The organism is Streptomyces beigongshangae (genome assembly GCF_019710745.1).
Taxonomy (GTDB): Bacteria; Actinomycetota; Actinomycetes; order Streptomycetales; family Streptomycetaceae; genus Streptomyces; species Streptomyces beigongshangae.
The window spans coordinates 1-56,810 of sequence record NZ_JAHKJW010000010.1; the positions used below are offsets into that span (position 1 = coordinate 1).

The window sequence follows — 56,810 nt, forward strand, 5'->3', positions numbered from 1 at the left end:
GCCAGTTCCTCGGCGCCGGTCACGCCGGGGTGGCGCAGCAGCGCCGCCCCGGCCTCGCGCGGCTCGCCCCGCACCCCCTGGATCTGCGCCTGGTCGTCGACCCGCCCCAGGAACTCCGTCTCGCCGTCCGCGCGCACCCGGACCAGGTCACCGGTCCGGTACAGCCGGGACCCGGCGGGGCCGTGCGGATCGGCGGTGAAGCGGGCCGCGGTGGGGCCGGGACGGCCGTGATAGCCGCGGGCCAGCCCCGGTCCCGCGAGGTACAGCTCACCGGGCGTCCCGGCCGGGACGGGCCGCAGGGCCCCGTCCAGCACCCGGGCGCGGACACCGGTGGACGGCCGCCCGGCCGGCGGCCGTCCACCAGGTCGGACCGGCCGGACGAGCGCGTCGACGGTCGCCTCGGCCGGACCGTACCTGTTGTGGCAGCGGGTGCCGGGCGCGGCGGCGAGGGCCGCGCGCAGCTCGTCGTCGAGCGCCCCGCCCCCCACGGTGATCACCGAGGGCCGGTGCCGGTCCGCGTCCAGCAGGCCCGCCGCCACCAGGGGCCGCAGCAGGGAGGGGGTCTCGTCCAGGACGTCGATCCGGTGGCGTCCGACGTACGCGAGCATGGCCGCGGCGTCCTCGTGGGTGTCGTGGTCGACGACGTGCAGTTCGTGCCCGGCCAGCAGCCACAGCAGCGGCACCCAGGAGGCGTCGGACGACAGGGCCGCGGTGTGCGCCACCCGCAGCCGCCGGCCCCCGGCGTCCCGCGTCGCCGGGCCGATGAACCGGGCGCGGTGACGGTGGAACAGGTCGGTCAGCCCGGCGTGCGTGACGACGACCCCTTCGGGGACGCCCGAGGAGCCGGAGGCGTACGTCAGACAGGCGGCGTTCAGCGGGAGGGGGCCGGGCACGGCCGGACCGGGGGCGGCGGGGGAGCCGGCACGGGGCACCGGTGTCCCGGCGTCCGAGGGCACGGGCTCGGCGCCGCCCGGTGCACCGGCGTCCACGAACACCGGGTCCGCCCCGCTCGCGGACGTCCGGTGCGCCAGGTCGCGGCGGGTGAGCACCAGGGGGGCGGCGCAGTCCCGGAGAAGGAGGCGCAGCCGCTCGTCCGGGTGGCGGGGGTCCAGCGGGACCAGTACGCCGCCGGCCCGCACGATCGCGAGCAGACCGGTCACCATGTCCACGCCGCGCCCGACGCACAGGGCGACCGGCGTCTCCGGGCGGGTGCCGCGCCGCACGAGGCGCTCGGCGAGCCGGTCCACCCGGTCCGCGAGCTCGCCGAAGGTGAGACCCACCGCCCCGTGCCGCACCGCGGTCACGTCCGGAGTGCGCGCGGCCTGCGCGTCGAACAGGTCACCCAGTACGAGTTCCCCCGCACCTTTCCCGCGCATTCAACGCCTTCCGGTCCGGCTGCGAAAGGACCGCCGAGCCGCGGTCCGACACCGTTCGCCCACAGTGATCGAAATGGCGTGGAGGATATGCGCCCCGCCTTTTGCGCGCCGTGCGGTCGACCTGGTCGACCTGGTTGAGCCGTGAAGTCGATCTGTTCATGTTATTCACTGACCGGTCACTCGCCTGGTGAGGCTAACAGCACCGCTGATAAGCGACAACGCGCCCGCCCGCACTGTTCCAAGGAGGCCGGAAATCGATCATCCCTCTGTCGGCCACGCGCCGAAAAGCACCTCTTGACCTTCGCCGCGCCGACCTGCTTACGGCCCTCACCTGGACTTACGGGCACGGTGGGATCGGTGGGCGGTCTTGGCCGCGGGGTGGCCACGATGATATGAACGAAGAAGGTGCGCGATGGGGCTGATCTTTCCTGAGGAGACCGAGTGGACGATCGACATCCGGATTCGATCGCGGATCCTGTCACGGACACGGACACGGTCGCGAATCCGGTCACGGATCCGGTTCCACCTCCGTCGGACAGCGTACTCGACGCTCTGCGATCGTTCCTCGCCTCGGCCCTGCCCGGCACCGCTCTGGGTATTCACGACGACTACTTCGAGCAGGGAAACGCGAATTCCCTGTTCGCCCTGGAACTGGTCACCTTTGTGGAGCGGGAGTTCTCGGTCGTCGTCGAGGTGGAGGACCTGGATCTGGACAATTTCCGCACCCTCGCCCGTACCGCCGGGTTCGTCCGTGCCAAACGCGCCGTCCCCCCGTCCGGGCCCGGACGGGCGGACGGCCCCGCGGACGTTTCCGCGGACAGCTCCACGCACGACTCCACGCATGGCTGAGGCGGACGGGGCGCTGTTCGCCGGCTCCGTCCGGCCGCACGCCGCCTCCTGGGACCGGGCCGGGGAACTCCCCTCCGGGATCGTCCGGGATCTCGCCCGCGCCGGTCTGCTCGCCTGCGACCTGCCCACCCGGTACGGCGGGAGCGCGTCGCCGCCCCTGGTACTCGGACGGCTCTGCGCCGAACTGGGCGGTGTGTGCTCGGCGTTGCGCAGCCTGGTGACCGTGCAGGGCATGGTCGCCGCGAGTGTGCTGCGCTGGGGCACCGAGGGGCAGCGGGCCCGCTGGCTGCCCGCGCTGGCGGGCGGCGACCTGCTGGCCGGGTTCGCCGCCACGGAGGACGGGGCCGGCACCGAACTGTCCGCCGTGGCCTCGACCGTCCGGCGCGACGCCGCCGGCCTGGTGCTGGACGGCCGCAAGCGATGGGTGACCTTCGGCGGGCGCGCCGGCGTCCTCCTGGTACTCGCCCGGCTCGACGGGCACCCGACGACCGTGCTGGTCGAGGCGGACCGGCCGGGCGTCACCACCGAACCGGTGCACGGCCTGCTCGGACTGCGCGCGGCGCACGTGGCCCACGTCGGCTTCGACGCCGTACGGGTCCCGGAGGAGAACCTGCTGGCACCCCCGGGCTTCGGGCTCTCCCACGTCGCCGCGACCGCACTCGACCACGGGCGGTACACGGTCGCGTGGGGCTGCGCCGGAATGGCCGCCGCCTGTGTGGACCACGCCTCGGCACACGCCGCCGGCCGCCGGCAGGGGGAAGTCCTCCTCTCCGACCACCAGGTGGTCCGGGCCCGGCTCGGACGCGCCGTGGTCGCCACGGCCGCCGCGCGCGAACTGTGCGCGCGCGCCGCCGCGTCACGGCAGGACGGCGGCCCCGAGGCGCTGCTGGACACCGTGATCGCGAAGTACGCGGCGGCCCGGGCCGCCGCCACGGTGAGCCAGGACGCCCTGCAGCTGATGGGCGCCGTGGGCTGCACGGCCGACAGCCCGGTGGAGCGCTTCTTCCGGGACGCGAGGATCACCCAGCTCATCGAGGGGGCGGAACAGGTGGCCGAGGTGCGCATAGGGGAACACGCGCTGCGCGGACACGCGGGGCGGCCGACCGGCGAGCGGGCGGTCGATGACCGGGCAGCGGCGGCGGACGGACCGGGCCGGTGAACACGGTCAAGTGCCTGGTCTGGGATCTCGACGACACCCTGTGGGACGGGGTGGTGCTGGAAGGCGACCGGCCCCGGCCGTTCACCGCCGCCGTCGAGACGCTGCGGACACTCGACCGGCGGGGCATCCTGCACGCGGTGGCGAGCCGCGGAGACCCGCAGACCTCCGAGGCGCACCTGGCCCACCACGGCCTCGCCGAGCTGTTCAGCGCGGTGGAGATCGGCTGGGGCGGCAAGTCGGACGCGGTGCGGCGGATCGCCCGCACGCTCGGCCTCGCGCCGGAGGCCGTCGCGTTCGTGGACAACGACCCCGTCGAACGGGCCGAGGTGGCCTCGGTGCTTCCCGGCGTCCGCTGCTACCGCGCGGACCAGGTCGGCGAACTGCCCGCCCGCCCCGAGTTCACTCCCGAGTTCGTCACGGACGAGGCACGGCAGCGCCGCCGGCTCTACCGCGTGGAACGCCACCGCACCCAGGCCGAGCAGGACTTCGAGGGATCGAAGGGCGAGTTCCTCGCCTCCCTGGACCTGACCATGACGGTCCGGCGCGCGACCGAGGAGGATCTGGCGCGCGCCCACGAACTGACCGTACGCACCCACCAGCTCAACACCACCGGACTCACCCTGAACATGATCGAACTGCGCCGCCTGGCCGCGTCACCCGACCACGAGGTGCTGGTCGCCGGGTTACGGGACCGGTTCGGCTCCTACGGCACGATCGGGCTCGCCGTCTCGGAACTGACCGGAACCGACAGCGTGCTGCTGCTGTTGCTGACCTCGTGCCGGGTGCTGTCCCGCGGGGTCGGCGCCGTACTGCTGGACCACGTCGTGCACCGGGCGGTGCGGGCGGGACTGCGTCCGGTGGCACGGTTCGTGTCCACTCCGGTCAACCAGGTCATGCTGGTGACCCTGCGGTTCGCCGGGTTCCGGGTCATCGAGCGGCACGGCGACCGGATGGTGCTGGCCGCGGATCCCGGCCGGCTGCCCAGGACCCGCCCGCGCCACGTCCGCGTCGTCGCCGACGCCCCGGGCGGAACGGGCCGGGAAGACGTCGCCCGGTGGGCCGGCAGGGCCGGCAGGGCTGACGGGGCTGACGGGGCCGATCGGGCTCAGGACATCGACGAGAGGGCGAGCCGGTGACGGACACCGCGCGGCGCACGGACGGTGCGGCCGGTACGGCCGGCGTGGTCGGCGCGGGCGTGATGGGAGTGGGGGTCACCCAGTGCCTGGTCACGGCCGGGTACACCGTGGTGACCGTCGACACCGACCCGGCCGCCCTGGCCACCGCCCCCCGGCGGCTGCGCGACGGACTGCGTCTGCACCGGCTGCTGAACCCCGGTGCCAGCGCCAGTGCTGGCGCCGATGGTTCCCCGTCGGCGGCGCAACCCTCGTCCCGCGTGCGCTGGAGCGACCGGCTCCCCGACCTCGCCGACGCCTCGTTCGTCGTGGAGTGCGCCCGGGAGAACCCCGCCGTCAAGGAGGGGGTGTTCCGCGAACTGGACGCGCTCTGCCCGCCGCGGACCGTGCTCGCCTCCTGCACCTCCGCCATCCCGGTCGCCGGGCTGGCCGCCGTCACCGGCCGGGCCGACCGGGTGCTCGGCATGCACTTCATGAACCCCGCCCCGCTCAAGGACACGGTCGAGGTCATCACCACCCCGGCGACCTCCGAGGAGACGCTGGACCGCGCCCTGGCGCTCCTCGGCAGCCTCGGCAAGCGGGGCGTCGTGGTGTCCGACGCCCCCGGCTTCGTGTCCAACCGGGTCCTGATGCTGACCGTCAACGAGGCGGCCGCCGTGGTCGGGGCGGGCACCGCGGAGGCCGCGCAGGTCGACGACATCTTCCAGAGCTGCTTCGGACACCCCATGGGACCGCTGGCCACGGCCGACCTCATCGGGCTCGACACGGTGCTCGACTCGCTGGACGTCCTGCGGCAGTACACCGGCGACGACAGGTTCCAGCCGTGTCCGCTGCTGGTGCGACTGGTCGGCGAGGGCAGGACGGGCCGCAAGAGCGGGGCGGGCTTCCACGATTACCGGACGTCCGCCACCCGGCGGTCGACCACCTGACACCGACCGGCGCTCCGGAAGCAGTCGGCGCGATCGACGGCGCCGGTCACCCAGGTCAGGATGCGGGTCTTCACCGCGGACGAGGTACCGGCGGACACCACCGCTCCCATCCGCCCGGGCCCGGGGGCGGGAGTTCTGCCCGCCTGGGCGTCTTTCTCGATGCGTACGTCTGGCAGAAGCCCGCTTTGACGCCGCTCGGCTCGCCGACGGACCGCACTGCGAGGCGTTTGAGCGGTTCGCCCTCCTGGGGCGACCGTGCTGCGTGGGCGGTCGTGCGGAATCCGGCTTCCGCCCTCAGCGGCACTGCGTAGGGTGGGGATTCCGAACGGATCATGGGGGGCTCGTGAGTCCGAAGAACGCCTACATGGAGACCGCCGCGCAGGCCGTAGCCCTGCTGGACACACCAGAAGTGGCCGCCTCGTGGGAGAAACCCAGTGCGTTGGCGCAGTGGACCGTCGGCGGTCTGGCCGGCCACCTCGCCTATCAGATCCTCAGCGTGGATGCGGCGGTGGAAGGACCCGCCTCCGGGCAGGAACCCATCCCTGTGCTGGAACACTACGCGCGGGCCGTGTGGATCGACGCGCCGCTCGACGGTGAGATCAGCTCCGGAATCCGGGCGAAGGGTGAAGGCATCTCGTCCGAAGGCGTGCGGCTGCTGGTCGAGCGCGTCCACGCCGCACTCGACCAGCAGCGAACCGGCCTCGAGGAGATGCATGGCGACCGGGTGGTGTTCATGCCGCAGACAGGGTGGGCACTGAGCCTGGACGACTTCCTCGTGACCCGGTTGGTCGAGCTCGCCGTGCACATGGATGACCTGGCGGTCAGCGTGGGCCTCGGCGCGCCGGATCTGCCGGGCGCGGCCCTCGATCCCGTGGTGGCGCTGCTGACCGGGCTTGCCGTCCGGCGTCATGGCCAAGCGGCCCTGCTGCGCGCCCTGACGCGTGCGGAGCGGGCACCAGCTGCGATCAACGTGTTCTGAACGTCGCGTCAGCCCGGTCGGCCCGGGCTTTGGCGCGGGCGGGGCGGTAGGGCCCGGACGGGACATGGCTGATACACCGCAGCTTCGACCGGGACTTCGACCGGGGAGCGGCGACCTGGCGGCAACGCGTCTTCCTGCGTCTGGAACAGTTCGCCGCCGCCACCGGGGTGTTCGGGCACCTCCCTGAGATGGGAGCGGCGGCCCGCGGGACCCTCTCGCGTCTGGAGCGGCACTGGACCCGGCAGCCGGTGGCCATGTCCCCCGCCTTCCGCGGGGTCTCTGCGCGGACCGCCGGTGCCGAGTGACAGCCGAGGCAGGGGTTCTTCTCCTGGCCCGAAGGATCCTGCCGGGTGAAGCGGCCGGTGCCGGGTGGCGGGCTGTCACCACGGCTCCCGGACTGCCCTCGGGTCCGCGCCTCGGCTCGTCCCGTTCCAGCGCCCGCGGTCAGCCGCGCACGTGCAGCCCGAACCCCGTGCGGCCCGCCGCTTCCAGTCCCTCCTTCAGGTGCAGCGAGGGGATCTCGTAGTCGCCGGAATTCTGCCGCCGGAACGCGATCGGTTCGGTCGACTCCAGGGTCAGCAGGCGCTGTTCCCATGCCTTGGCGATGTCCGGGTAGTCCTCGGTGGTCGTCCGGTCGGCGCCGTACAGCACGAACGGCGGCAGCACCTCGATGCCCGGGTAGTAGAGGATGCCGTGGTGGATCGGGAACAGCAGATCGTCGATGGGCCCGCTGATCCCGCGAGCGGAGTAGTGCGGCTCCAGGCCGCCGACGGTCACCGACAGCACGGCCTTCCGGCCCGCGAGGGTGCCTTCACCGAAGCGCTCGCCGTACTTCGTGTCGCTGTGCTCGCCGACGCCGTACGCGAAGTGGAAGCTGAACACCCGGTCCACCCAGCCCTTGAGGATCGCGGGCATCGTGTACCACCACAGCGGGAACTGGAAGACGACCGTGTCGGCCCACAGCAGCTTCTCCTGCTCGGCGCGGACGTCCGGGGTGAGCGTCCCGGCGTCGAAGGCCCGGCCCGATTCCCGGGCGACCTTCAGCGGGCTCGATGCGCCGGGGCCGAAGTCCGCGGCGTCCACGACCGCCTTCCAGTTCATCGCGTACAGATCGCTCACCCGCACCTCGTGCCCGGCGCTCTCCAGCGTGGACACCGCGAGGTCCTTCAGCGAGCCGTTGAGCGACTTCGGCTCCGGGTGGGCGTAGACGATCAGCGTCTTCATGGGAACTCCTTCGGATCGGATGCCTCCGATCCTGGACGCCCCGCCGTCCGGTATTCAGGGGCTCCTCATCCACCGGACGGGACTTCCTGGTAACGGCAGGACCACCCTCACGGGCCCGCGCCGAAGCCATACTGGGCACATGGACGATCTCGCGGGCTTCCTGCGGACCCGGCGTTCCCGGGTCGACCCGGCGTCCGCCGGCATCCCCACCGACAGCCGCCGCCGGGTCGAAGGGCTGCGCCGCGAAGAGGTCGCGCACCTGTCCGGAGTCAGTGTCGACTACTACGTACGCCTGGAGCAGGGCCGCGCGACCCAGCCCTCCGAGCAGGTCCTCGACGCCCTCGCCCGCGTCCTGGACCTCGACGAGACCGAACGCGGACACCTCTACCGGCTTGTCCGACAGCGCCGCCACCACGCGAAGGCACCGAGCGGGCGGGTCCGGCCCGAGCTGCTGCGCGTCCTGGACCTGGTGGGCGACGCACCCGCGCTGATCATGAACCACCGCATGGACGTACTCGCCGGGAACCGCCTGGCCAAACTCCTCTACGGCCGCCCGATGCCGGGCCTGAACACCGCCCGGCACATCTTCCTCGAGGAAGCCGAGCGCGGCCTGTACGCGGGCTGGGAGAACTGCACCCTCGACGCGGTCGGGCACCTGCGCCTGGCCGCCGGCAAATACCCCGAGGACCCCCGCCTGGCCTCACTCATCGGCGAGCTGGCGATGGGCAGTGAACGCTTCCGCCGCCTCTGGGCCCGCGCGGACGTGCGCGCCCGCGCCCATGGACGCAAGGCGTACCGGCACCCCCTGGTCGGACTGCTGGAACTGCACCATGAGAACTTCGCGCTGCCGAACGAATCAGGCATCGAGCTACTGGTGCTGTTCGCGGCCCCCGCCAGCCCCGCCGAGGACGGACTACGCCTGCTCGCCAAGCTGGGCACCGACAACGACAACGCACATCCCCCGGCGAACGCCCAGATCCGCGAGTAACCCAACGCCCTCCATCATCTTTTTCGCGGTCCTGCAAGAGGGCCGCCGGCCTCCGGTTCCTGGGTCCGGCGCGGCCCGAAAGCGGTCCCAGCCCGGTCGACCGCGCGCGGCCGGACAGCAAGCACCACGTCGTCACCGAGGCCCGGGGCATCCCGCTCGCGGTGTCGCCGGGCCGGGGCACTTCGACGGCGACGACCACCAGATCGGCGTTCCCGTCGCCGGCGAGCTGCTCGACCGACGCGTACGCGGGTACGCCGCTCCCGCGGCCTGGGCCGAGGCTTCGGAGCTCGCCGCCAGCGCGCGAAGCCCGATCCCGTCGACGGCGTTCAGCGCGGGCAGGTGGGCCCCGGCCGCCCAGCCTCCCGTGGCGCTCAGGCCGACGATGCCGACGCCGATCGGCTTACGGAGGTCAGGCACCGAGCTGCCGCCTCAGCGTCCCGGCGTCGTGCAGGGCCGTCATGTGCACGAACCGCCCGTCACGAACCTGATAGACGGCGTACTCGACGATCTCGAACGAGGCGCCGGTGGGAGCCACGCCGAGCCACTCCTTGGCGGGCGTGCCCGTGTTGGTCAGACGGGCGGCCAGGCGATCACCGTCGACCACGATCTCCCGGGGTTCCCAGTGGAAGTCCGGGACCGCGTCGATGAGGCCGTTCAGCACAGAGACGACCTGGTCCCGAGTGCCCGGCTCGCCGTTCAGGGTGGTCCCGTCGCCGATGAACTCGTCCATGCGGTGGATCTCGTGGGCGTTGAGCGCCCCGATGTAGCGCAGGTAGAACCCGCGCAGGTCGGTGCCGGACATGATCTCCTTCTTCGGCCCCCGGAGCGGAGGTCATGCCCGGTGTCCCGCGACGGCCCCCGACGATTTCGTCGCGGTGATCGTCGGCGTGGGCAGGAACCACCGCTCGACATTTACGTACCGAACGGTACCGAAGTTTCGCCGCACTGTCACGGCCCTCGTGCGAGGAGATGTCCCACCGGGGTGGGTGAAGGGTGCGGCCGCTACGCGGGCCAGCCGAGCAACGCCGTGTCGACGATCTCGTCGAGCTCGGCAGGGCCGAGGCCGTTGGCGGCCTGCACCGCGATGCCGAAACCCGTCGTCATGACGAACCGGGCAAGACGCCGGGGGTCGGCGTCGCGCGGAAGGTCGCCCTCGTCGACGGCACGCCGGAAGCGCTCCTCCAGGCGGGCTCCCGCGTCGTTGCGCCAGTCGACGAGCAGGTCGTGGACGGCCCGGCTCTCGTCGCCCGACGCCAGCGCGCCCTGCACGGTCAGGCACCCGGAGGGGCCCTCGGGAGGGGTCGTGGTGCGGACCGCCCCGCGGAGGAACGCCAGGGCCACGGCTCGTGCGGTGGGCTCCTCCAGGGCGCACGTGGCATAGGCGGCAGGCCCCGCTCCGTAGCGCTGGAGGGCTTTGCGGAACAACTGTTCCTTGTTGCCGAAGGCCGCGTACATGCTCGTCTTGGTGATCCCCATGGCGCCGGTCAGTTCGGTGAGGCTTGCGCCTTCGTAACCTCGCGCCCAGAACACCCGCATCGCGCGTTCCAGCGCCTGGTCGATGTCGAATCCTCGTGGTCGGCCCGTGGCGGCCTTGCGGGAGTCACTCATCCCGCAAGTGTACCTCTCGGTACAGATCTACGCCGACCGGCATTTTCATCCCACCCGGGAGTGGACGCAGTTCAGTACCGACCGGTCTTGACGTGTTAGGGTTCTGCACCGATCGGTACTTAATTGATGGGAAGGGAAGTCCGCGCCATGAAAACCGTTCTGCTCGGCAGTCTCAAGGTCTCGCGCATCGGTCTCGGAGCCATGGGGATGTCGGCGTTCTACGCCGGAGCAGGCCAGTTCGACGACGAGTCGATCCGCACGATCCACCACGCTCTGGACCTCGGGGTCACCCATGTCGACACCGCTGAGGGGTACGGCCCCTTCGTCAACGAGGAACTGGTCGGCCGGGCCGTGCGGGGGCGCCGGGACGAGGTCGTGCTGGCGACCAAGTTCGGACTGGTCTCCCACACCGGTGGCACGCCCCCGGACAGCACCCCGGCCAACATCCGCCTGGCCGTGGAGGGATCACTGAAGCGCCTGGGTACCGACTACATCGACCTCTGCTACCAGCACCGGGTGGACCCCGGCACCCCCATCGAAGAGACCGTTGGCACGCTGGCCGAACTGGTGGCCGAAGGCAAGATCCGCCACATCGGCCTCTCGGAGGCCGGCCCCGCCACGATCCGCCGTGCTCACGCCGTGCATCCGGTCACCGCGGTCCAGTCCGAATACTCCCTGTGGACCCGCGACCCGGAGGCCGGGATCCTGCCCGTCCTGGGCGAACTGGGTATCGGCTTCGTGCCGTACTCCCCGCTTGGCCGCGGCTTCCTGACCGGCGGCATCCGCTCCCTGAACGATCTTGGCGCCGACGACTGGCGCCGCACCAACCACCGCTTCGCCGACGGCAACCTGGAACTCAACCTGCGAATCGTCGACGAGGTCCGGGCCGTGGCCGCAGAGATCGACACCACGCCCGCACAGGTCGCCTTGGCCTGGCTGCTCGCCCAGGGTGACGACATCGCGCCCATTCCCGGCACCAAGCGAGTCGCCCGGCTGGAGGAGAACGCCGCCGCCGACCACGTCGAGCTCACCGCCGGCCACGTCGCCCGCCTGAACGACCTGCCCCGGGCGTCCGGTGAGCGCTACGACGCGGACAACATGGCCGCCATCGACCGCTGATCGAAGACGTACCACCACGCATGCCCCGGGCCGGCATCCGAGCGAAGAGTGCCGCCTTCCCGATGAGACGGTGCGACATGAAGTACGCAGGTCGCGGGCCCGGTGCGCGGGGTACTCGCGCTACAGGACCGGGCTGTGGCGCGGGCCGTCACGGCCGCCGCCCCGACGGCGGTCCGGGCGCGGGGCGGGCGGTTCTGCTGATCCCGCACCGTGGCGGATCGCCTCCCGGCCCACCTGGGGTGTCCCCCGGATCCATGCCGGCCCTACCTCGCGACCTGGCTGGACCTGGCCACCCGCGAGATCGCCGGCTGCCCGACGGCCGGCCACCATCGGGCGAGCCCGGTCGCCGACACGCTGGCGATGGCCCCCGGCCGCGGCCATCGTCAGCCCTTACCTGTTCCGGGCACGGTTGCGGTCACATGTTCTCGGCACCGGCTCTGATCGCTTCGCGGACGCGGGGGTAGGTGCCGCAGCGGCAGATGTTGCGGATGCCGTCGAGGTCGGCCTCGGTGATCGGGCGGTTCTCCTCCTTGACGCGGCGGACCAGGGCGACGGCGGTCATGATCTGGCCGGGCTGGCAGTAGCCGCACTGGGCCACGTCCTGATCGAGCCATGCTTCCTGCATCGGGTGCAGGTCCGCGCCCACGGTGGCCGGAAGCCCTTCGATGGTGGTGATCTCGTCGGACGGCCGCAGGTCGCGCACGGGGATGGCACAGGGGTTGGCGGCCTTGCCGTTGAGGTGGCTCGTGCAGGCTTTGCAGACGTTGATGCCGCAGCCGTACTTCGGTCCGGTGATGCCGAGTATGTCGCGAAGGACCCACAGCAGCCGCTCGTCGTCCGCGGCTTCGACGGTGACTTGCTCGCCGTTGAGGCGGAATGTGTGCTCAGGCACGGTGACTCCCTGTCTCGACGCACATCAGTGGACGTGGTCCAGACCGTCGGTGGGTGATGCGGGGACGGGCGGGGTGGTGGGTTTGGGGGTGAAGGAGAGGGTGTGGTGATTGATGGGGAAGTCGGTGGGCATGACTCCGGTGGCACGGCCGTACGCACAGGCGACCGCGGCCGTCGAGGCGGCCACGCCGAGTTCCCCGGCACCGCCGGGCTCGCCGGTGCCGGCCGGCATGATGACGACCTTCAGCTCGGGTGGTGTGTTCCACTGCCGGGTGTAGAAGTAGTTGTCCCAGCTGGCCTCCAGGAAGTGTCCGTCGCGCAGGTGCAGGCTGGAGGTCAGGGTCAGCGCGATGCCGTCCATGAGGCAGCCCGTCATCTGTGCCTCCAGGCCGCGCGGGTTGACCGCGAGGCCGACGTCCACGGCGATGACCGCTTTGGTGACCCGAGGGCCGGTGACACCGTCGCGGACGGGGCGGTTGACCGTCTCCGGGCGGCAGTCGAGCTCCACCAGCACGGCGCTGGCGGCGTGGTACTCGGAGTGGAAGGCGATGCCCTGAGCCGTACCGGCCGGCATGCTCCGGCCCCAGTTCCCGACCTCGGCGACCTTGTCCAGCACCGCGCGGGAGCGGTCGTCCCGCAGGAAGTCGTGGCGGAACCGGTAGGGGTCCTTGTTCATCCTGGCGGCGAGCCGGTCGACGAGGAGTTCCCGGGCGCAGGTGACGTCGGGGGAGTAGACGTTGCGCATGCTGCCGGTGTTGAAGCCCTTGTCGGTCTCGCTCAGGAGCCGGCTGTTGGAGCCGAAGTCGTACGGCATCGACTGGGACAGCTGGAAGAAGAGCTCCGAGAATCCGATGTCGCCCACCGGAAGTCTCGCTGCCAGGGCGGTGAAGATCTCTCCCAGGCCGTGGCTGAGATCGGTGGAGACGCTGGTGTGCCGCTGGGTGTAGCTGAGAACGGTGTCGCCGAGGTAGGCGATTCGCGCGCGGGAGATCGCCATGGGGTGGGTGCGGCCCTGGCGGGAGTCGTCGGCGCGGTGCCACATGAGCCTGACCGGTTTGCCGATCTTCCGGGAGACCTCGACCGCCTCCAGCGCGGCGTCGAAGAAGAGTTTGCGGCCGAAGGAACCGCCCCCCTCGGTGACATGGACGGTCACCGAACGCAGCGGCAGACCTAACTTGGCGGCGATGGCCTCTCTCGCGACGATCGGTGCCTTCAGACTCGACCAGATCTCGGCACGGTCGGGGCGGACGTCGGCTATCGCGCAGTTCGGTTCGAGTGCGCTGTTGCTGCGGAAGCGGAAGGTGAACCTGCCTTCCACGCTCGGCGTCGGCGGCGGCGGTCCGAGGGGCAGTTCGGCCGCGCGCAGTTCCTCCAGCACGGAATCGTCGGACTTGCCTTCCGCGCTCCCGGCCCTCCACGACACCTTCAGGGCGCGTACGGCGTCGATGCACTGTCCGAAGGTGGCCGCACGCACCGCCACCCCGGTCGATATCACGACGACGTCGGTGACGCCGGGCATGGAGCGGATCGCGGGCAGGTTGGACACCGATCCGACCTTGCCGTTGATCGTCGGCGGACGGCACACCATGGTCGGCATGGCGTCCGGGACGTCCAGGTCCAGCGTGAACTTCTTGCGTCCGGTGACTGCGGCGAGGGCGTCGACGCGGCCGTGCGGTTTTCCGATGACGGTGAACCGTTCGCGGGGCTTGAGGTCCACGGCCACTTGTTCGGTCCGTACGCTCGCGGCCTTCTCGGACAGCGTCCCGATGCCGGCTCTCCGGTCGCCGGGGCCGGTGACGACTCCCGCCTCCAGGGTCAGCTCACCGACCGGGGCCCTCCATTCGGCCGCAGCCGCCTGGAGCAGACGGCTGCGGGCGATGGCGGCGGCGACCCGGATCGGGGTGTACGTCGAGAACGTCGTGTTCGATCCGCCGGTGAGTTGGTTGAACAGCAGTTCCGGTCGTGCGTCGGCCAGGGTGACGCGCACGCGTTCCAGGGGCACACCGAGTTCCTCGGCGATCAGCATGGCCGTCGACGTGGTGATGCCCTGTCCGACTTCGGCACGCGGTAGCGCGAAGGACACGGTGCCGTCCTTGTTCACCTCGACCGTGATCAGGCCCGAAGTCGGTAGGGCCGCCGCCGTCATCACGTCGTTGAGATCGATCAGTTCGGTGATCTCCGGTGAGGGGATGTCCGCCCGCGCTCCGGGCGCGGGGACGAGTTCGGCCGCGGCTGTCAGCGTCGGAGTGGCCAGCACGTAGCCGAGGAACCGGCGCCTGCCGAGGGGCGCCGGGCCGGTGTGCCGCCGCGCCGAGGGATCAGTGCCTGTCACGGACGGCCTCCCCGCCTGTACCGCGGTACGTCGGACGGCTGTCCGAGGGCGGCACTCCGGTGGAGAGCGCCGGGGCTGTTCCATCACTGCGCAGTGTCGTCATCGTTCCATCTCGGGTGCACGGTCGGAGAGTTCACCCGACGGGTCCGGGTGGCACGGGCCGTCGTGGCGAGTACGGACGGGGCGTGGAACTGACGCGAGGATACGCCGCTGATGACGGGGCCCTCGCGCCGGGCATGCCGGATGTGCCTCAGGAGGGGCGGTTGGTGTCGGGGATCTCGAGGTGGATGCCGCGTCCTTCGGCGAGGAAGAGCAGGACGAACTTGCGGATGGCCTCTTCCACGACCCAAGCCGCCTCGGGGACCAGCGGCAGGGGGATGAGTCCCTCGCGGAAGGCCACCAGCAGCGGCCAGGCGGCTGCGATCAGCGGCTGCCAGAAGGGTTCCCTGTCCAGTCCGATCAGGTCGCCGGTCCGGTCGCCGAGTGTGTACCTGCCGAAGGCGTTGATCAGGGGCCGGGTGAGGCCGGCGTCGAGTTCGGCGACGATGTCGAGGAGGACGTCGGTCAGTTCCCTGCCCTCGGGCGTGGCGGCGAGCCGGGGATCGAGGACCTGCGCGGCCTGTGCGTTGGCCTCGTTCCAGGAGGCGGGTATGTACTCGTCCTGGACGCCGAGCATGTGCGCGGTGACCTGCCACACGTGCAGGTAACCGTCGGACTCTGCGGAGCTGACCGGAACCCTCCAATCGAGTAGCTTGCGCATGACGAATGTGGAGAGGCTGTGCCAGGTGACCATGATGTCGGCCTGGCTGATGGGGATCGTCTGGCCGCCGCTGGTCTGGGACCAGCCCGGGGACTGCGGCAGCAGGTGCCGTACGGCGGCGTGCACCAGCCGGGTCTTCACGGCGGTCACGATCATTCCGCCCTGCGGCTGGTAGGCGTCCAGGTCCCCGACGTCGTACCCGAGCTGGGCGGTCTTGGCGATGCGGTCCTTCATGTCCGCGCCGCCCTTGGAGTAGTAGACGGCGCGCGCCTCCCGTGGGATGGCGGTGCTCATCAGCCCGCTGCCCAGCCCGTACAGGGCGCCCGCGTAGATGCCCTTCTTCTTGGTGAACCGGGCCGCGGCGTCGAGCTTGCTCCGGTCCGCCCAGGACGGCAGTCGGCGGGCCGTCTCCATGAAGTCGCGCAGGTCCGCGGGGAGTCCGGCCGGCAGCGGCTGGTCGTTGCGGGTCCACTTGCGTAACGCCTCGTTGACTCTGGCCGTGTCCCCGCGTTCGATCACGGCGGCCAGCACCGGGTCGGCCTCCTCGTCCCAGACCCACTCCGGGTCGATTCCCGCGCCCTTGCCCGCCACCGAACCGCTCGGTGCCCACGTCCACAGCGACCGTGCGCTCGCCGGTGACGCCGCTCCGAGTGCTCCGAGTGCTCCGAGCGCTCCGCCTGTGATCAACATTCTGCGCCTGCTGAGTTCGTCCATTGCTCTGAACTCCTCCTTGATTCCTGCTGATGCTCGCTGAGGGGTGAAAGGGGTGAGAGAGCTGTGGTGCGTCCGTCCTCCCGCGCGAGGACCGGCCTCGGACGTCCGTACGGGAGGCGACAGGTCGTCACGCGTCGGGGGTGCCGGGCGGGTCTCCCGTTGGTGCGCGAACCTCCTGCGTCCTGTGTGACGCCGGGACCTGTGGGGCGGTGTCCTGTTTGCTTCCTCCGCGCCGGTCGGACGCTCCTGTGTCGCGTGCGCCTGCCGGCCGCCGGTTCGGGGCCGTTGCCTGCGCGGGTGCCGTCCCTTCTCAACCGGGGCGGTTGGTCTCGGGGATCTCGATGTGCGTTCCCCGGCCCTTGGTGAGGTAGAACAGGATGTATTTGCGGGCTGCCTCGTCGATCGTCCAGGCCAGCGGCGGCACCATCGGCAGCGGGATCAGCTTCTCGCGGAAAGCGACCAGCTTCGGCCAGGCGGTCTCTATCGCCTTCTCCCAGAACGGTTCGCGTGGGATGCCGTCCCAGTCGGCGACCTGGTCGCCGACCAGGTATCGGGCGAGTGCGTCGACCAGGGGCCGGTCGATGCCGCCGGGGCTGGTCTGCTCGGCGAGCTGGCGCAGCAGGATGTCGGTCAGTTCGACACCTTCGCGCGTAGGTGCCAGGACGGGGTCGAGGACCTGGTCGGACTGTGAGTCGGCCGCGTCCCAGGTGGCGGGTATGTACTCGTCCCGGATGCCGAGCAGATGCGCGGTCACCTGCCACACGTGCAGATAGGCCACCGATTCGGCCGAGGTGATGGGCACCTTCCACTCGAGCATCTTCCGCATGGCGTAGGTGGGCAGGCTGTGCCAGGTGACCAGCATGTCCTGCTGGCTGATGGGGATCGCCTGGCCGCCGCTGGTCCGCTCCCAGCCCGGGGACTGCGGCAGCAGGTGCCGTACGGCGGCGTGGACCAGGCGGGTCTTGACGGCCTGCACGATGACGTCGCCGTCGGGCCGGTACGCGTTCAGGTCCCCGACGGCGAAGCCCAGCATGCTCGTCTTGGCGACACGGTCCTCCATGTCGGCGCCGCCTTTGGAGTAGTACACGGCGCGCGCCTCGCGGGGGATGGCGGTACTGAGCATGCCGCCTCCCACTCCGTTGAGCAGGTTGAGGTAGAGGCCCCTGGACTTGTTGAAGTCGGCCGCGGTCTCGAGTTTGCCCCGGTCCGCCCAGGACGGGAGCCGGCGGGCCGTCTCCATGAAGTCGCGCAGGTCCGCGGGGAGTCCGGCCGGCAGCGGCTGGTCGTTGCGGGTCCACGTGCGCAGCGCTTCGTTGACCTCGGGTACGTCGCCGCGTCGGATCACGGCGGCGACCAGCTGGTCGGCCTCCTCGTCCCAGACCCACTCCGGGTCGATTCCCGCGCCCTTGCCCGCCACCGAACCGCTCGGCGCCCACGTCCAGAGGGACCGTGCGCGGGCCGGCGACGCCACGCCCAGCGCCCCGAACGCTCCCAGGGCCCCGCCCGCGAACAACATCCTGCGCCTGCTGAGTCCGTCCATTGCTCCGAACTCCTCCTTGAGTTCTGCGACACGACTGTCCGGGTTGGTACGATGAAACGCATCCTGCTTCTGTGTTTCATCAGGGGAGCACATGTGCGATGTGAACGCCAGAGGCTGTACCGAATCAGGGAGGTACCCGTGGAACCCGTCCTGTCGGCTCTCGGACGGCCGTCCGACGTTCCGTCCGTACTGGAGATCGCGTTCACCGAGGCCGCCGACGGTGCCGACCAGGACGACGAGATGTCGGCGCGCCTGCTCGACGCCGCCTATGAGCAGTTCTGCCGCATGGGCATCAAACGCTCGACCATGGCGGACGTGGCGCGGCTGGCCGGCGTCTCCCGGATCACCGTCTACCGTCGCTTCGCCACCAAGGACCAGTTGGTCGAGCAGGTCGTGCGGCGCGAGTTCCGGCGCTACTTCGACCGTTTCATCGAGGACATCCGGGACGCCGGGACCGTCGCCGACCGGGTTGTCCTGGGGTTCGCGAGCTCGTTGCGGGCCATTCGCCACAACCCTCTCGTCGGTGGTCTCATCGCTGCCGAACCGGACGCTCTCGTGCCGTCCATGACCGGTGACGGGGGCCGCACGCTGGGCGTGGTACAGCAGTTCGTCGCGTCGCGGCTGCGTCAGGAACAGGTCGCGGGCAACATCGCCGGCCATGTGGAGGTGGACATGGTGGCCGAGATGATGGTCCGGGTCTCCGCCTCGTTCCTGATCATTCCCAGCCATGTGCTCGACCTCGACGACGAGGAACAGGTGCGCGCGGCGGCGCGGCAGTTCCTCGTCCCGATGCTCGGCCCACCGCACTCGCCTCAGCCGTAGCGTCCGCCCTTCTCCGCCGTCGTCACCAGGGACGCCGGCGGCTCGAACCGCTCTCCGTACCGTCCGGCCAGCTCCCTGGCCCGGACGACGAAGCCGTGAGGACCGCCGGGATAACCGTTGACGTACTGCAGGACCCCGCCGGTCCACGGAGGGAAACCGATGCCCAGAAGGGAGCCGACGTTGGCGTCGGGCACCGAGCGGAGCACGCCCTCGTCGAGGCACCGGACCGCCTCCAGCGCCTCGGAGAAGAGCATCCGCTCCTTCATGTCCTCGAACGGGATCTCGCGTCCCGGCACGGCGAAGTGCTCGTACAAGCCGCGCCACAGTCCTGCCCGCCGACCGTCGACGTACTCGTAGAACCCGGCGCCCGCGGAGCGCCCGCCCCGCCCGAATTCGTCGATCATGCGGTCCACGACCGGCTCCGAACCGTGCGGATGCCACTGCCCCGTCCCGGCCGACGCGGCGGCCTTGGTCTCCTCCCGGATCTTCCGCGGCAGGGTCAGGGTCAGTTCGTCCAGCAGTTGCAGGGGCGGCGTGGGATAACCGGCCTGGGAGCCGGCCTGTTCGACCGAGGCGGGAGACAGGCCCTCACCGACCATGGCCACCGCCTCGTCGAGGAACTTGGACATCACCCGGCTCGTGAAGAAGCCCCGGCTGTCGTTGACGACGATGGGCGTCTTGCCGATCTGGCGCGCGATGTCGACGGCCTTCGCCACGGTGCGCTCGCCGGTCTCCTCCCCGGTGACGATCTCCAGCAGGGGCATCCTGTCGACGGGGGAGAAGAAGTGCAGGCCGATGAAGTCCTCCGGACGCCTGACGCCCTTCGCCAGCCCGGTGACCGGCAGGGTGGAGGTGTTGGACCCCAGCACGGCGTCCGGCGCGACGACGTCCTCGATCTCACGGAAGACCCGCTGCTTGAGGTCCGGGTCCTCGAAGACGGCCTCGATCACCAGATCGCAGCCGGCCAGGTCCGCGGGATCGGCGGTCGGCATGATGCGCGCGAGGATCTCGTCGGACTCGGCCCGGGAGAGCCGGCCGCGCGCCACGGCTTCGGCGAGGAGACGCTCGGAGTGACCCCTGCCCGTCTTCGCCGCCTCGTAGGAGACGTCCTTGAGGACTACGGGCACACCGCTGCGGGCGCAGGAGTACGCGATCCCGGCACCCATCATGCCGGCACCCAGCACACCCACCCTGTGTGCGATGTGGCGGGGACGGCCCTCGGGACGGCTGCCACCGGACTTGATGCGCCGCATGTCGTGGAAGAACGCCTGCATCATGTTGGCCGAGACCTGACCCGTCATGAGTTCGACGAGGTAACCGGTCTCGATCCGCTGTCCCGCCTCGAGGTCGACCTGCGCGCTTTCCACGGCTGCGGCGAGGATGTTGCGAGGTGCCGGCAGGTCGGCCCCCTTCAGCTGCTTGCGCAGGTGTGCCGGAAGGGTCGGCAGGATCGCCGCGACTCCGGGATGGGAGGGATCGCCGCCGGGGATCCGGAATCCCGCGGTGTCCCACGGCTGAACGGACTCGGGATGGTCCAGGACCCACTGCCTGGCCCGGGCGAGCGTCTCCTCCGGTGTCCGGGTGAGTTCATGGACCAGCCCTCTGGCGAGTGCTTCCTGGGGCTTGTACCGCCGCCCCGTGAGCAGGACGCCGGCCAGCGCCTCCTGAAGTCCCAGAAGACGTACGGTCCGGCTGACGCCGCCGACGCCGGGCAGAAGTCCCAAGGTCACTTCGGGAAGCCCGAAACGGCTGCCGGTCGTGTCCAGGGTGATGCGCCGGTGGCAGGCGAGCGCGATCTCCAGTCCGCCGCCGAGGGCCGTGCCGTTCATGGCCGCGGCCACCGGCCTGCCGAGCGTCTCCAGCCGGCGCAGCTGTGCTTTCAGGACCGTGCACAGCTCGCTGAGTTCCCCGGCGTTCCCGGGCCCCGCCTCGCTCATGAAACCGATGTCGCCACCGGCGAAGAAGCTCTTCTTGGCGGAAGCGAGGACGACACCGGCGATGTCCTCCCGCTCCGCCTCCAGACGGGTGACGGTGGCTTCCATCGACTCCACGTAGGTCTGGTTCATCGTGTTGACGGGCTGATCCGGGTCGTCCATGGTCAGTACGACGACACCGTCGGCTCCCCGTTCCCAGTGGATCATGTTCCTCTCCGGCATGGGTCCGGTTCTCCTTCCGAGAGGGCGTGCGCGGTCGGCGGGCGGGAAGAGCGGCAGGTCCTCACAGCCGTTCGATCACGGTGGCGATGCCGATGCCGCCACCGGCACAGAGGCTGACCACCGCCCGGCGCGCGGAGCGACGCTCCAGTTCGTCCAGGGCGGTGCCCACGAGCATCGCCCCGGTGGCGCCCAGCGGATGCCCCATGGCGATCGCACCCCCGTTGACGTTGACCTTCTCGACGGGCAGACCGAGGTCCTTGACATAACGGAGGACGACGGCGGCGAACGCTTCGTTGACCTCGAACAGGTCGATGTTGTCGACCGTCAGTCCGGCGAGGTCCAGCGCCTTCCGGGTCGCCGGGGCCGGCCCGGTGAGCATGATCGTCGGATCGGCACCGCTGACCGCGGTCGCCACGACCCGGGCGCGAGGCGCCAGGCCGAGCTCCGAGCCGGCCCGCTCCGTGCCGACCAGGACCAGGGCCGAACCGTCCACGACGCCGGAGGAGTTGCCCGGCGTGTGGACGTGTTCGATGCGCTCCAGCCAGTGGTACTTCTGCAGGGCCACCGCGTCGAAGCCCGCCATCGCGCCGATGCCGGCGAACGAGGGCTTCAGCCCGCCGAGTGTCGCCGCCGTCGTCTCCGGGCGGGGGTGCTCGTCCTGGGCGAGCACGGTGACCCCGTTGCGGTCCCGGACCGGCACCACGGACTTCGCGAAGTGGCCGCCGGACCACGCCTGCGCGGCACGCTCCTGGGACCGGACCGCGTAAGCGTCCACGTCCTCGCGGGAGAACCCCTCGATGGTCGCGATCAGATCGGCGCCGATGCCCTGCGGCACGAAGTACGTGTCGAACGCGGTCTCCGGGTCCGCGGCCATGGGGCCGCCGTCACTGCCCATCGGCACGCGCGACATGGACTCCACACCGCCCGCGATCACCAGCTGTTCCCAGCCGGAACGGACTTTCTGCGCCGCCGTGTTGACCGCCTCCAGGCCCGAGGCGCAGAACCGGTTGAGCTGGACGCCGGCCACCTGGTCCGGCAGTCCGGACGCCAGCGCCGCCGCTTTGGCGATGTTCATGCCCTGGTCCCCGACCGGGGAGACCACGCCGAGGACGACGTCGTCCAGCCGCTCCGGATCCAGCCCCGGGTGGCGGCGGCGGAGCTCCTCGATCAGGCCCGTCACCAGTGACAACGGTTTGACGTGGTACAGCGAACCCCGCTTGCCCCGGCCACGCGGGGTGCGGATCGCGTCGTAGACGAATGCTTCGGCCACTGTGCACTTCCTCTCCGCCGACGGGCGACCGCCCGCCGATCCGGACGCCTCCGGTGCGCCCGACGGCTCCGCCGGAGACAAGTGAAGACAAGTGAAGACAAGTAAGAGGCTCTATTGGCTATGCGTCAATAGAGGGTGCACGCTTCAACTGGCAACACGATCTATCCAGTTGACGGAAGTGTTGCAGGGCAAGCTGGTCGGTGTGAGCCCCTGCTGTCGCCCCTGTTGACTCATGGCCAAGAGGAGTTCAGTGTGGGGACCGCCCAGGAGTCCACCCACGTCATGGAGGGAGCCCGCCGTGGCCACAGCAGAGCAGCTGCACGAGTCCGTCGAAGGGCTGACGATCCCCGCGCTGCTGCGTCGCAACGCCCAGCGGTTCGCCGGACGTCCGGCGCTGACCACCGGCATCGGGTCGGACGCCGGAACGCTGTCGTGGTCGCAGTTGCGTGCGGAGGTCGCCGCTCTCACCCGCGGTCTCACGGCCCTTGGACTCGAACGGGGCGACCGCATGCTCGTCGCGATGTCCAAGCGGGCCGAGCACTGGGTCACCGACCTGGCCGCGATCCACGTCGGCGCCCTGTCGTGCAGCACGTACGACACGCTGAGCACCGACCAGATCGGAGCCGTCGCCCGGCACAGCGCCGCCACCGTCCTCGTCCTGGAGGGCAAGGAGCAACTGGACCGCTGGCAGCCGATCCTGGAGGACCGGCCGGATCTGCGCGCCGTCGTCCTCCTCGACTGGGACGCGGCCCCGCCCGGTGACCCGCGTTTCGTCAGCTACGCCGCCGTGCGCGGCGCGGTACCACCCGACGACGCCGCCTTCGAGGCGCTCACGGACGAGGCCACTCCCGACCAGCCGCTGGCCCTGGTGTACACCTCGGGCACGACCGGTGACCCGAAGGGCGTGGTGCTCTCGCACCGCAACGTGATCCACGAGTCCCTGATGCAGGACCGGCTCGTGCCCGTCCCGGAGCATCCGAGGTCGGTCGCGTACCTGCCGATGGCACACATCGCCGAGCGGGTGCTCGGGATCTACATGCCGATCTGCAACGCGGGCCACGTCACGATATGCCCGGAGCCCGACCGGCTCCTGCCCGCACTGCTCACCGTGCGCCCACAGGGCTTCTTCGGAGTGCCCCGGGTGTGGGAGAAGCTCGCGGCCGGCCTGAAGGCGAGGCTGGCGGCACTCGACGAACAGCAGACGGCGGCGGTGGCACAGGCCCGGAAGATCGCTCTTGAGGTGTATCGCCTTCGTTCCGGGGGCATGGACGTCCCGGCGGAGCTCGCCGAACCCCTGGAGCAACTCGACGAGCAGGTGATGCGGCCCCTGCGAAGGGCCGTGGGACTCGACGAATGCCACCGGGCCTTCAGCGGCGCGGCACCCATTCCCCCCGGCGTCCTGGAATTCCTGGCGAGCATGGGACTGCCGGTGTACGAGGTGTGGGGACTGAGTGAGACCACCGGCGCGGCGACGGTCAGCACACCCGAGGTGTTCGCGCTCGGCTCGGTCGGGCGGGCCGGGCCGGGGATCGAGGTGCGGGAAGCCGGTGACGGTGAACTTCTCGTCCGCGGCCCCGTCGTGTTCCTCGGCTACCTGCAGGCCGACGGCCGCATCGAGAGCGCGACCGACGCCGAGGGCTGGCTGCCCACCGGCGACGTCGGAACGGTCGACTCACGGGGGCTGGTCACCATCACCGACCGCAAGAAGGAAATCATCATCACCGACGCCGGCAAGAACATCGCCCCGACCAGGATCGAATCCCTGCTGCGTGCGCACCCCCTGGTCGCCCACGCGGTGGTGATCGGGGACCGACGGCGCTACGTCACCGCCCTGCTGGTGCTCGACGAGGACATGGCGCCGGTCTGGGCCAGGGCGAACGGGATCGACGGGTGCGACCTGGACGCGCTGACCCGCGACCCGGTGGTGCTGTCGGCCCTGGACGAGGCGGTTGCCGAGGCGAACGCGGTGCTCTCCCGCGCGGAGCAGGTGAAGAAGCACCTTGTCCTGGCCGGCCCCTGGACCGCGGAGAGCGGTGAGCTGACGCCCAAGCTGAGCTTGCGGCGCCGTGCCATCGACGAACTGCACGCCGCCGCGATCGAGTCGATGTACACGTGATGTACACGTAGGCCGGACACGCCGGACACGCCGGACACGCCGGACGTAGGGCAGACACGCCGGACCACGAAGGAGCAATGACCACATGGGCGTTCAGCGCGAGGCTCAGCGACGCCGGATGGAACCGGACGCCCGGCGCGCGGAGATACTCGGTGTCGCACGCGGACTGTTCGGCGCCCACAGCTACACCACGGTGTCCATCGCGGACATCGCCGCCGAGGCCGGTGTGGCGCGTGCCCTGGTCAGCCACTACTTCGGCAGCAAACGACAGCTCTACCTGGAGGTCGTCCGGCAGATGATGGTCGTCCCGGCCTCCGTCTCCGAGCGGCTCCCGCCGACCACGGCCGAGGAGCGCGTGTCGATCTGCGTCGACCGCTGGCTCGAAGTCGTGGAACGCAACCGGGACATGTGGCTGTCCGCGATCGGCCTGGAAGCCCTGGGCAACGATCCGGAGATCGACCAGATCATGCTCGAAGCCGACGAGATCGCCACCGACCGTGTTCTCGAGGCGGCGATGATGGCGGACGTCACCGAGGGCCGGCAGAAGCTCCGGGCGATGGTCCGCGCCCACAGCGGCATGCTGAAGGCAGCCTCCCGCGAATGGCTGGTGCGCGGCACCCTCAGCCGCAGCGACCTGCACGTGATGCTGACCCGCACCGTGCTCCACCTGGTCGACACCGTCTTCCCCGCCCTGCGGGACGAGTGAGAACACCTTCACGGCAGAACGTCCTTACAGCAGAACGTCCTTACGGCAGAACACCTTCACGGCCCTTGCCGAGGAAAGAGAGCATCATGCCCCGAGTCCTGTCAGACGAACGCCGTGATCTGGTCAAGACGATCGCCGACTTCTGCCGTCGTGAGTGCGGGACGAAGGAGCAGCGCGACAAACTGACCGCGGGCGGCCAGGAACAGCACAACCAGAAGCTGTACGAGAAGATGGCCGCGCTGGGCTGGCTCGGCATCGCGATCCCGGAGGAGTACGGAGGCGCGGGTCAGGGAATGACGGACCTCTGCCTGTTCCTCCAGGAGACCTCCTACGGGCTGGCGCCCATCGGCGGGTTCGGGACCACTGCCATCTCGGCCGCGGCCTACGAGAAGTTCGGCACCGAGGAGCAGAAGCGCACCGTACTCGAAGGTGTGGTCAACGGCCGGGTCGAGGCCGTCTCGATGTCGGAACCCGGCGCCGGCTCCGACGTGGGCGCCCTGACCTGTCGCGCGGAACGCACCGGCGGCGGTTACCTCGTCAACGGACAGAAGACGTGGTGCTCCAACGCGCACTTCGCGGACCATGTGCTGCTCATCGCGCGCACGGAGCGGGGCGGGTCCAAGCACCACGGCCTGACCCAGTTCATGCTGCCCACCGATGCCGAGGGCCTCCGGATCAGGGGCATCGACACCATGGGAGGCAAGGACGTCAACGACCTCTATCTCACGGACTGCTTCGTACCCGACTCCGCGGTCGTCGGTACCCCCGGACAGGGATGGGCCCAGCTCATGGCCGGGCTGAACCTGGAACGGATGATCCTCGCCGCCCTGATGCTGGGTGTCGCGCAGCGGGCGTTCGACGACACCCTCACCTATGTGCGCCAGCGGGAACAGTTCGGCAGGCCCATCGGCTCCTTCCAGGCGCTCAAGCACCGGATCGCGGACATGGCCACCGAACTCGAATGCGCGCGACTGCTCCTCGACGACGTGGCCGCCGCCATCGACGCCGAACCCGGCCGCGTATTCGCACGCGAGGCGTCCATGGCCAAACTCAAATGCACCGAACTCGCCAAGCACGTGGCCCTGGAGGGCATGCAGATGATGGGCGGTTACGGCTACGCCACGGAATACGGCATGGAAGCCCTGCTCCGGTCGACCGTCGTCTCCACGGTGTACGGCGGAACCAGCGAGATCCAGCGGGAGATCATCGGCAAGACCTACGGACTGTAGGGGAGGCGGTGCCGGCCACACGGTTCTGTGAGATGTCCGGCGTGGAACACCCCGTCACCCAGGGCGGTATGCAGTGGGTGGGGCGGGCGGAACTCCTCGCCGCAGCCGCCGACGCCGACGCGCTCGGATTTCTGGACGACATTCCGACCGTCCGGGACGGACATGAGGAGCGGCCTGTGGACGTTCCGCTGGTAGTGGGCGAACTCGTCATGAGTCATGCCCTCGCGACGCTTCAGCGTCATGACCATTTTGATCATGATGTCTGTCCGTTTCTGTTCGATGAGTGATGATTCGCCGGCCCGGTATCACCAGCCGGGGAATGCGCCGATACATGCGCCGGGACCGGTCGGGTGCGCACCACCGTTGACGGCAGGCCCCCGGCGGAGACTGCGGTGTCGGTGATCTGCGCGTTGTCCGTGACAGCAAGCCTGCGCCCGGCCGTGGAGCCGATCCAGGCACCGGCGGTACCTGGATCGGCTCCGCAGCACCCACGCACACTGGAGGCATGGACAGACAAGAGCTGGCCGGCTTCCTGCGCGGCAGGCGCGAGCGCATCACCCCTGCCGACGTGGGACTGCCCGCCGGGCCGCGCCGCCGCACCCCGGGGCTGTGCCGCGAGGAGGTGGCGCAGCTGGCGTTCATCTCGACCGAGTACTGCACGCGCCTCGAGCAGGCCCGCGGTCCGCGCCCCTCGCGCGAGGTACTCGCCGGCCTGGCTCGGGCCCTGCGCCTGTCGAACGCCGAGCGCGACCACCTGCACCACCTCGCCGGCGGCAGCGCGACGTTCGCCCGTCTGTGGGCCGCTCACGACGTGCGCCCCGACCTCACCCTGCGCAAGACCGTCGACCACCCCTGATCGGCCCCATCACCCTCAACTGCGATCTCCTCGACATCACCGACCAGGACCAACAGGTCGTGCTCTTCACGATCGGGCCCGGCTCTCCCGCGGAGCAGGCACTACGGCTGCTGTCGGTCGTCGGCACACAGCGTATGGACGTACCCGGCTGAGAAGTCCTTACGGAATGATCTCCATGTGCCGGACCTGGCGAAGGCACCGCCCATCCCGGCCGGGGCCATCCATCTGCTCACGCAGCCCGCCCTGACCGGCATGTCCCGCGAGCTGTTCGACCGGCTCGTGGACCCGGTCTACCGGTTCGCGGCTTCGCGAGGGGCGATCCGGTTCGTGCGGCCGACCGCGCGGCCCACTGCGTTGCGCACCGCGAGGCCCTGCCGGGTGCGGGGCACCATGAGCCGGGAGAGCGGACCGACGCGTCGCTGCCGCGGACCCACCTCACGGCGCAGCCGTGTCTCGTAGGCTGCGAAGGCGCGGGCGTGATCACCGGGATGGGCGGTGAGTTCTTCCGCAAGGGTGTACGCGCCCGCCATCGCCATGCTGGACCCGTCGCCCAGCAGGGCTGTCGCCGCCGCCGCGTCCCCGAGCAGTACGACCCGTCCGCGGGACCACGAGGGCATCCGGACGGTGGTCAAGGGATCGAAGAACGGGGCCGGGTGGTCGAGGAACGCCGCCACGAGTTCCGGTGCCCGCCACGGCACGTCGGCGTAGGCGTCGGCCACGGTCTGCTTGTGAAGGGCGACGTTCTTGCGGTCGTGGGGCGTCGGCTGTGCGGGCCGGAAGGTGAAGATCGCGAGCGGGGTGGTCCGCGAGGGGTGGACGACGAGCATCCGGTTGGGCACGGTCAGCATCGTCATCTCGCTCGGGTCCTCGACGGCGTCGGGTTCCAGCGGCACGGTCGCGCCGTACAGGCCCAGGTCGCCGGCGAACTGCTGCTCGGGTCCGAATACCAGGCGCCGTACGGTGGAGTGCATCCCATCGGCACCGACGACCAGGTCGAAGCGCCGTGGCGCGGACCGCCGGAAGGTGACGTCGACCCCGCCTCCGTCCTGGTCGAGAGCGGTGACCGTGTCGTCGAACACGAACTCGGTCTCGGCCTGCGCCGACCGGTGGAGCACCTCGGACAGGTCGGCCCGGGTCACCTCGACCGTCGGCGCCTTGCCGGAGGCGAGCGGGAGTTGCAGGATTCGCCTGCCTCCGGGGTCGAGCAGGGTCAGTGACCGATTGCGGGTGGCGAGTCCGCGGAGCTGCGGGAGGATGCCCATGCGGTCGGCGACCGGGATCGCGGGCCCCTTCACGACGATCGCGCTCCCGCCGGAGCGCAGCTGCCGGGCGTGTTCGACGACCGTCGGCCGGTATCCGTTGCGGGAGAGCCAGTAGGCGAGTGCGGGTCCTGCAATTCCGGCACCAATTATCAGCACCTCGGGCTTCTTCATGAAGACGACCTCTCGGAGTGTCGGTGACCAGGTCCCGGCGAGCGCCGGGCAGGGGCTCAGTGAGCGACGGCAGGGGGCAGCGCGACCGGACCAAGGTACGAAAAATTTCGTACCTCAGTGGAGCACATCCTTCAGGTACGATTCAAGTCGTACCTGAAGGGAGTGCCGTGTGGCCGGGAAGAACCTGGGCGGCCCGGAGGCCGATGCGCTCGATCTGGGGGCGGTGTTCCGCGCCCTCGCCGACGAGCACCGTCGTTCGGTGATGACGAGGCTGGCCGCCGACCGCAGCGACAGCGAGCGGGGCTGCAACTCCTTCGATCTTCCGATCTCGAAGCAGACCCAGACCCACCACTTCCGGGTCCTGCGCGAGGCGGGTCTCATCGACGAGATCGACTACGGCAACCGCAAGGGCGTCCGGCTGCGGCGCGCGGACATCGAGAAGAGATTCCCCGGGCTGCTCGCGCTCCTGGAAGCAGAGTCCCCGGGCGGTGCCGCTCCTCGCTGAGCACACCGGGGAGGAGTCCGGGTCGGCCCTGGGCCGCGAGCTCGACCGGATCCAGCCGTAGGGGACGCGGGTGCGGGAGACCGCCCTGAAGCGTCGGCCAGGAGACCGTCAAGATGTATTGATAAATAATGCATGGAGCTATCATGGGCCCGCGCTCGCAGGCCTTGGGGCGCCCCGGTCCGCGCACCTCGGGTGCGCCCGACGTACGAGGAGATGGCGGCATGGCGGCCTACAGCGCCCGCGGTGTGCACGGGCAGGTGGTCCAGTCGCTCGGAGCCCGCATCGTGGGCGGTGCCGTGCCCGAGGGCACCACGCTGGAACTGCGGGTGCTCGGGGAGGAACTGGACGTCAGCCTGACCGTCATGCGCGAGTCGCTGAAGGTCCTGGCGGGCAAGGGGCTCGTCGACGCGCGGCAGAAGCGGGGCACGTTCGTCAGGGAGCGCAGGTACTGGAACCTGCTCGACGCGGACGTCATCCGCTGGCACGTCGAGGAGGGCGCGGGCGAGGAACTGATGCGGGATCTCGCCGACGTCCGCTCCATCGTCGAGCCGGCGGCCGCGCGCCGCGCCGCCCTGCACCGGACGGACGCCGACCTCAAGGCCATGGAGGCCGCCCTCACCTCCATGGGGCGGGCCCGGGCGGACTCCTCCGACGCCGCCGAGGCCGACGCCGCCTTCCACCGCGCCCTCCTGGCGGCCACCGGCAACGAGATGCTGGCCCGCATGGACATGCTGCTGGAGCCGGGTCTGCGGGAGCGTGACCGCCTCGTCCACGCCCATGCCTCCGCGGGCGACCCCGTACCCAGTCACCGTGCCGTTCTCGACGCCGTGCGCGACGGCGATCCGGTCCGGGCCGAACTCGCCATGCTCGAACTCCTGGCGAAGGCGGTCGAGGACCTGGACCAGCTCACCGGAGGCGCTGCGGTCCCGGCGGGCCGCCGTTCCTCCGGCCGGGCGCACTGACCCTGCGTCCTCCGCGGGGCCGGGGCCCTGTGATCGGCGCCTCAGGCGGGAGGTTTGGCCTTCTCCGTTAATTCATATTTAATAATGGAGTCAGGTCGGGCGCAGCCACCGCCGGCCGGCGGTGCCCGGCCGTACCGAGGAGAAGCATGAAGATCACCCGCGTCGAGACCTTCGCGGTGCCGCCCCGCTGGCTGCTGTGCCGGGTCGAGACGGACGACGGCGTCGTCGGCTGGGGGGAACCGGTGGTCGAGGGCCGCGCCGCCACCGTGCGCGCGGCCGTGCGCGAACTGTCCGAACTGCTCGTCGGGCGTGACCCGCTGCGGATCGAGGACCACTGGCAGACCATGACCAAGGGCTCGTTCTACCGCGGCGGCCCGGTCCTCTCCAGTGCGGTCGCCGGCCTGGACCAGGCCCTGTGGGACATCGCGGGCAAGGTGTACGGCGCCCCCGTGCACCAGTTGCTCGGCGGCCCCGTCCGCGAGCGGGTACGGGCCTACACCTGGGTGGGCGGCGACGAACCCGGCCAGATCGCCGAAGCCGTACGGCAGCAGGTGGAGGCCGGTTTCACCGCGGTGAAGATGAACGCCTCCGGGCGCATGAACCGGCTGGCGACCACCCGCGACATCGACGAGGTCGTCTCCCGCGCCGCCGCCCGCGAGGCGCTCGGACCGGACCGGGACTTCGCCGTCGACTTCCACGGCCGGTTCACGGTCGCCAACGCGGCCAAGGTGCTCCCGCACCTGGCCCCCTTCAACCCGCTCTTCGTCGAGGAGCCCGTCCTGCCCGAGTACACCCACCGGCTGCGCGACCTGGTCACGGCGTCCCCGGTGCCCCTGGCCACCGGGGAACGCCTCTACTCGCGCACCGACGTGCTCCCCGCCCTCACCGCCGGAGTCGCGGTCCTCCAGCCCGACCCCTCCCACGCCGGAGGCATCTCCGAGGTCCGCAGGATCGCCGCGCTCGCGGAGACCTTCGACGTGCTCCTCGCCCCGCACTGCCCCCTGGGACCGGTGTCGCTCGCCGCCAGCCTCCAGGTCGCGTTCAGCACGCCGAACTTCCTGATCCAGGAGCAGAGCATAGGCATCCACTACCACGTGGGGACCGGCCCCCTGGACTACCTGATCGACACCGCGCCGCTGCGCTTCCGCGACGGCCACCTGGTGCGGACCGCGGCCCCGGGCCTCGGCATCGAGGTGGACGAGAAGGCGGTCCGCGACGCCGACGGCACCGTCGCCGACTGGCACAACCCGCTGTGGCGGCACACCGACGGCTCCTGCGCCGAGTGGTGATCCCCGCAGGCCCCCGACCTCCGTGCCCGACCCTCCTGGACGTGAACATGAGCCTTCCGCACCCCCCGAACACCGACGGCTTCTCCGCCGCGCTGCGGCGCACCCGCCTGGCCGCCATCGTGCGCGGTCCCGACGCCGACGCCGCCCTGCGCACGGTCCTGACCCTGCTCGACGAGGGCGTGGACCTCGTCGAGGTCTCCCTCAACACCGCCGACGCCCTCGGTGTCATTCGCCGGGCCGTCGCCGAGGCCGGTCCCTCGGCCCACGTCGGGGCCGGGACCGTGCTGACCGAGGAGGACGTCGCCCGCGCCCGGGACGCGGGCGCGAGCTGGATCGTGACCCCCGCGCTCACGGAATCCGTGGCGGCCTCGGTCCGCGCCGGACTGCCGGTCCTGGCCGGCGCCCTCACCCCGACCGAGGCCGTGGCCGCGCACCGGGCCGGGGCCGACGCCGTGAAGCTGTTCCCCGCCTCCGTCGGCGGCCCCGCCTACCTCAAGGCCCTGCGCGACCCCTTCCCCGACCTGTCCTTCGTGCCGGTCGGCGGGGTGGACCCCGTCAGCGCGGCGCAGTACCTCGGACACGGAGCCGTCGCGGTCGGGGTGGGCTCGCCCCTGGTGGGCGACGCCGTGCAGGGCGGCGACCTGGACGCCCTGCGTGAACGCGCCCGCCGCTTCGTCGCCCTCTGCGCCCACGGCGCCCCGCAGGGGCCGGCATGACCGCCGCCCCGGGGACCCCGGGCGGCCTCGACGCCCCAGCCGTCCCGGGCCCTCCGAGTACCGGATCCGACCCCGTCGACGTGCTCACGTTCGGTGAGACCATGCTCGCCGCGCAGCTCCCCGGCCCGCTCGCCGTCGGAGCCGAGGCGCGGACCACCATCGCCGGCGCCGAGTCCAACGTGGCGATCGGCCTGGCCCGGCTGGGCCACCGGGCCGCCTGGGCCGGGCTCGTCGGCGACGACGAGCCCGGGCGCCTGGTCCTGCGCACGCTCCGCGCCGAAGGGGTCGACACCACCTGGGCCGGCGTCCGCTCCGAGGCCCCCACCGGAGGCTTGCTCCGCGAGCGGCGCGTCGCCGACCTGGTACGCGTCCATTACTGGCGCAGCCACTCGGCCGCCTCCCTGCTCACCCCCGCCCATCTCGCACCCGCCCTGGACGCCGGGGCGCGCGTCCTGCACCTGACCGGCATCACCGCCGCCCTCGGCGTCGGCCCGCTGCGGGCGGTGCACGAGGCAGCCGCCCATGCGCACACCCACGGCTGGACCGTCGCCCTGGACGTCAACCACCGGCAGCGGCTGTGGACGGACGGGGAAGCGGGCAGGGCACTGCTGCCCCTGCTGCCGTACGTCACCGTCCTGATCGCCTCCGACGACGAACTGCCCGTGGTGACCCACACCCTGGGTGAACGGCCCGAGGGGGAGGAGCGGGCCGTCGCCGCGCTGCTGGACGCCGGCGTGCGCGAAGTCGTCGTCAAACGCGGGGGAGAGGGGGCCGCCCTGCGCGACCGGGACGGCTCACAGCACACGGTCCCCGCTCTGCGCGTGCCCGTACGGGACACGGTCGGCGCGGGCGACGCCTTCTGCGCCGGTTACCTCTCCGGCCTGCTCGACCACCTGCCGCCCGGCGAACGACTGGCCCGCGCCAACACGCTCGGGGCCTTCGCCGTCGCCTCGGACGGCGACTGGGAAGGGCTGCCCCGGCGCGACGAACTGCCGCTGCTCGCCGCGGCCCCCGGAACGACGATCCGCTGACCGCCCACGCCCACGCCCACCGGGAGCCCACCCCATGACCGACCTGACGCCTCTGGACGCGCCGGGCCGCCTGGACCTCGGCGAGGGCGTCCGCTGGAGCGACGGCCGACTGGTCTGCGTCGACATCCTCACCGGCCGTCTCCTGACACCCGGCGACGGCGGCGCGGGCCCGCTGCGGACCCTCGTCCGGCTGGACGTCCCCCTGGGTGCGGTCGCCCCGGTCGCCGGCCGGCCCGGCACCTGGATCGCCACGGCCGGTACCGGTGTCTGCCTGCTGGACCGGGACGCGGCCCCCGAGTGGCTGGCCACCCCCGAGCGGGACGCGCCGACGGCGATGCGCATGAACGACGGACGCGCCGACCCGCACGGCCGGTTCTGGGCCGGGAGCACGGCGTACGACGGGACACCCGGCGCGGGGTCGCTGTACCGGGTCGACCCCGGCGGCACGGTCACGCGCGTCCTCGACGGCCTCACCATTCCCAACGGGCCCGTCCTCGACCGCGAAGGCACCACGATGTATCCCGCGGACAGCGCGCGCGGCGTCGTACGGCGCCACCGCGTGGACCCGCGCGACGGCGGCCTCGACGCGGGCGAGGAGTTCGTCCGGATCGGGGACGGCAGCCCCGACGGCATGGCCGTGGACGCCGAGGGCGCGGTGCGGACGGCGGTCGCGTGGAGGAGGGGGCTGTCGAGTGGGAGCCCGGTCATGAAGCGGGAACGTTGTTCCGGTGGTGAGGGGACCGGTGCACCACCGGTCCCCTCAGACTCAGCCGGCCGGAGCCAGTTTCTTCGGGTCGACGGTCCGGCCGGCCGGGGGAGCGGTGGCTTCGACGGGCTTGTCGTAGTCGCTGAACGTCATGCTGCCGGGGTTCTTGCCGCCGGTGGTGGCGAACTTCAGCAGGTAGGGCTTGCCCTCGGTCGCGACGTACAGGGTGAAGGTCTCCGCTCCGTCCTTCTTCTTCAGCACGATGGCCTCCTTGCCGCCGACGGTGGCGGTGCCGGACTTCCTCATGCCCTGGCGCTCGGACTTGTCCTTGTCCAGCGCGGCGAGGAACGCCTGCTTGTCACAGATGTCCTGCATGCTCGCGTCACTCGTGGGGGTCTTGACCCACTTCCCTTCCAGCTGCGCAATGACCTTCTCCGCGCCCTGCTGGCCCTTCAGCGAGGCCGCCCAGAACGCCTCGTTGCCCCTGACGTACTTCTTTCCGGCGGTCTCGATGATCTCGGCCGTGGTGCCCTGTCCACTCATGGTGCCGGTGCACGCGTCCTTGGTGTCCGCCCGCACATCGATCTCGACAGGCTGCCCCTGTTCCTCGACGGTGCCGACCATGCGGACGGAGCGGGCGGCCTTGGTGGCCCTGCTGGCCTTGTCCGCGACCGCGTCCGCACTCTGTCCCGCGAACGGCTTCTTCTCATCCCCGTCGGACGAACCGCTGCTCCCGCCACATGCCGTCGTCCCGGTCAGACCCGCACACACCAGCACGGCCACCGCGATCGTGCTATTCGACTTCATGTCTTCTCCCCCTGACGAATAGATGAACCCCGTGAAATGACGGCTGGTCACCACACCGTCCAATGAAGATCCAACTACCCCCCATCGCAACATCTGCACGCCTGGATTCTCTCGCCAGGGCGGTATGGGTTCTCTGGGGAGGCGGCAGGCCGTCAGAGCGCGGCGCCGGGCGAAGGGCATGAACGCCGGCGCTGTTGCGGCGGCCCTCGCGGAAGCGCGGTTCGGCGCCCGGCGGGCGTCCCGGCACGAGGACCTCGCCGACGGCGTCCGGGCCGAGCCGGCCGCCGAAGCCGCGGCCGCCGCGGTGCGGGAGGCGGAGCTGCGCGGGCCGCCCGGGGCGCGGCCCGCGCCGACGGCCTCCAGGCGCTGCGCGAGCTGGGCAGGCTGGAGCAGACCGAGCCCCGTGCCGGAGACGAAGACGTCCGTGACGAGCCGACCCGGCGAGTCGGCGGCTACGCCGACGCCGACCAACTGGCGTTCGCGGCCCGGATCGCCACCACCGAGCCCGAAGCAGCCGGCGCATTCGCCGCGTTCCTCGCCCGCGCTCACCCCGTCCGCTGATCACCGATGGTGACTGTTGGGCTGTCACACCCACGTGTCACGCTCCCCCGATCCGGCTGTCACGCTGGGGTGTCATGCTGCCCATCGGGCGCGTAATCACGGGGTCGACCCCCGTTTTTCAGGCACACCGGGCAGCGTGACACTTCCTCCGGATGCGGCTGCGGAGCGTAACCGCCGGATCGGTTCCGGGCGGGCCGGCGGGTACGGAAGAATCCCCGGAGTGAGAAGATGGCGGGGGTTCTCCGTTGTCGCGCTGTCGAACCATCCGGCTGGTTTCCGCTGCGTTCTTCGAGATGCACGACGACTTCGAGATGAGCGACGAGTGGTTCGCCTTGCCTCGCCGCCATCTCCCCGAAGGGGATATGATCGATATCTACCGTAAGCTCTTTTTGATTCCTCTGCGCCATTCGGCGCACCGAAATGAAACCGTCAGTTGACACCCAATGCCATGACGAGGGGCGCTACCTGACGGATGCGTGTTGCCGACCGAGTGGCACTCACTTCAGTGTCTTCCCGAACAGGGTGTCGGAGGCCATGTATCCAGTGATTACTGGGCAGTTGACCTCAGAGTTCTGTGGTAGCGTCCTCGTTCGGAGGGACAGTGCAACCTGAAAGGGAAATCGTGAACACAGAGAAGATCACCGCTCGCCGCCTCTCGCTGGAAGAGGTGTCGAAGCTCGGCGTGAAGGACAGGATTTTCGTTTCCGCCGACACGGCAGAACTCAAGATTCCCGACTGCTATGTCCCTGCTTTCCTGATCAAGTCCGGTGAGGATTTCGAGGGCGGTTCGATCACGGCGAGAACCGTATTTAAGGAAGAGGTTTCCTGCCTTCCTGACGACGAGAACGAAGCCGGAGTCTACTTGGCCGACGAAAGCGGCTCGGTGACCATCGAAGTCCTCCAGTCCGCTGGTGTCGTGCTGGACTTGGCGCTTTTCGTCCCTGGCGGGGACAAGGGGGCTCTCACGGCTCTTTACGCTGCTGCCCGGCAGGCGTTCGGTGCCGACGTCGTGCAGATTTGGCGCCAGGGCCTCAAGGAGGTTCCCGACGTGAAGGTCGACATCTTCGAGGAGCAGATTCCCCGGGGGCGCAAGGGGGGCGACAACCCCAAGCGTGACCGTCGCGCGATCGACACCTACCCCACCCGTGCGGACTTCATCGAGTTCTCCGCGGGTTGGAAGCCGGTCGTTGAGATTCACAAGCCGATTGTTGACGACACCCCGACTATCTGAGGCGGCGTTTTCTCTCGTTCTCGGCCTGAGGAAACGCCGAGAACGCATGCGCCGGGCCCGGTTGACCCCCGAGCGGCCCAGGAAGCCGTCAGAAATCTTAACAAGGTCTTGTTGAGGTGTCCTGGTCGAGCGTGGCGGAGGGCTGATGCAGCAGCTCGCTGCTCCTTTTTGTGTCGAGCTTGTATCGAACTCGCCGGGCCAAGCCATCCGGGCGTCCTGCCCGGTACCGATCCCACCGGGTGAACCAGGCATTATGATCCGGGCTCTTCGCCGTGCTTGGCGCACTGCGGAGAGTCCGGAAGGTTCGCCCCTGACCGGCGATGTCAGGTGTGAATGACGGAGGCAGACCATGGAACCAGGCGCGGACGCGGGTTCGCTGGACTGGGCGAGGGTCTGAATTGAGGTGGGTCCTCTGGAGTGGACATCCTGACAACAGATCTTGATGGTCCAGGGAGGGATGTCCAGGCGGGACGCAAGTCTCCGTACCCGGAGGGGTTCCGGAAAGACGCCGTCGCGCTCTGCCGCGCCGCGGCGGGCAAGCGGACGTACGCGGCGGTGGCCGCGGATCTCGGCTCGCCGCGGAGTCGCTGCGGACGCGGGTCCGCAAGGCCGAGGCCGAGGCCGCGCCTGCATGCTGCGACGTGGGCGGGAGCGAGGCGCAGGAGCTGGCCCGGCTGCGGGCGCAGAACGCCCGGCTGCTCGAGGCCGAGAAGGAATGGCACCCGGAGCGCGAAATTTTGCGCCGGGCCGCCGCCTGTTTCGCCTGGCGGGGTGAAGTGAGCCCTGGCCGCTGGGACTTCCTCTCCGGCAATCGAGCGGACTTCGGCGTCAAGCGGATCTGCCGTGTGCTCGGGACGTCTCGCGCCGGCTACTGCCGGCATCTGAGGCATTCCGCGCTCGGCCATCTCACGCCGGCCGAGTGTGAACAACGACTGATCACAACACGTGATCTTTCACTCGTCGCGTGAAAGCCGGTGTCCACACCCGGGAATCAACCTGATCAGCGACATTCCCTTAGATTTACACCCCCCCAACCCCGTGAGCTCAGCAGTCGTCCTTGTGAAGCGCGTCGGTCGAGACCTCAGCTGGAGTGCTGATCAGATGCTGGAGGTGGCAAATGAAGTCCGGATCGTCGAGACGGGAGTCGGTGACACGGTCGCGCACATCGGTGAGGAGCCATTCCACCAGCTCCGCAGTGGCGTGGTACTCGCCGTAGAACCCAAAGCTCAGGTCGGTGATCTGCCACTCGAACAGCACGTCGGCCATCAGATCCGCCAAGTGCGCGTCGGCGGCCGGGGTCCGGGTGGCGGTCCATACGTCCAGCCAGGGGCGCAGGCTGTCGGTGACGACGGTGATGAGGCCGAGGGTGTCCCTGATGGACACCGGCCTGGGGTGGGTGTGCAAGGTGGCCTGCCACCATGCGGTCCAGACGTTGTGAAGAGCGTCGGCCAGGGGCGCGTCCCAGGTGCTCCAGCCCGCTTCGACCAGGCGGGTGGCGATCAGCTCCTCGGAGACGTAGGGCTGACTGGTGACAAGGGGGCGGATGATGCGCGGGACGAGACGGCGGTAGAGACGCGGGAAGTCGTCCCAGTGGCTGGGCACCTCTCCGGCGGCCGCGACCACTGTGTCGTCGGGTATGAGGTGCAGCGGTTCGGAGAGTTCGGCGAGTCCCTCCTCGCCGTAGCAGTACGTGCAGCCACCGATGGGGAACGGCTCTTCAGAGGCGAAGGCGCGGTCCAGCGCGTCGAGGGCTGTCATGAGCTGCTGATGGTGTGACATGGCGACCCACCGAGGGACTCCGTCCGGGTGACCGGCGAAGATTGCAGGCTATCAAGCTGGGCCGGAGTCGACGCTGCGGACCGAACCCTCACCACCCGACTGCAACTCGGAATTCCCAGTAGACGAATGCACGCCCATGGCCAACCTCGGAGCGAGGCAGTTGGAGTCCGGTCGCGGTCCCGTCCGTCGGTGGCCGGTGACGCCGCCCGCCCCGTCCTGCCTTGCCTTGCCTTATGTTGGCGGGACCTGGACCTGTCGCCTGACAGCGTCCGTACCCCACCCCCTCGGCGGCAGGTCGACGAGGCGCTCGCCGCAGCCTTCGGCCCCACGCCCCAGGCTGCCGCGCCCGACACGGAGGCTCGGCCCGGGGTGTCCGGTGTGGACAGCATCGAGGGCCCCGTCGCCCGGTTCACCTCGGAGGGAACGTACGGCGTGACCGGAAGGCGAGGCCGGCAGCGGGTATCCCAGATTCTACCCTGGGCGTACCGTCTGACCTGGCGAATAGGGGAGAACTAGTCATTCCGTGCGTCCTGTTGCCCTCGGGTGTGCCCGTGTGACCCTTTTGGCGCCGCAATTCGGGCGGTTAGAACGGCGGGCACGGCCGTGTACGCCGCGGTCGGTCGGACCGAGAGGAAACCGCCATGCGCGCGCACGACGAGCAGTCCGAGGACAAGACCGGGAACCGGGTGCCGGGGGCCCGCCGCAGACCGTCCTTACCCGGGGCCCGCCGCACCCCGCCCTTGACCGGCGGCCCGGGCGGCGGGCCGATGAACCCGGCGAAACTTGCCGCCCTCCAGGGCCTGGTGGGCAACCGGGTGGTCGCGCGACTGGTCGAGGAGGCCCGGCACGTCCACGGTGCCGACTGCGGCCACCCGAACGCAAATGCGGGCGCAGACATCAGCGCGAACACCGACAGGGGCGGGGACGGTGAACCCGTTGTTCAGCGCGCGCTCCTTGACGCCGCCATGGCCTCTCCGAGTCGTCCACTACCCGATGATCTTCGCAAAGAGGCAGAATCGTTTTACCAGAATGATCTGTCCTCCACCCGCATCCACGACAACGACGTGGCTCAACGGGCCACCGCGGCGCTGGGCGCCCGGGCGATGACAGTCGGCTCCCACATCTTTCTTCCGCCGAGCGTCGCGGGCGACAAGTCGGTGGTCGGGCACGAGCTGAGCCACGTCAGCAGCAACCTCGCCGGGGTACGGGAAACGGGTACCACCAGCGATGCCGGAGTCACGGTCACCGATCCGCGGCAGGACTCCGAGCAGCGGGCGGAGACGGACGGCACGGCGTTCGCCGCGGGCGCGGGCCGAGCGCCGTCGGCCGGGCGGCGGACATCCCGGACCGGTGGCGGTGGCGGTGGAGGCGGTGACGCAGGCCGCGGGCCGGTCGTGGCCCGGATGGAAAAAGGCACGCCGAGCGTCAGGGGGAAGGGTGCGGCGGGTGGGCAGTTCCCCGGCCGTGAGGAGATCATCGCCGAGGTGGACAAACTCGCCAAGGCATGCACCTGCAAGCAGAACAAGAAGCAGTGGGGCCGGATCACCAAGGAGGTGGTGATCCGTTACGCCCGTGACTACAAGAACGACCGGGAAGGGCAGAGTCTCCGGCACCTCACGCGCCAGATGCTCACCGCCATAGCCGACGAGGAGCGGAGGGCGCGGGACGGCGGGACGGCGCCGACGGCCGGAGCGGGGAAGGCCGAGGCGGAGAAGACCGGGAAGAAGAAGGCGGCCGAACCGGTCAAGGAGCAGGAGATCCAGGCGATGCTGGTCAACGGCCACCTGGTCTTCGCCAGCAACTACAACCAGTCCATGCACCGACTCTTCCGTCTGCTCAAGGAGTTCGGCGGGGGACTGGACGAGGACGACGATCTGGGGGGCACCGACACGCTCCAGAAGCTGATGGGGACGGACTTCGGCAGCGTCCGGGACGAGGCGGAGAGCGGCGGGAGCGACACCGAGTCGGAGTCCGAGGCCGAGGCCGAAGCCGAGGCCCCGGCTTCCGTGAAGAGCAGGGGCAAAAGACCGGCGGGTGCCCAGCAGACCGACAGGACCAAAGGCGGAAAACGGCGCAGAACCGAACCGGAGGAGGAGACCGGTGCGGCGGCACCGGGGGCCAGGGCCCAAAAGGGCCAGGAGCGCAAGCGACGCGACCACCAGGCCCTGCTGAAGATCAGAGAGGGCCTCACCCCGCAGACCCAGCGGCTGGAGCCGCTGGGCACGGACGCGATGGACCTGGACGAGCCGGAGAGCGGCACCGGTGGATTCAAGCGGGACAACGCCACCCTGAAGGCGCTGCGGGAAGCTTCGCGTATCCGTCTGGTCGATGTGTCCAACGAGGCGTCCCAGGAGCCCGGGCACCGCCGGCACCTGGCCGCGCTGCTGGCCAAGGACGGGGAGTACTCGGGCTACGCCTATCTGGTGCACAACGGGGTCGGGGCGGGGAAGATGCACGCCGAGCAGAAGTTGCTCCAGCTGCTGCAGAACGCGGAGTTCACCGGGGCGACCGCGCACGACCCCATCCACATCCGCGGCCCGAAGCGGCCGTGCGACGCGTGTCTCGCGATGTTGCGCTACTTCCGGGAGAAGCTCGAACTGAACCTGGTGTACAACCCGAGGGGGAACCATTACTTCCGGGAGTCGGTCGAAAGCGGTTTCAAGAACCTCACCGGCCACGACGCCGCCCGATCCGAGGAGTTCGCGGACCACATGCGCGAAAGCATGGGGGACGATCAGCGCGTCATGTACGAGTCGACCGCCAGGCACGTGGTTCCCGCCCCCGCCGGGGACGGTCTCAGTGAGGCCGTGGTGGGGGCGCAGGGAGGGCTGGAGCAGCGGTACACGGTACCGGTGAAGGGGACGGACAAGAGCGGCGAGACCGTACGGGAACTGCCGCCCGGTGGCGACATCCAGGGCGTGGTGGACACCCCGTCCAACAGCGAGGCCGAGGACGAGGGCGAGGCGATGTCGACGCTGGTCTCCCACACCAGCCATCTGCGTCTCGGCACCAGAGCGGGCGCTCAGGCGCCGGGCACCCGGGAGCTGAAGGCGGACCGGCTGGCACGGGAGCGGGCGGAGTTCGCGGCCGAGGTGGAACCGAAGCTGATCGCCGCCGCGGGCCCGGCCTTCTGGGCCGAGGTCGACGCCCGTACGGACGAGGGCGGCAAGTTCACCCTGGCGTGGCCCGACGCGTTGCGCCGCCAGATCAAGGACCTGTCCGACGGCAACGCCCCGCTGCGGATCCAGATCGCGAAGCGTCTCAAGATGTCCACGGTCTCACTGGACAAGCAGTTGGCACAGCTCACCGGCCCCTCGCGCAAGCTGCGTCTTCGCCTGGCCCAGGTCGAGGGCGCGACCGAACGGCTGGAGGCGGCCATGCCCGCCGACATGCGACGCCGGTGGGAGGCCCAGAAGGCGGAGAACGCGCGGACCGGGACGGAGACGAAACTCAGCGCCAAGGACATGGTGTTCACCCCGCAGTTCGAGGCCGTGCTGTACGAACTGATCCACACGCAGCAGCAGAGGGTCTCCGCCAACTCCATAGCGGAACATCTGCTCATGCCGCTCAACACGTTCAGGAGCCGGGCCGAGAACATCGAGAAGAAGTACGCCGCCCAGGGCGCGAGCCAGTAGGACTGTGAAGCTTCCCCTTGATCGTGGACCCTGGAGACTGGGACCTTGAGGTTCCAGAGGAAGTAGTACCAGGTGGGAAGCAAGTATACGAAGCGGTATACCGAGGAGTTCAAGCGGGACGCGATCGCACTCGTCGGCTCCTCGGGCAAGACGGTCACAGCCACGTCCAGCTCAGCGAAGGCACCGGCGCCGTGGCCGGCATTCCCGGCACCGCCTTCGCCGGCCTTCCGCGCGAGCGCCGCGCCCAGCTGCTCACCGACCGCGCCGTCAGCTCCTTCCACGCGGTGATCACCGACTCGATCAACGAACACTGCTCGTCCGACAAGTCGTCCGACAAGTCACTCGGATACGGCTTGCGTTCACTCGCCCGGTCACATCACCAGATCGACAACCGCGGACCGGCAGATTCCGCCCCGCCGCCACACCTCAGGCGACAGCAGATCCACTCGAAGAACCACGAACCACCCACTTGCGGGCACGGAGGTGTCCGCCGGGGAGGACCACGGTGGTGGGCGACGCTCCGTCACGGCTACGCCGCCTCCTGGTCCTCGCCGTCCTCACGATCGAGGGCGTGCTTGAGTTGGGAGCGGGCATCGAGCCGTTCAGGCCCGGCGACATCGTTCCAGAAGGCGTGCGTGAGGATCGCAGAGGTGAGGCCGCGCTCCCGCTCGCGCAGCGCGGCGACTTCGCTTTGTTCCTGCTCCGCTTTGTTCCTGCTCCGAATTCGTACTTGAGCGCTGCCTGTGATCGCCTGCCTGCGATCACGTGCGATGTCGTGAACGGTACGTGCCCGGGGACGTGCCTCGGGCACGTCGGAAGGCACGGCTGAAAGCCTGCGGCGAGCTGTATCCGACCGTACCGGATATCGACTCGACCGGTTCGTCGGTGTCGCGGAGCCGTACTGACGCCAGGTCCAGGCGCCACTGCTCCACGTAGGCGCCCGGCGTCTGTCCGAGGGCAGAGCGGAAGTGCCTGGACAGCGTCGCCCGGGAGACGCTCGTCGCGGCGGCCAGGGTCTCCGTGGTCCAGGGGTGTTCCGGTCGGGCGTGGATACGGGCAAGGGCGTCGCGCACGACCGGATCACGCATCGCGCCCAGCCAGGAGCCGGACTGCTCCTCCGGGTGACGGGCCAGCCAGGCACGTACGAACTGGACGAGCAGGAGGTCGACGATGCTGTTGACGGCGGCGGTGGTGCCGATCTGCGGCTGTGCGAGCTCCGCGGTGAGCAGTTCGACGGTCCTTCCGAGCTGCGCGTTCTGGCGTGCTGTGACGTGCATGGGCCGGGCGAGGGAGGTGAGCACCGGTGTGCTCACCTCCGGGTCCTGCTCATAGTGCAGGACAATCACTTCTGTCTGCACCGGTGCCGAGCCCAGCCGCAGGGCCCGGCCATCGCCGAGAGCCCGGGCCGCCGCCTCACGGTCGCAGGAACCCATCGTCACGCTGGCGCCGCCGGCTATTCCGTGTGCGGTGCCCGGTGACACCAGGACGGCGTCCCCGGCCTGCACCCGAAGAGCTTTCTCGCCTGTGACGTGGAGCCACATGGTGCCGCGGGACACCACGTGCAGAGCCGCTCCCGGATAGGAATCCATCCACAGGCCCCAGGTTCCTCCCGCCTTCAGCATGACCCCGAGTGCCCCACGCGCACCCGAGGCGCGCAAGACCTCCGCCAGCACATCCATGGGTCCATTCTCGTCCACCGCCGCGAACCGCCCGCCAGCGGGCGGCGGCGGTGCATGTGTCCTCGTCCGGAGTCTCAGGTCACGTCGAGAACGACCTTTCCGTGCACCTTCCGCGCGAACAGCGCCCGGACGGCGTCGTCCACGTCCTTCCAATTGCCTCGCAGCCCGACCGGTGCCGAGAGCCTCCCGGCGGCCATGAGGCCCAGCAGGTCCGTCAGTTCTCCGCTGGTCGGTGTCATGTCGCCGTAGGTGGCGATGCCGCGGGGTTCGCCGAAGCCGAACAAGGCCCCTGCCGGAAACGTGGTTTCCTGCCCGGAGGAGTGACCGACCAGGTGGATGGTGCCGCCTTCGGCGAGGGAACGCCACGCCTGGGCAACCAGCGGCCCGCCGACCGTGTCCAGGACGAGGTCGAACCGGTCCTTGTTGTCGGCCAGGTCGGTCAGGACCTCGCCGGCGCCGAGTTCGCGGAGTCCGGCGGCCCGGTCCGGCGAACCGACGAGTGCCGTCACCCGGGCGCCCGCCAGTGCCGCCAGCTGGACGGCGAAGTGCCCCACGCCTCCGCTGGCGCCGGTGACCAGGACGTTGCGCGCCAGCAGGGAACGCTTGCGCAGCACCCGCAGTGCGGTGACTCCGGCGATCCCCAGCGCGGCACCGTCGGCCAGGTCCACGCCCTCAGGGACGGTGCCCAGCGAGGCGGGACTGACCGCCACCCGTTCCGCCCACGCATGGGGAGCCATTCCCACTGCGACGCGCGTACCTTCGGGCGGCCCCGACCCGTCGGAAGCGGCGCGCACCACGACGCCGGCCGCGTCGTGACCGTGCACAGCACCGGCCGGCCATTGGTGCACATAATTGAGTTCTCCGAAATTGAGACCGATGTGCCGTATCTCCACCAACGCCTCACCGGCGGACGGCACGGGCTCATCCACATCGGCGAACCGGATGGGTCCGGCCTCGCCGTGAGCGACCACAAGGGCGCGCATGAGGTGTACTTCCTTTTCTCGTCGATGCGCCGGAACACTCGGCGCGGCAGCGGATCGAGTGCGCGAATGCCGCACAGCCGCCTTCTTGAAACCCTGACGCAGGACCGGGGCAGCGACCAGGCCCGCGAGAATCAATCACTTGACGATCTGTGTCACTGCGACTCACGGCCCGTCGAGCCCTGCACCCAGTCGATTGAGCCGGGGAAGGCCGGGGCGTTGGCGCGGGCGAAGCGCAGCGTGACCAGGGTGATGCCGGGGAGCGCGCGTACAGGTGGGCGCAGCCGAAGGCCAGGTGCGGCCCGCGCGCCAGGTCACGCAGCAGGGTCGCCGGATCGAAGCCGGTGAGGTCGCCTTCCAGCGGCCCTCGGACCCAGATCCCGAACGCGACCTGTCTCGTTGGCGTCGGGGAACCGGAACCCGCGGACAGAGCCCGCGTGCGGAGGCCGTACACGGAGGTGGTGGGCAGAGCCCGCAGACAGGGAAGCGCTCGGCCGGGAAGTCCGGCCGAGCGCTTGTTCGCCTGTGCTCACCACCTGTCGGTGAGCGGTGAGCGGTGATCGTCTGGCGTCACGTCCCGTTCGGACGTGTCTCTGGGAGGACTGGTGGCCCTGCGTCCTTCGACTCGTGAGAGGGCCGGGGCGCAGGCATGGGTCCTCGCGCTGTACCGCGCTCAGCAGGGGAGCGTGGTGTTCCCGGCGGCGCCGGTGGCCCCGGCGGTGCCGTTCGCGGTGGTCGTGGCCGCGGTGCCGTCGCCGCCGGGCTTGCCCGGGCACACCGAACTGGCTGCCCCGCCGGCTCCGCCGGCCCCACCGGCGAAGCCGCCGCCGACTGTGGAGGCGCCGCCCTTGCCGCCCTTGCCGCCGAGGATGCCGGTACCGGCGTTGCCGGCACCGCCGACGCCGCCCTTGCCGCCCTTGCCGCCGAGGGCAGCGGCGCCTCCGGCACCCCCGCTTCCGCCGTTGCCGTTCGCCCCGCCGGCGCCCCCCGCGCCACCGGCGCCACCGACGCTCGCGCTGCCGTTGCCGTTGCCTCCGGCGCCTCCCGTACCGCCGTTGCCGTTGGCGCCGGCGGCACCGCCGACGCCGCCGAGGCCACCGGTGCCGCCATTGGTTCCGACGCCGTTGGCACCGTTGGCACCGGGCAGGCCGAGGATGCTGAGACTGATCTGGGTTCGGGCGCCGCCCGCTTCGGTCGGGGTGGGCGCGGAAGCGAGAGCGGGGGTCGCGGCGAGGCTGAGAGCGGCGACCGCGGAGATCAGGAGGGTCCGGGGGATGAACGTGTTGCGCGTGACGCGCATGATGTACGCCTTTCGGTGTGCGCAGTCGAGGATGTTCCTTAACTGGCGCTTCATCAATATACGTCCAAAAAAATACTTCACATTTAAAAATGTGATCCAATGTCTTAAAGTATACGCATTGAAGGAATTTTGGCTTAAAAGTCGCTATTTTCTGGAGTTGTTGGGGCTTCTGGAGGTAACTTGTCATTCTGGTGACGGGCCGCAAGGTCCTGGTTGTCAGGCGGACATCGCTCCAGCCCGGAACGACACTTGCATGCGACTGTCGATGTGACGTGAAGAAAAACTCCAATACCCGCCCTGCCCCGGCCGGCGGCACATGGTGTGACGGCCGCCGACACTCGTCGGCGCGGTAGGGGCGACACGTTCCTGTGTGCTGCAGTTGCTGCCCGGCAGGGAGAGGGTGCACCTGGTCGGGGAGACCCTGCGCCGTTCAGGCCCTTGCCGTGGAGCCGGGGTCGGGCACCTCTGGTCCCATTGCGAGTCCTTCCAGCCGCTCCGCTCCCGCGCCCCCGGGCGCCCCTTCCGCCGGGGAACTCTCTGGAGCGACGAAGCGTCCGGAATCCGATACACCGGATGTCCCCGGCAGAAGAATCATGGGCAGGCCGTGCGCCATGCGCGGGGCACTGGCGGGCAGTGAGCAGCGAGGAGTTGCCGTGACCGTGGACGGGCCGGACGGGCCGGACGGGCCGGACGGAGACGGTGGGGACGGTGAGCCGAGCGCTGATGGTGCACGGGGCGGCGGGGCTGAGGCGATGACCTTGGCAGGGACGTCGGCGGCGGCGGCGGAGTCGCTGGATGTGGTGGCGCGCATGCTCAGAGAGCGTCTGGGGGCCGCCGCCGTGTCGTTCGTGATCACCGGTTTCACCGGTGGTTCGGTGGTACGGCTGGGGGCGGCGGGCAGTGTCGACACCGGTGAACCCGCCCGGTGCATCCCGCCGCGGGGGACTCTGTACGACGACGTGATCCGCACCCAGCGGCCGAGTGTGCCGGTCGCAGGAATCCACACCAGCCTGATGCACGAAATCACCGCCGCCCTGTACTACGCCATCACCATCCGCTCCCTGCCCGTACGGCTGCTCGGCCCTCACGGCGTGCCGCCTGTCCGCGTTCCCGCAGCCTGTCCGCGTTCTCGCGGGCGGAGGGTGGACTGACCGGGAGCCCCACCCGGCCGCTCGGCTTCCTGGCCGAACTTCCCGACGCCGCCGCCGAAGTCGAGACCCTGGACAACGGGCGGTGCGATTACAGCCACTGAAACGGGCACCGCATAATTAGATAATAAGACTTAAATTCCAAAATGTCCGGCATCTGGATTACCTGCCGTACCTACATTAGCGTGAGAATATCCGGAATGGGGTGACGTGAAAAGCCGACGGTCCCTGTCGGGAATCATGGCTGGGAAAACGGACGCCTGGGGTGCCGGAAATTCTGGTGGCTGACACATTGCTCCGTCACGGGTATTCAGTGAGCCTGACCCGATCCTTCGTCAAGGAGATTGCGTCATGAACGAAGAACGACGACCTGCCGCGGGCGCGGCCACTGGTGCCGCCTGCTCCGGTGCCACCGGCCTCAACGGCGCCGACGGAACCCCGACCCACCCGGCCGGCTGGCCCGGTACCGACGGGGGCAACGGTGCTCCCGGCTGTGCCGGCGGGAGGGGCGGCAACGGCGGAGCCGGATGGGGCGGCGGTGCGGGCGGTGCCGGCGGCAACGGCGGCGTCGGCGGCGCGGGCACGACAGGCATCGGCGGTGCCGGTGGCAACGGCGGCAACTCGGGCCCGGACGGCGGGGACGGCGGGGCCGGAGGCATCGGGGGAGCCGGCGGGGCCGGGAGTTCCACCGGCAGCGCCGGCGCCATGGGTGGCCTGGGCGGGCTCGGCGGCAACTCCACGGTCGGCACCGGCGGGGCCGGCGGTCAGGGCGGTGCGGGCGGCGCGGCGACCGGCAGCAACAACAATGGTGGGGCCGGCGCAAGGGGCGGCAACGGCGGCAACAGCGGCCTCACCGGCACCGGCGGGGCCGGCGGAGGGGGCGGCAACGGCGGAGCGGCCACCGGCACCGGCCTGGTCGGACACTGCGGCCCGGGCGGCGACGGCGGGCTCGGCGGCGTCGGCAACGGCGCACCCGGCGCACCCGGCACCGGCAGCGGCACCTGCTGAGACAGCCGACGGTGCCGGAATCCAGGCCGGCACGAAGAAGGCCAACGACAAGAAAGGCAACGGCTTCGTCGGTCACCGCAGCTGACAGGAGCCTGTGCTGCCCAACTGGGCTTCTCCCGCGACGTCGTCGCCGACCTCATCACCCAGAAGCTCGCCCTGGAAGGCGTCACGTTCTCCTGGTACCCAGAGGGCCGCACGCCGTACGTGCTGGTGAAGAGGACCCGCAAGCCCCCGGTCAAGGCCGTCTTCAAGGACCCCAGGACGCGGGAGGCGGTGGCCAAGGCCAAGGAGTCCGCGCCGATCATCGGGTTCGGCGTCGGCGGGCAGCTCGTCTCCGTCGACCTGGACGCCGGATCCCCGCACATCCTGGTCAACGCCTCCACCGGCGGCGGACCCGCGGCAGGCCGCGATCGACGCCCTCCCCGTCTGACGGACGAGGGGCAGTGACGGACGCCAGCGCCCACGGCCCCCGCGCTCACTGGCCGCGAGTGCGGGAGCCGTCGTCACGGTGCGCAGGACACCCGTCGGTGGCTGCGGGGCCTCGACGCGGTCAGCGGCGGGTCTCCCGCTACATGATCAGCGGTGTCACGGCGCGGCTTTTCCGGCTGTGCCCGGTTCAGGGCTGAGCCCTTCCACAGCGAGACGGAAGAGGCGGTCGGCCTGGGTATCGGGGTCCGTGTGGTGCTCGGTGGCCAGGGCGATGCCGACGGAGAGGGTCAGCAGGTCGTGAAAGGTGACGTGCGGTGCAACCGTCCTGTCGCGAATGGCCCGCTGGAGCAGGGGGGTCCCGGCTGCTTCGATTCTGCTGCCACAGCTGTTCGGGGAGGGTTTTTCGCTGGGGGGTTCGTAGCTGAGGACATGGGCGAATCCACGGGCTGAGACGGTGTGGAGGACGAAGGCGTGGAGCCACTCCAGGAGTGCGGTGCGGCCGTCCTCGGTCGCACTCAGCCGGTGGGCGCGCTCGCACAGGGCCTCGATGCGCTCCTGGAAGACGGCTTCGAGCAGGGCGCGGCGGGTGGGGAAGTGACGGCGCACGGTCGCCGAACCGACGCCTGCGGTGCGGGCGATCTGCTCCTGGGATGCCTCGGCGCCGTGCGCGGCGACCTCGGCTTCGGCGACGGCGAGGATGCGCTGATAGTTGCGTCGGGCATCCGAGCGCTGACCGGTCATGATCTCCTCATTGCTAAACGGCGGGCCCCGCCATATCTTAGCCGCACACGAAGCGGCGGGCCCTGCCGTTTTGTCTCTCCGATCCGGGAGGAGCGGCAACCATGCCCATCAACAGCGGTACAGTCCTGGTCACCGGAGCCACCGGCCAACAAGGCGGGGCCACGGCTCGCGCACTTCTGGCCGCCGAGGTGCCCGTACGTGCGCTCGTACGCGATCCGCGGTCGAAGCCCGCCCAAGCGATCAAGGCGCTGGGTGCCGAGCTGGTGCGGGCGGATCTTACCGACCGGGACTCCCTCGGCCCGGCGGTCGAGGGAGTCCGCGCGGTGTTCTCGGTGCAGATGCCGCCCATGACCGAGACCGGCGTGGACTTCGCGAGCGAACTCGCCCAGGCCACCAACCTGGTGGACGCGGCGAAGGCCGCAGGAGTACAGCAGTTCGTACAGTCCTCGACCAGTGGAGTCGGTGAACACACCCGGTCCGCCGGCTGGGACGAGGGACGCTGGGCGGCGATGGCGGACTACTTCCACACCAAGCAGGCGATCACGGAGGCGGTGCGTGGTGCGGGTTTTGCCCGCTGGACGGTGATCAAGCCCGCCTTCTTCATGGAGAACCTGCCCCTGCTGGCGCCCAAGAAGCCCGGCGGCGGACTGCTGACGGTACTGAAACCGGACACCGAACTGGCCCTGGTGGCCGTGCGGGACATCGGCACGGCTGCGTCGCACGCCCTTCGAGAGCCCGACCGGTTCCACCAGGTGGAACTGGAACTGGCCGGTGACCTGCGCACGATGGAGCAGATCGCGCAGACCTTGTCCGCCGCCTGGGGCGTGCCCGTGACCGCACCCTCCATGAGCCTGGAAGAGGCCCTCGGCGCGGGCATGCCGGCGTGGGGGGCCGGACACGAGTGGAACAACGCGGTCCTCCAGCCCGCCCGGCCCGAGTTTGCCCGGGAGTTGGGCATCCCGGTCACCACCTTCGCCGAGTGGGCGGATGAGCAGCCGACACCCGTGTCCGACTAGCCTCGCGCTTTCATGAAGCGGGCTGTCCGACGGGTGGGCAGGTAAGCAGAAAGTGCCTCTGAACAGCAAGAATGTCGACCGCGCTCCCAACCGTGTGCCCCGCTCGCGGACACCGGCCGCGCACGACGACTCGGGCCGGGGACTGCTCCTCATCGAAGACCTCACCGGCCGCCGCTGGGGATACGACCTGCTGGGATCCGCCGCAGCACCGCGGGGCAAAGGCGTCTGGGCACTCCTCGTGACGAAGTGAAGGCGCTCCCGCGCGTGCGGAGGTGCGCACGGCACAGCGGCGGGCGCGGGACCGGACGCCGTCCGAGGGATACCGGCCTCTGCCGGGTGGGCAGCCGGGGTGGGTGGGGAACCCTGCGCCTCGTCGTGCCCGCCGGTGGCGCCTGCCGACGTTCCTCAGCGCAGCTGATCCCCTCGGGCACTCAAGCGTCTGCCCGGCCGCTGCCGGGTGCGGGCATGCGGGCCGGGTCGTCGGTACGCAGGAGAGAGCGCCGACAGCACCCTGAAGGTGATCGCCGACCGCGTCATGCTCGACACCGGTCTGGCCGGCCTTCCCGCACGCGGCCCTTGAACCGCTCCGCCCTGCCCGGCAGGGAGTGTCACAGGCGTGTGGCGTCATCGGCAGGTGGCCGCCACACCAGTCCCGCCTCCGGGGACGACGCCGCAGGAACTCAAGGATCAGGAACAGACTCTGGAACTGATCGACAGTGAACTCGCGGCGCGTCCGGCGCGGCAGTCGGAGGCGGGCGCGAAAGCGGACACCAAGGCGATCTTCCTGGTGGGGCTCGCGGCCACCGCCGCTCAGTTCCCGACCTCCCTCCTGTCGCGGGTCATGACGTTGCCGACACCCCCGACGGGGAGGTCGGTGTTCCGCGAGAGCTGCCAGGCACTGAGGTCGAGGTGTGGGCGGGACAGCACGTCCAGGTCGTCGAGGACCTCGAGCATCGTCAGAGTCTAGGCTTGACGTTCATCCAGTGCGCCGGGGCTTGGTGCCGACCTTGTGGTGTGCGGGCCGAGTGCAGGGCCCGCCGGTGGCGAGGACGCGTCCGACGTCCTGGCGGGTGGCGGGCTGCTGGTTCCTCGAGCCGGGTGGGCGGCCGGGGCCCGGTCGGGTGGGTTTCGGTGCACGGGCCGTGTGCCCGTCCGTGCGTGCAGGTTCCTGAACCCCCGGCGGACCCGGGCGGGGGTGAGCTTGTTCGGTTCCGCTGGGCAGCTTCGCCACGGTCAACCGGATCACCGTGCCGCTGGATTCCTACGGATTTGCTGTGCGTGGCAGGGGCCGGAGGAGTCCTGCGGATCACCTCTCCCGACACTGCGGAAGGCATCCGCGTCATCAGGTATCCGCTCGACAAAGCTGATTGGTCGTGGCCCCCGGACTCCCCACGCGAGCCCCTCCGGATCTCCGACCTCGGCGTCTGGCAGGGCAAGCCGACGGTTGCCCACTCGGACGGCGGTATCCGCGTCACCGTACGGAATCTTGCCGGCCGTGGGCGAACACGGCAGCCGGACCTCCCACACGCCCGAGGTGTGCGCTTGATCGGATTTGTCGGAACAGGAGTCCGCGATCTCCTTGCTGTGGCTACCCGGGACGAGCAACTACTGCTCCACGCCCCAGACGAAGCGGAGCCGCGGGCACGTGCACAGATGGGAGCTGAGGTGTGGTCTGTCGCCCCGGTCGACGGGCAACTCCTAGCTGTCACCACCGCGAACGGCCTGTTGGAGCTGCAAGTACCATTGCAGTGCACTGAGTTGCTCAAGTATGTGAGGGGGATGGCGCGAACAGGGACGCACCTTGCCGCGACCACCACCTCACAGGTGTTCAGTCACTCACACGCCCGATGGCGGAGCGGCTCGTTTGACGTAGGCGGTGATCAACACCGTTTCCGTGCGGTCGACACCGTCGAGTGAGCCGATGCGGTCGGCGAGGTAGGTGTGGAGGGCATTGGCGTCTTGGCAGACAGCGATGGCAACCAGGTTGTGGGGGCCGGTCGTGCTGCCGACGAAGGCCGCTTCAGGATCACCAGCCAGCGTCCGGGCGACACTGCCGAGCCGGGCGGGCGTGACGGTCAACCAGAGCAGACATTGCACGGAGAAGCCGAACAGACCCGAGTCAACCTCAACGTCGAACTGGAGAGCGCCTGACCGGCGGAGTTCATCCAGGCGGCGACGGACGGCGGATTCCGACCAGCCGACCTGCCGGGCGAGATCAGGGTAGGCGGCACGGCCGTCTGCGGCGAGGGCGGGCAGCAGGCGACGGTCGAGATCGGTCAGGGGGACCGGAGTGGTGTCCGCGATGGCGGCCGGCCTCAGTGTGGCGATCTGCTCGTCGGTGAGAGCCGAGGTCCGGCCGATCCAGCGGTGGTCCATCACCGGGCGCAACAGCCGTTGCGCGTCGACCTGCGTGACCTGTGGAAGGCGGCCCAACACACCCAGGGGCGCCGGTCCTCCTTCAGCGACGCGGAAGATACAGACGATCTCTGTGCTGCTGGAAGCAGTGGTCACCCAGGCGGTGTCGGAGCGCCGGGCCAACGCGCGGGCGAGCGCAGCGATGCCGGGAGGCAGGACACGCAGGCGCACCAGCCATTCGGCATGGCCGGTGCGGTGGCTGTCGGTCACACCGGCCACGCGGGCGATTCCCGTGGTACGGAGCCTGCTGAAGCGGCGGGCCACGGTGCGGTCGGAAACACTCAGGACGTCGGCGATCCTGCTGAAGGCGGCGCGCCCGTCGAGTTGGAGAGCGTGCAGGAGCCGCAGATCTAGTACGTCCAGCGTGACCGAATGCACCAGGCCAGTGTAAGTCGATGTCGGATAGCGGCGTGGGAGCGGCAGTTGGTGAGCCGGGACCGGCGGTCGGTGAAGCATCGACCCCATGACAGGCGACATCCAAGGCATCCATCACACCGGAGTCCTGACCCGCGACCTCGACGGGCTGGAGCGGGCCTATGCCTCCTTCGGATTCACCCTCAGCCCCCGCTCGCGGCACCTGCTGGCCGGGCGGCCCGGCGAAGCACCGGTGCCCGGCTGCACCGCCAACCGCTGCGCACTGTTCGGCGGGTCCTACATCGAACTCCTTGGCATCGTCGAGGAATCGGCGCCCGATCCCTGGCACACCAAGGCGATGGCCGACGAATACGAGGGCTTCCGGCTGATCAACCTCGACACCGGTGACGCCGAAGCCACACACCGCAGCTTGGCCGGCGCCGGCTTGCGCACCTCAGGTGTGCTGGATCTGGAGCGCGACGTCGACACCGAGGAGGGGCCGCGCACGGTTCGTGCCCGCGCCGTTCACCTCGAGCCGCGCTCGACCCCGGAGGGCTACGTGGGGATCGCCCAGCACCTCACCCGCCGGTACGTGCACCAGCCGCGCTATCTCAGCCACCCGAACGGCGCCCGTGGTCTCGGCGCCGTATTGATAGTGGCCGCCGATTCCGAGTTCGATGCGATCACCAACCGGTACACCCGCATTCTGCAGGTGGCCCCCAGACGTGAAGGCCCCCTCACCACGCTCTATGCGGCGGCTGCGCGGTTGCAGTTCGTCCGCGCGTCGGACGCCGAAGAGGTACTGCCCGGTGAACCGGTCCCGGCCTCCTCGTACCTGGCGGCCATGACCATCTTGGTCGACGATGTCGACGACGCCCGCAAGATCGTCGAAAGCAACGGCACGATGACCCGGCCGGCCGGTGACGGGTTCTTCATCTCCGCACGCCACGCGTACGGAGCCGGCCTGTTCTTCACCGCCAGTTGAACATTACGACGAGCGCCATCCCGGAGATCGTGCCCGAGGAACGCCGGGCCGTTTCCGCCGGGCCCCCTCCCCGCATGTACGTGCAACACCTGGCATGCGCCCGCAGCCGAACCGGGCGATGTGCACGACCATCGCCGCTCGTCCTGCGTGTCTTGTCCCTACCGGAGGACTCTCATGTTCGGAACTCTCATGCTTCTCATCGGCCCGACCGTGGGATTTCGTCTCCTCGGCAGGCTGGGCATCAGCCGGTTCGCAACCTGGCGAGCCAGCGTCGTACATGGTCTCGCTGTCATGCTCGTTGCTACCGCGACCGCGCACTTCACCCCGCCAAGCGTCAGCGTGATGCCCAGCCGCGACGACTTGGCAGCCATGGTCCCGCCCTCCGTTCCACTTCCCCGGGTGATGGTCTACGTGACCGGTTTACTGGAACTGCTCGGCGCTGCCGGGCTCGTCCGTGCGGTGACACGCCCGGTGGCCGGGATCGGACTGGCGGTGCTCTTCGTCCTGATGCTCCCAGCCAATATCTACGCCGCCATCGAGAACATCCCGCTCAACGGCGACCCCGCCACGCCCTTGTGGTTCAGGATTCCCGAGCAGTTGCTCTTCATCGCCATCGCGTTGTGGGCAGCCACAACTGCCCATGAGACGCCCCACCGTCACTGGCCGGCCGCGATCCGGCCCGGCACCGACGACACAGTTGCAGCCCGGTCTGAGGTTCCCCCGGGATGCGGAAGGTGCTGACAGCGGGTCGGATGGGGTTCGTGAAAGGACCAGTGCCCATGGCCGCACCCCGGAAGTACTCGCCTGAGTCGCGTGAGCGTGCGGTGCGGTGCGGATGTACCGCACCGCCGAGCCGGGGTCCCAGATCAAGAAGTTGGCTGTCGATCTCGGGGTGCCTCCCGAGGCTCTGCGCGGCTGGATCCGGCAGGCCGAGGCGGAGGCCGGTGAACGCGACGACCGGCTGACCACTGATGAACGGACCGAGCCCGTCGCCCTGCGCAGGGAGAACGTCCAGCTCAAGCGGGCCAACGACGTCCTGCGGACGGCCTCGGCGTTTTTCGCGGTGTACTTCGGGAACTGCACATCCCCTCCTCCACCTACTACCGCTGGCGCCGTGCCGGGAAGGAGCCGTGCGAACGCCGGCGCCGCGATGCCGAGCTGACCGGGAGGATCAAGGAGATCCACGCGGAATCCGGCGGCAACTACGGCTCGCCACGCGTGCACGCCACCCTCAGCCGCGCGGGCGCCCAGGTGGGCCGCAAGCGGGTCGAGCGCCTGATGCGCGAGACCGACATCGCAGGTGTGAGTCCACGCCGCAAGGGCTTCACGCGCCGCGATCCCAGGGCCACCCCCGCCCCGGGCCTGGTGAACCGGGACTTCACGGCCCCGGCGCCGAACCGGTTGTGGGTCACCGACCTGACGATGATCTCGACCAGCGGGGGCCCGCTGTGGCTCTCGGCGATCCGCCACGCCTTCTCCCGCCGGGTCGTCGCCTGGGAGACCTCCGCCCGCGCGGACGCCGAGCTGGTCCTGACGACGCTGGAGTACGCTCCCGCCAGTCGCGAGATCGAGCCGGACAGGCTCATTCATCATGCCGGTCGCGGCTGCCAGGGTGAATTCAACCGGTCGTCGCAACACTTCGATCTCGGAGGTGTGCGACGTGGCCACGGCGGACTGGAGTCTGAAGACCAGCGATGGCGAGAATCCGCCCGTGGAAAACGGCACCTCGCTCGGGGGCTATGGCGCGATCGCGATGAACACAGCGCTCACCGCCTCGATGACGCAGTTGCCTGAGCAGCTACGCAAAACCCTCACCTGGGACCGCGGAAAGGAACTCTCCGGCCACGCCCCGGTGAAGCGGACTCGGTCGGCCGCCCAGTCGCTGCCATGGCGTTGGCCGGGCGTCAGCAGGACGGCGAAGGACCCGTCCGCGGCCGCCAGGGGCAGGACGGATCCTGGCGGCCGGTCCGCACTGATCACTTGTCGAGGGCGGAGTTTTCCCCTCCCCCCGGAGTGGTGCGGCTTCGCGTCGCACACGGTGTCTGCACCGGTTCACCCGGCGCCGCCCGGCCGGGGCGGTGGCTTTCCCATCGGCACGCGGGCTGCCGCGGCCGCCGGCCAGGGCAAGGCACAGCGAGCACCTGGCCTGCTTTCTACACGACAGGACAAGGGTTCAGCGGCAACGTCGCGCTGAGCAGGCCGATACAGGTGACGCCGCCCTGCAACGGCGTGAAGAGCGCGTCCTGATTCTGGGCGGACTGCGTGCTGTGCCCCTCACTGGAGTAGTAGCCGTAGGGCCGGACGACCCCGTCCAAGAGGCCCTGAGCCGTCTGTGGGTTGGGCAGGTCGGCGCCGCCGCAGTGGTTGAGTGATCCGGTGAGGGGAATACCGAGGCCGCTGCCGCCTGCAGTACCACCATGGGCGTGCGAGATGGCACCGGCGCCGGCGCGGCCGTGGTTGCCGCAGCCGTTGCCCAGGGCAGGAGAAAGGAGATCACCCACACCTCCGGCCCCGGCCACCGAGACCATCACCGCCTGGACGGTGACCAGCACGGACAGGCAGACAGCGGCACGTGTCAGCAGCAGGCCGTTCACCTCCTGCTCAACGACTGCCCGCCTTCCTGGTCACGTGCTGGGGCGGAACGCGAGGAACAGGCAACCCAAGGACGCGGACTGAACCGCTCCGGGGCCGGTGGAGAGGGCTGATCCCTGCCCGGAGCGAACCGCTCCGGGCGCGTCGGCAGACGTTTTTGAGGAGGCCGGGCCTTGACCCCGGGTTTTGGACACCGGAGACACTTGGATCTTGATGGTCCAGGGAGGGATGTCCAGGTAGGACGGAAGTCTCCGTATTCGGAGGAGTTCCGGGAGGATGCCGTCGCGCTGTGTCGCGCGTCGGGCGATAGGCGGACGCATGCGGCGGTGGGGTGGTGGCGGTGTGTGGCGGGTAACCGGCCCGAGGGTCCCCGGGAGTCGGGGAGGCGGATGGGGTTGTCGTCTCGGTACGGGTTGGCCGGTCGTGTTCTGGCCGCCGCCGGCGGTGATGCACGGGAGGTGCCGGGGCGTTTGTGTGAGGTGCTGTGTGAGGGGGTGCCGGTGGACGGGGTGACGTTGTCGCTGATGACGCACCCTCCTACCCGGTTCGACAAACTCGCGGTTCGGTTCGAGGCGACGGTTCAGGTCGCGGCGATTCATCAGTGGCTGCGAACCCTCAGCGTGCCGTCGTGCGGATGCCCCAGCAGGAAGGGACGGCCCTGCGCTCATTACGGAGGAAGGGCGCATTTCCTGGCATCGGCGCGGGGCGGTGCGTATGGGGTTGCACCTTCCGTAGCGGCATGTGGTCCGGTG

General features: G+C 70.1%; 50 protein-coding genes and 7 pseudogenes. 34 read left to right on the forward strand and 23 right to left on the reverse strand.

All coding sequences use genetic code 11. The annotated features are described in order from the left end of the window. Positions 1-1,376, reverse strand: a 1,376-nt coding sequence (locus KM933_RS09715; RefSeq protein ID WP_221350303.1) for an amino acid adenylation domain-containing protein, incomplete at its 3' end; no start/stop codon positions are given. 441 nt (positions 1,377-1,817) lie between these two features. On the opposite strand from KM933_RS09715, the gene KM933_RS09720 reads away from it, so the two are divergent. The 5 genes from KM933_RS09720 to KM933_RS09740 all read left to right on the forward strand — a co-directional run bounded on the left by KM933_RS09720 (position 1,818) and on the right by KM933_RS09740 (position 6,425). Beyond that, the gene (locus KM933_RS09720; protein ID WP_308013319.1) at positions 1,818-2,225 is read left to right on the forward strand and encodes an acyl carrier protein; all 408 of its coding nucleotides are present in this window, start codon (positions 1,818-1,820) and stop codon (positions 2,223-2,225) included. Beyond that, the gene (locus KM933_RS09725; RefSeq protein WP_221350305.1) at positions 2,218-3,384 is read left to right on the forward strand and encodes an acyl-CoA dehydrogenase family protein; all 1,167 of its coding nucleotides are present in this window, start codon (positions 2,218-2,220) and stop codon (positions 3,382-3,384) included. Before KM933_RS09720 ends, KM933_RS09725 begins: the two co-directional genes overlap by 8 nt. Further along, positions 3,381-4,520, forward strand: a complete 1,140-nt coding sequence (locus tag KM933_RS09730) for an HAD-IIIC family phosphatase (protein WP_221350307.1) — start codon at positions 3,381-3,383, stop codon at positions 4,518-4,520. Before KM933_RS09725 ends, KM933_RS09730 begins: the two co-directional genes overlap by 4 nt. Beyond that, on the forward strand, positions 4,517-5,446 hold the full coding sequence (locus KM933_RS09735; protein ID WP_308013320.1) for a 3-hydroxyacyl-CoA dehydrogenase family protein: 930 nt from the start codon (positions 4,517-4,519) through the stop codon (positions 5,444-5,446). Before KM933_RS09730 ends, KM933_RS09735 begins: the two co-directional genes overlap by 4 nt. Before the next feature lie 343 nt (positions 5,447-5,789). Next, positions 5,790-6,425, forward strand: coding sequence for a maleylpyruvate isomerase N-terminal domain-containing protein (locus KM933_RS09740; protein WP_308013321.1), 636 nt, complete (start codon positions 5,790-5,792; stop codon positions 6,423-6,425). Between the two features lie 444 nt (positions 6,426-6,869). Here the strand turns inward: KM933_RS09740 and KM933_RS09745 are convergent, their stop codons facing one another. Then, the gene (locus tag KM933_RS09745; protein WP_221350310.1) at positions 6,870-7,649 is read right to left on the reverse strand and encodes an NAD(P)H-dependent oxidoreductase; all 780 of its coding nucleotides are present in this window, start codon (positions 7,647-7,649) and stop codon (positions 6,870-6,872) included. Positions 7,650-7,788: 139 nt separating this feature from the next. Here KM933_RS09745 and KM933_RS09750 point away from each other — a divergent pair, with 139 nt between their 5' ends. Continuing rightward, complete coding sequence (locus KM933_RS09750; protein WP_221350312.1) at positions 7,789-8,637, forward strand: helix-turn-helix transcriptional regulator; 849 nt, start codon at positions 7,789-7,791, stop codon at positions 8,635-8,637. A gap of 74 nt (positions 8,638-8,711) precedes the next feature. Continuing rightward, positions 8,712-8,804 (forward strand): annotated as a pseudogene (locus KM933_RS09755) (IS5/IS1182 family transposase); the annotation flags it as partial. Between the two features lie 242 nt (positions 8,805-9,046). Here KM933_RS09755 and KM933_RS09760 read toward each other — a convergent pair. Beyond that, entirely contained in the window at positions 9,047-9,439 is a 393-nt protein-coding gene (locus KM933_RS09760; protein WP_221350313.1) for an ester cyclase, read from the reverse strand. Positions 9,440-9,639: 200 nt separating this feature from the next. Beyond that, on the reverse strand, positions 9,640-10,245 hold the full coding sequence (locus KM933_RS09765) for a TetR/AcrR family transcriptional regulator (protein WP_221350315.1): 606 nt from the start codon (positions 10,243-10,245) through the stop codon (positions 9,640-9,642). A gap of 147 nt (positions 10,246-10,392) precedes the next feature. Between KM933_RS09765 and KM933_RS09770 the strand changes: the two genes are divergently transcribed. Beyond that, on the forward strand, positions 10,393-11,364 hold the full coding sequence (locus KM933_RS09770; protein WP_221350317.1) for an aldo/keto reductase: 972 nt from the start codon (positions 10,393-10,395) through the stop codon (positions 11,362-11,364). A 415-nt stretch (positions 11,365-11,779) separates the two neighbouring features. Here the strand turns inward: KM933_RS09770 and KM933_RS09775 are convergent, their stop codons facing one another. From KM933_RS09775 to KM933_RS09790, 4 genes are all read right to left on the reverse strand, one after another. Beyond that, positions 11,780-12,256: a (2Fe-2S)-binding protein gene (locus tag KM933_RS09775; protein ID WP_221350319.1), complete on the reverse strand. Its 477-nt coding sequence runs from the start codon at positions 12,254-12,256 to the stop codon at positions 11,780-11,782. A gap of 24 nt (positions 12,257-12,280) precedes the next feature. Next, complete coding sequence (locus KM933_RS09780; protein ID WP_221350321.1) at positions 12,281-14,671, reverse strand: molybdopterin cofactor-binding domain-containing protein; 2,391 nt, start codon at positions 14,669-14,671, stop codon at positions 12,281-12,283. Positions 14,672-14,837: 166 nt separating this feature from the next. Next, a complete protein-coding gene (locus KM933_RS09785) occupies positions 14,838-16,061 on the reverse strand; it encodes an oxygenase MpaB family protein (protein WP_221350323.1) in 1,224 nt (407 codons plus the stop codon). 310 nt (positions 16,062-16,371) lie between these two features. Then, positions 16,372-17,601, reverse strand: a complete 1,230-nt coding sequence (locus KM933_RS09790; RefSeq protein ID WP_221350325.1) for an oxygenase MpaB family protein — start codon at positions 17,599-17,601, stop codon at positions 16,372-16,374. 138 nt (positions 17,602-17,739) lie between these two features. On the opposite strand from KM933_RS09790, the gene KM933_RS09795 reads away from it, so the two are divergent. Then, positions 17,740-18,423, forward strand: a complete 684-nt coding sequence (locus KM933_RS09795; protein WP_308013323.1) for a TetR/AcrR family transcriptional regulator — start codon at positions 17,740-17,742, stop codon at positions 18,421-18,423. Here KM933_RS09795 and KM933_RS09800 read toward each other — a convergent pair. After that, complete coding sequence (locus KM933_RS09800; protein WP_221350329.1) at positions 18,414-20,579, reverse strand: 3-hydroxyacyl-CoA dehydrogenase NAD-binding domain-containing protein; 2,166 nt, start codon at positions 20,577-20,579, stop codon at positions 18,414-18,416. The two genes, KM933_RS09795 and KM933_RS09800, sit on opposite strands and share 10 nt — an antisense overlap. A 61-nt stretch (positions 20,580-20,640) precedes the next feature. Then, positions 20,641-21,849, reverse strand: coding sequence for an acetyl-CoA C-acetyltransferase (locus KM933_RS09805; RefSeq protein ID WP_221350331.1), 1,209 nt, complete (start codon positions 21,847-21,849; stop codon positions 20,641-20,643). A 298-nt stretch (positions 21,850-22,147) separates the two neighbouring features. On the opposite strand from KM933_RS09805, the gene KM933_RS09810 reads away from it, so the two are divergent. From KM933_RS09810 to KM933_RS09830, 5 genes and pseudogenes are all read left to right on the forward strand, one after another. Further along, positions 22,148-23,965 (forward strand): AMP-dependent synthetase/ligase, encoded by a 1,818-nt coding sequence (locus tag KM933_RS09810; protein WP_221350333.1) that lies wholly within the window; start codon positions 22,148-22,150, stop codon positions 23,963-23,965. Between the two features lie 85 nt (positions 23,966-24,050). After that, positions 24,051-24,671, forward strand: a complete 621-nt coding sequence (locus KM933_RS09815) for a TetR/AcrR family transcriptional regulator (RefSeq protein WP_260333315.1) — start codon at positions 24,051-24,053, stop codon at positions 24,669-24,671. A gap of 86 nt (positions 24,672-24,757) precedes the next feature. After that, entirely contained in the window at positions 24,758-25,900 is a 1,143-nt protein-coding gene (locus KM933_RS09820) for an acyl-CoA dehydrogenase family protein (RefSeq protein ID WP_221350335.1), read from the forward strand. 32 nt (positions 25,901-25,932) lie between these two features. Then, on the forward strand, positions 25,933-26,187 hold the full coding sequence (locus KM933_RS09825; protein ID WP_221350618.1) for a hypothetical protein: 255 nt from the start codon (positions 25,933-25,935) through the stop codon (positions 26,185-26,187). Between the two features lie 218 nt (positions 26,188-26,405). Next, positions 26,406-26,908: pseudogene (locus tag KM933_RS09830) on the forward strand (MmyB family transcriptional regulator). A gap of 138 nt (positions 26,909-27,046) precedes the next feature. Here KM933_RS09830 and KM933_RS09835 read toward each other — a convergent pair. Beyond that, the gene (locus KM933_RS09835; RefSeq protein WP_221350337.1) at positions 27,047-28,189 is read right to left on the reverse strand and encodes an FAD-dependent monooxygenase; all 1,143 of its coding nucleotides are present in this window, start codon (positions 28,187-28,189) and stop codon (positions 27,047-27,049) included. Between the two features lie 169 nt (positions 28,190-28,358). Between KM933_RS09835 and KM933_RS09840 the strand changes: the two genes are divergently transcribed. From KM933_RS09840 to KM933_RS39140, 6 genes and pseudogenes are all read left to right on the forward strand, one after another. Continuing rightward, positions 28,359-28,694, forward strand: a complete 336-nt coding sequence (locus tag KM933_RS09840; RefSeq protein WP_221350339.1) for an ArsR/SmtB family transcription factor — start codon at positions 28,359-28,361, stop codon at positions 28,692-28,694. 221 nt (positions 28,695-28,915) lie between these two features. Then, entirely contained in the window at positions 28,916-29,656 is a 741-nt protein-coding gene (locus tag KM933_RS09845) for a FadR/GntR family transcriptional regulator (RefSeq protein ID WP_221350341.1), read from the forward strand. 146 nt (positions 29,657-29,802) lie between these two features. Next, positions 29,803-30,945: a galactonate dehydratase gene (gene dgoD, locus KM933_RS09850; protein WP_221350343.1), complete on the forward strand. Its 1,143-nt coding sequence runs from the start codon at positions 29,803-29,805 to the stop codon at positions 30,943-30,945. Between the two features lie 47 nt (positions 30,946-30,992). Next, a complete protein-coding gene (locus tag KM933_RS09855) occupies positions 30,993-31,661 on the forward strand; it encodes a bifunctional 4-hydroxy-2-oxoglutarate aldolase/2-dehydro-3-deoxy-phosphogluconate aldolase (RefSeq protein WP_221350344.1) in 669 nt (222 codons plus the stop codon). Then, on the forward strand, positions 31,658-32,692 hold the full coding sequence (locus KM933_RS09860) for a sugar kinase (RefSeq protein WP_221350346.1): 1,035 nt from the start codon (positions 31,658-31,660) through the stop codon (positions 32,690-32,692). The genes KM933_RS09855 and KM933_RS09860 overlap by 4 nt, the downstream gene beginning before the upstream one ends. Before the next feature lie 34 nt (positions 32,693-32,726). Continuing rightward, positions 32,727-33,305: pseudogene (locus tag KM933_RS39140) on the forward strand (SMP-30/gluconolactonase/LRE family protein); the annotation flags it as partial. Positions 33,306-33,458: 153 nt separating this feature from the next. Here the strand turns inward: KM933_RS39140 and KM933_RS39145 are convergent. After that, positions 33,459-34,205: a hypothetical protein gene (locus KM933_RS39145; RefSeq protein WP_260333356.1), complete on the reverse strand. Its 747-nt coding sequence runs from the start codon at positions 34,203-34,205 to the stop codon at positions 33,459-33,461. A gap of 854 nt (positions 34,206-35,059) precedes the next feature. Here KM933_RS39145 and KM933_RS09870 point away from each other — a divergent pair. From KM933_RS09870 to KM933_RS40565, 3 genes and pseudogenes are all read left to right on the forward strand, one after another. Further along, positions 35,060-35,203: a hypothetical protein gene (locus tag KM933_RS09870; RefSeq protein ID WP_221350349.1), complete on the forward strand. Its 144-nt coding sequence runs from the start codon at positions 35,060-35,062 to the stop codon at positions 35,201-35,203. Between the two features lie 185 nt (positions 35,204-35,388). Then, positions 35,389-35,997, forward strand: a complete 609-nt coding sequence (locus KM933_RS09875) for a hypothetical protein (RefSeq protein WP_221350351.1) — start codon at positions 35,389-35,391, stop codon at positions 35,995-35,997. Between the two features lie 426 nt (positions 35,998-36,423). After that, positions 36,424-36,881, forward strand: a pseudogene (locus tag KM933_RS40565) (IS3-like element ISRhosp1 family transposase); the annotation flags it as partial. 160 nt (positions 36,882-37,041) lie between these two features. Here the strand turns inward: KM933_RS40565 and KM933_RS09885 are convergent. After that, positions 37,042-37,776 (reverse strand): hypothetical protein, encoded by a 735-nt coding sequence (locus KM933_RS09885; protein ID WP_221350355.1) that lies wholly within the window; start codon positions 37,774-37,776, stop codon positions 37,042-37,044. 641 nt (positions 37,777-38,417) lie between these two features. On the opposite strand from KM933_RS09885, the gene KM933_RS39150 reads away from it, so the two are divergent. Next, on the forward strand, positions 38,418-41,411 hold the full coding sequence (locus KM933_RS39150) for an eCIS core domain-containing protein (RefSeq protein WP_260333316.1): 2,994 nt from the start codon (positions 38,418-38,420) through the stop codon (positions 41,409-41,411). 154 nt (positions 41,412-41,565) lie between these two features. Here KM933_RS39150 and KM933_RS09895 read toward each other — a convergent pair whose 3' ends face one another. The 5 genes from KM933_RS09895 to KM933_RS09915 all read right to left on the reverse strand — a co-directional run bounded on the left by KM933_RS09895 (position 41,566) and on the right by KM933_RS09915 (position 45,370). Beyond that, positions 41,566-41,748: a hypothetical protein gene (locus tag KM933_RS09895; protein ID WP_221350620.1), complete on the reverse strand. Its 183-nt coding sequence runs from the start codon at positions 41,746-41,748 to the stop codon at positions 41,566-41,568. Positions 41,749-41,940: 192 nt separating this feature from the next. Continuing rightward, on the reverse strand, positions 41,941-42,234 hold the full coding sequence (locus tag KM933_RS39155; protein WP_260333317.1) for a hypothetical protein: 294 nt from the start codon (positions 42,232-42,234) through the stop codon (positions 41,941-41,943). After that, positions 42,173-43,090 (reverse strand): AraC family transcriptional regulator, encoded by a 918-nt coding sequence (locus tag KM933_RS09905; RefSeq protein ID WP_221350356.1) that lies wholly within the window; start codon positions 43,088-43,090, stop codon positions 42,173-42,175. Before KM933_RS09905 ends, KM933_RS39155 begins: the two co-directional genes overlap by 62 nt. Positions 43,091-43,164: 74 nt before the next feature. Further along, a complete protein-coding gene (locus tag KM933_RS09910; RefSeq protein ID WP_221350589.1) occupies positions 43,165-44,073 on the reverse strand; it encodes a zinc-binding dehydrogenase in 909 nt (302 codons plus the stop codon). Between the two features lie 670 nt (positions 44,074-44,743). Beyond that, positions 44,744-45,370: a hypothetical protein gene (locus KM933_RS09915; protein ID WP_221350358.1), complete on the reverse strand. Its 627-nt coding sequence runs from the start codon at positions 45,368-45,370 to the stop codon at positions 44,744-44,746. Between the two features lie 809 nt (positions 45,371-46,179). On the opposite strand from KM933_RS09915, the gene KM933_RS39160 reads away from it, so the two are divergent. The 3 genes from KM933_RS39160 to KM933_RS09930 all read left to right on the forward strand — a co-directional run bounded on the left by KM933_RS39160 (position 46,180) and on the right by KM933_RS09930 (position 47,973). After that, positions 46,180-46,521 (forward strand): hypothetical protein, encoded by a 342-nt coding sequence (locus tag KM933_RS39160; RefSeq protein ID WP_260333318.1) that lies wholly within the window; start codon positions 46,180-46,182, stop codon positions 46,519-46,521. Between the two features lie 348 nt (positions 46,522-46,869). Continuing rightward, the gene (locus KM933_RS40220) at positions 46,870-47,526 is read left to right on the forward strand and encodes a hypothetical protein (protein WP_221350360.1); all 657 of its coding nucleotides are present in this window, start codon (positions 46,870-46,872) and stop codon (positions 47,524-47,526) included. Positions 47,527-47,730: 204 nt separating this feature from the next. Beyond that, positions 47,731-47,973: a hypothetical protein gene (locus KM933_RS09930; protein WP_221350362.1), complete on the forward strand. Its 243-nt coding sequence runs from the start codon at positions 47,731-47,733 to the stop codon at positions 47,971-47,973. A 138-nt stretch (positions 47,974-48,111) separates the two neighbouring features. On the opposite strand, the gene KM933_RS09935 is transcribed toward KM933_RS09930, so the two are convergent. Further along, the gene (locus KM933_RS09935; RefSeq protein WP_221350364.1) at positions 48,112-48,696 is read right to left on the reverse strand and encodes a TetR/AcrR family transcriptional regulator; all 585 of its coding nucleotides are present in this window, start codon (positions 48,694-48,696) and stop codon (positions 48,112-48,114) included. A gap of 101 nt (positions 48,697-48,797) precedes the next feature. On the opposite strand from KM933_RS09935, the gene KM933_RS09940 reads away from it, so the two are divergent. Further along, positions 48,798-49,712: an NmrA/HSCARG family protein gene (locus KM933_RS09940; protein WP_221350366.1), complete on the forward strand. Its 915-nt coding sequence runs from the start codon at positions 48,798-48,800 to the stop codon at positions 49,710-49,712. A gap of 52 nt (positions 49,713-49,764) precedes the next feature. Beyond that, complete coding sequence (locus KM933_RS09945; RefSeq protein WP_221350367.1) at positions 49,765-49,962, forward strand: ATP-binding protein; 198 nt, start codon at positions 49,765-49,767, stop codon at positions 49,960-49,962. Positions 49,963-50,522: 560 nt separating this feature from the next. Here KM933_RS09945 and KM933_RS09950 read toward each other — a convergent pair. The 3 genes and pseudogenes from KM933_RS09950 to KM933_RS09955 all read right to left on the reverse strand — a co-directional run bounded on the left by KM933_RS09950 (position 50,523) and on the right by KM933_RS09955 (position 52,505). After that, entirely contained in the window at positions 50,523-50,666 is a 144-nt protein-coding gene (locus tag KM933_RS09950; protein WP_221350368.1) for a hypothetical protein, read from the reverse strand. A 22-nt stretch (positions 50,667-50,688) separates the two neighbouring features. Then, a pseudogene (locus KM933_RS39170) lies at positions 50,689-50,945 on the reverse strand (NF041680 family putative transposase); the annotation flags it as partial. A gap of 603 nt (positions 50,946-51,548) precedes the next feature. After that, positions 51,549-52,505 (reverse strand): Lrp/AsnC family transcriptional regulator, encoded by a 957-nt coding sequence (locus tag KM933_RS09955; RefSeq protein WP_221350371.1) that lies wholly within the window; start codon positions 52,503-52,505, stop codon positions 51,549-51,551. A gap of 85 nt (positions 52,506-52,590) precedes the next feature. Between KM933_RS09955 and KM933_RS09960 the strand changes: the two genes are divergently transcribed. The 5 genes and pseudogenes from KM933_RS09960 to KM933_RS09980 form a co-directional block, all read left to right on the forward strand. After that, entirely contained in the window at positions 52,591-53,466 is an 876-nt protein-coding gene (locus tag KM933_RS09960; protein ID WP_221350373.1) for a VOC family protein, read from the forward strand. A 189-nt stretch (positions 53,467-53,655) separates the two neighbouring features. Then, positions 53,656-54,207 carry a DoxX family protein gene (locus KM933_RS09965; protein ID WP_260333319.1) on the forward strand — a complete coding sequence of 184 codons (552 nt, stop codon included), beginning with the start codon at positions 53,656-53,658 and terminating at the stop codon, positions 54,205-54,207. A gap of 94 nt (positions 54,208-54,301) precedes the next feature. After that, positions 54,302-54,628: a transposase gene (locus tag KM933_RS09970; protein WP_221350376.1), complete on the forward strand. Its 327-nt coding sequence runs from the start codon at positions 54,302-54,304 to the stop codon at positions 54,626-54,628. A gap of 17 nt (positions 54,629-54,645) precedes the next feature. Continuing rightward, positions 54,646-55,038, forward strand: a pseudogene (locus KM933_RS39175) (IS3 family transposase); the annotation flags it as partial. A gap of 124 nt (positions 55,039-55,162) precedes the next feature. Then, positions 55,163-55,315, forward strand: a pseudogene (locus tag KM933_RS09980) (IS30 family transposase); the annotation flags it as partial. Between the two features lie 304 nt (positions 55,316-55,619). Here KM933_RS09980 and KM933_RS09985 read toward each other — a convergent pair. Beyond that, positions 55,620-56,060, reverse strand: a complete 441-nt coding sequence (locus KM933_RS09985) for a hypothetical protein (RefSeq protein ID WP_221350378.1) — start codon at positions 56,058-56,060, stop codon at positions 55,620-55,622. Positions 56,061-56,810: the final 750 nt, after the last annotated feature.

Excerpts from the sequence above, each read along its gene's own strand:
- KM933_RS09905 (WP_221350356.1), bottom strand. The coding sequence starts at position 43,090 with ATGGATGTGCTGGCGGAGGTCTTGCGCGCCTCGGGTGCGCGTGGGGCA.
- dgoD (WP_221350343.1), top strand. The coding sequence starts at position 29,803 with ATGAAGATCACCCGCGTCGAGACCTTCGCGGTGCCGCCCCGCTGGCTG.
- KM933_RS09855 (WP_221350344.1), top strand. The coding sequence starts at position 30,993 with ATGAGCCTTCCGCACCCCCCGAACACCGACGGCTTCTCCGCCGCGCTG.
- KM933_RS09915 (WP_221350358.1), bottom strand. The coding sequence starts at position 45,370 with ATGCGCGTCACGCGCAACACGTTCATCCCCCGGACCCTCCTGATCTCC.
- KM933_RS09825 (WP_221350618.1), top strand. The coding sequence starts at position 25,933 with ATGTCCGGCGTGGAACACCCCGTCACCCAGGGCGGTATGCAGTGGGTG.
- KM933_RS09780 (WP_221350321.1), bottom strand. The coding sequence starts at position 14,671 with ATGGAACAGCCCCGGCGCTCTCCACCGGAGTGCCGCCCTCGGACAGCC.
- KM933_RS09790 (WP_221350325.1), bottom strand. The coding sequence starts at position 17,601 with ATGGACGGACTCAGCAGGCGCAGGATGTTGTTCGCGGGCGGGGCCCTG.
- KM933_RS09750 (WP_221350312.1), top strand. The coding sequence starts at position 7,789 with ATGGACGATCTCGCGGGCTTCCTGCGGACCCGGCGTTCCCGGGTCGAC.
- KM933_RS39160 (WP_260333318.1), top strand. The coding sequence starts at position 46,180 with ATGCTCAGAGAGCGTCTGGGGGCCGCCGCCGTGTCGTTCGTGATCACC.
- KM933_RS40220 (WP_221350360.1), top strand. The coding sequence starts at position 46,870 with ATGAACGAAGAACGACGACCTGCCGCGGGCGCGGCCACTGGTGCCGCC.
- KM933_RS09785 (WP_221350323.1), bottom strand. The coding sequence starts at position 16,061 with ATGGACGAACTCAGCAGGCGCAGAATGTTGATCACAGGCGGAGCGCTC.
- KM933_RS09950 (WP_221350368.1), bottom strand. The coding sequence starts at position 50,666 with ATGCTCGAGGTCCTCGACGACCTGGACGTGCTGTCCCGCCCACACCTC.
- KM933_RS09960 (WP_221350373.1), top strand. The coding sequence starts at position 52,591 with ATGACAGGCGACATCCAAGGCATCCATCACACCGGAGTCCTGACCCGC.
- KM933_RS09725 (WP_221350305.1), top strand. The coding sequence starts at position 2,218 with ATGGCTGAGGCGGACGGGGCGCTGTTCGCCGGCTCCGTCCGGCCGCAC.
- KM933_RS09940 (WP_221350366.1), top strand. The coding sequence starts at position 48,798 with ATGCCCATCAACAGCGGTACAGTCCTGGTCACCGGAGCCACCGGCCAA.
- KM933_RS09910 (WP_221350589.1), bottom strand. The coding sequence starts at position 44,073 with ATGCGCGCCCTTGTGGTCGCTCACGGCGAGGCCGGACCCATCCGGTTC.
- KM933_RS09970 (WP_221350376.1), top strand. The coding sequence starts at position 54,302 with ATGTACCGCACCGCCGAGCCGGGGTCCCAGATCAAGAAGTTGGCTGTC.
- KM933_RS09820 (WP_221350335.1), top strand. The coding sequence starts at position 24,758 with ATGCCCCGAGTCCTGTCAGACGAACGCCGTGATCTGGTCAAGACGATC.
- KM933_RS09765 (WP_221350315.1), bottom strand. The coding sequence starts at position 10,245 with ATGAGTGACTCCCGCAAGGCCGCCACGGGCCGACCACGAGGATTCGAC.
- KM933_RS09845 (WP_221350341.1), top strand. The coding sequence starts at position 28,916 with ATGGCGGCCTACAGCGCCCGCGGTGTGCACGGGCAGGTGGTCCAGTCG.
- KM933_RS39145 (WP_260333356.1), bottom strand. The coding sequence starts at position 34,205 with ATGAAGTCGAATAGCACGATCGCGGTGGCCGTGCTGGTGTGTGCGGGT.
- KM933_RS09760 (WP_221350313.1), bottom strand. The coding sequence starts at position 9,439 with ATGTCCGGCACCGACCTGCGCGGGTTCTACCTGCGCTACATCGGGGCG.
- KM933_RS09835 (WP_221350337.1), bottom strand. The coding sequence starts at position 28,189 with ATGAAGAAGCCCGAGGTGCTGATAATTGGTGCCGGAATTGCAGGACCC.
- KM933_RS09800 (WP_221350329.1), bottom strand. The coding sequence starts at position 20,579 with ATGCCGGAGAGGAACATGATCCACTGGGAACGGGGAGCCGACGGTGTC.
- KM933_RS09815 (WP_260333315.1), top strand. The coding sequence starts at position 24,051 with ATGGGCGTTCAGCGCGAGGCTCAGCGACGCCGGATGGAACCGGACGCC.
- KM933_RS09935 (WP_221350364.1), bottom strand. The coding sequence starts at position 48,696 with ATGACCGGTCAGCGCTCGGATGCCCGACGCAACTATCAGCGCATCCTC.
- KM933_RS09965 (WP_260333319.1), top strand. The coding sequence starts at position 53,656 with ATGCTTCTCATCGGCCCGACCGTGGGATTTCGTCTCCTCGGCAGGCTG.
- KM933_RS39150 (WP_260333316.1), top strand. The coding sequence starts at position 38,418 with ATGCGCGCGCACGACGAGCAGTCCGAGGACAAGACCGGGAACCGGGTG.
- KM933_RS09885 (WP_221350355.1), bottom strand. The coding sequence starts at position 37,776 with ATGTCACACCATCAGCAGCTCATGACAGCCCTCGACGCGCTGGACCGC.
- KM933_RS09770 (WP_221350317.1), top strand. The coding sequence starts at position 10,393 with ATGAAAACCGTTCTGCTCGGCAGTCTCAAGGTCTCGCGCATCGGTCTC.
- KM933_RS09745 (WP_221350310.1), bottom strand. The coding sequence starts at position 7,649 with ATGAAGACGCTGATCGTCTACGCCCACCCGGAGCCGAAGTCGCTCAAC.
- KM933_RS09870 (WP_221350349.1), top strand. The coding sequence starts at position 35,060 with ATGCACGACGACTTCGAGATGAGCGACGAGTGGTTCGCCTTGCCTCGC.
- KM933_RS09860 (WP_221350346.1), top strand. The coding sequence starts at position 31,658 with ATGACCGCCGCCCCGGGGACCCCGGGCGGCCTCGACGCCCCAGCCGTC.